The organism is Ruminococcus sp. AF17-12, from assembly GCF_003479245.1.
Lineage (GTDB): Bacteria > Bacillota > Clostridia > Lachnospirales > Lachnospiraceae > Blautia_A > Blautia_A fusiformis.
Genome location: NZ_QUGY01000001.1, coordinates 115,344 through 173,014, shown reverse-complemented (window position 1 = coordinate 173,014; position 57,671 = coordinate 115,344). Strand labels below are relative to the sequence as shown.

General features: G+C 46.2%; 51 protein-coding genes and 1 pseudogene. 40 read left to right on the top strand and 12 right to left on the bottom strand.

What is annotated here, in order from left to right; genetic code table 11:
- Window positions 1–58 precede the first annotated feature (58 nt).
- The 10 genes from DWW77_RS00840 to DWW77_RS00795 all read left to right on the top strand — a co-directional run bounded on the left by DWW77_RS00840 (window position 59) and on the right by DWW77_RS00795 (window position 14,402).
- Window positions 59–562 (top strand): TRAP transporter small permease, encoded by a 504-nt coding sequence (locus DWW77_RS00840; RefSeq protein ID WP_015525504.1) that lies wholly within the window; start codon window positions 59–61, stop codon window positions 560–562.
- Window positions 563–3,895, top strand: a complete 3,333-nt coding sequence (locus tag DWW77_RS00835; RefSeq protein ID WP_021652866.1) for a TRAP transporter large permease subunit — start codon at window positions 563–565, stop codon at window positions 3,893–3,895.
- A gap of 225 nt (window positions 3,896–4,120) precedes the next feature.
- Window positions 4,121–5,053, top strand: coding sequence for a GTP-binding protein (locus DWW77_RS00830; RefSeq protein ID WP_118607888.1), 933 nt, complete (start codon window positions 4,121–4,123; stop codon window positions 5,051–5,053).
- A complete protein-coding gene (locus DWW77_RS00825; RefSeq protein ID WP_118607887.1) occupies window positions 5,037–6,149 on the top strand; it encodes a DUF3878 family protein in 1,113 nt (370 codons plus the stop codon). Before DWW77_RS00830 ends, DWW77_RS00825 begins: the two co-directional genes overlap by 17 nt.
- Before the next feature lie 136 nt (window positions 6,150–6,285).
- A complete protein-coding gene (locus DWW77_RS00820; RefSeq protein ID WP_015525508.1) occupies window positions 6,286–6,519 on the top strand; it encodes a hypothetical protein in 234 nt (77 codons plus the stop codon).
- Between the two features lie 211 nt (window positions 6,520–6,730).
- A complete protein-coding gene (locus tag DWW77_RS00815) occupies window positions 6,731–7,864 on the top strand; it encodes a CobW family GTP-binding protein (protein ID WP_118607886.1) in 1,134 nt (377 codons plus the stop codon).
- A 122-nt stretch (window positions 7,865–7,986) separates the two neighbouring features.
- A complete protein-coding gene (locus tag DWW77_RS00810; protein ID WP_118607885.1) occupies window positions 7,987–8,937 on the top strand; it encodes a TIGR03943 family putative permease subunit in 951 nt (316 codons plus the stop codon).
- Between the two features lie 79 nt (window positions 8,938–9,016).
- Window positions 9,017–9,595 carry an aminoacyl-tRNA hydrolase gene (gene pth, locus DWW77_RS00805; RefSeq protein WP_118514159.1) on the top strand — a complete coding sequence of 193 codons (579 nt, stop codon included), beginning with the start codon at window positions 9,017–9,019 and terminating at the stop codon, window positions 9,593–9,595.
- Window positions 9,596–9,602: 7 nt separating this feature from the next.
- Window positions 9,603–12,929, top strand: a complete 3,327-nt coding sequence (gene mfd, locus DWW77_RS00800; RefSeq protein ID WP_118607884.1) for a transcription-repair coupling factor — start codon at window positions 9,603–9,605, stop codon at window positions 12,927–12,929.
- 213 nt (window positions 12,930–13,142) lie between these two features.
- Window positions 13,143–14,402 (top strand): FKBP-type peptidylprolyl isomerase, encoded by a 1,260-nt coding sequence (locus DWW77_RS00795; protein WP_118607883.1) that lies wholly within the window; start codon window positions 13,143–13,145, stop codon window positions 14,400–14,402.
- Window positions 14,403–14,508: 106 nt separating this feature from the next.
- On the opposite strand, the gene DWW77_RS00790 is transcribed toward DWW77_RS00795, so the two are convergent.
- Together DWW77_RS00790 and DWW77_RS00785 are read right to left on the bottom strand one after the other, a co-directional pair.
- Window positions 14,509–15,306, bottom strand: coding sequence for an HAD family hydrolase (locus DWW77_RS00790; RefSeq protein ID WP_182431174.1), 798 nt, complete (start codon window positions 15,304–15,306; stop codon window positions 14,509–14,511).
- 10 nt (window positions 15,307–15,316) lie between these two features.
- The gene (locus DWW77_RS00785) at window positions 15,317–16,531 is read right to left on the bottom strand and encodes a DUF4317 domain-containing protein (protein WP_118607881.1); all 1,215 of its coding nucleotides are present in this window, start codon (window positions 16,529–16,531) and stop codon (window positions 15,317–15,319) included.
- A 749-nt stretch (window positions 16,532–17,280) separates the two neighbouring features.
- Between DWW77_RS00785 and DWW77_RS00780 the strand changes: the two genes are divergently transcribed.
- A complete protein-coding gene (locus DWW77_RS00780; protein ID WP_118607880.1) occupies window positions 17,281–18,222 on the top strand; it encodes an RpnC/YadD family protein in 942 nt (313 codons plus the stop codon).
- Between the two features lie 69 nt (window positions 18,223–18,291).
- Here DWW77_RS00780 and DWW77_RS00775 read toward each other — a convergent pair whose 3' ends face one another.
- Window positions 18,292–18,936 carry a type I phosphoribosyltransferase gene (locus DWW77_RS00775; protein WP_118607879.1) on the bottom strand — a complete coding sequence of 215 codons (645 nt, stop codon included), beginning with the start codon at window positions 18,934–18,936 and terminating at the stop codon, window positions 18,292–18,294.
- A gap of 368 nt (window positions 18,937–19,304) precedes the next feature.
- Window positions 19,305–19,757 carry an Hsp20/alpha crystallin family protein gene (locus tag DWW77_RS00770; protein ID WP_015525518.1) on the bottom strand — a complete coding sequence of 151 codons (453 nt, stop codon included), beginning with the start codon at window positions 19,755–19,757 and terminating at the stop codon, window positions 19,305–19,307.
- Window positions 19,758–20,272: 515 nt separating this feature from the next.
- Here DWW77_RS00770 and DWW77_RS00765 point away from each other — a divergent pair.
- A complete protein-coding gene (locus DWW77_RS00765) occupies window positions 20,273–21,904 on the top strand; it encodes a glycoside hydrolase family 36 protein (RefSeq protein WP_243164922.1) in 1,632 nt (543 codons plus the stop codon).
- Window positions 21,905–21,919: 15 nt separating this feature from the next.
- Here DWW77_RS00765 and DWW77_RS00760 read toward each other — a convergent pair whose 3' ends face one another.
- Window positions 21,920–22,765 (bottom strand): AraC family transcriptional regulator, encoded by an 846-nt coding sequence (locus DWW77_RS00760; RefSeq protein WP_044962271.1) that lies wholly within the window; start codon window positions 22,763–22,765, stop codon window positions 21,920–21,922.
- Between the two features lie 362 nt (window positions 22,766–23,127).
- On the opposite strand from DWW77_RS00760, the gene DWW77_RS00755 reads away from it, so the two are divergent.
- Both DWW77_RS00755 and DWW77_RS00750 read left to right on the top strand, forming a co-directional pair.
- On the top strand, window positions 23,128–24,252 hold the full coding sequence (locus DWW77_RS00755; protein WP_118514234.1) for an aldo/keto reductase: 1,125 nt from the start codon (window positions 23,128–23,130) through the stop codon (window positions 24,250–24,252).
- A 49-nt stretch (window positions 24,253–24,301) separates the two neighbouring features.
- Window positions 24,302–25,393 (top strand): PTS sugar transporter subunit IIC, encoded by a 1,092-nt coding sequence (locus tag DWW77_RS00750; protein ID WP_015525523.1) that lies wholly within the window; start codon window positions 24,302–24,304, stop codon window positions 25,391–25,393.
- Window positions 25,394–25,484: 91 nt separating this feature from the next.
- On the opposite strand, the gene DWW77_RS00745 is transcribed toward DWW77_RS00750, so the two are convergent.
- Window positions 25,485–26,564: a DnaJ C-terminal domain-containing protein gene (locus DWW77_RS00745; RefSeq protein ID WP_118607877.1), complete on the bottom strand. Its 1,080-nt coding sequence runs from the start codon at window positions 26,562–26,564 to the stop codon at window positions 25,485–25,487.
- A 365-nt stretch (window positions 26,565–26,929) separates the two neighbouring features.
- On the opposite strand from DWW77_RS00745, the gene DWW77_RS00740 reads away from it, so the two are divergent.
- Window positions 26,930–27,883, top strand: coding sequence for an SH3 domain-containing protein (locus DWW77_RS00740; RefSeq protein WP_270427332.1), 954 nt, complete (start codon window positions 26,930–26,932; stop codon window positions 27,881–27,883).
- A gap of 77 nt (window positions 27,884–27,960) precedes the next feature.
- On the top strand, window positions 27,961–28,872 hold the full coding sequence (locus DWW77_RS00735; protein ID WP_118514135.1) for a LysR family transcriptional regulator: 912 nt from the start codon (window positions 27,961–27,963) through the stop codon (window positions 28,870–28,872).
- Between the two features lie 183 nt (window positions 28,873–29,055).
- Here the strand turns inward: DWW77_RS00735 and DWW77_RS00730 are convergent, their stop codons facing one another.
- A complete protein-coding gene (locus tag DWW77_RS00730; protein ID WP_118607876.1) occupies window positions 29,056–29,574 on the bottom strand; it encodes a nitroreductase family protein in 519 nt (172 codons plus the stop codon).
- Window positions 29,575–29,823: 249 nt separating this feature from the next.
- Between DWW77_RS00730 and DWW77_RS00725 the strand changes: the two genes are divergently transcribed.
- On the top strand, window positions 29,824–30,096 hold the full coding sequence (locus DWW77_RS00725; RefSeq protein WP_118607875.1) for an acylphosphatase: 273 nt from the start codon (window positions 29,824–29,826) through the stop codon (window positions 30,094–30,096).
- A gap of 13 nt (window positions 30,097–30,109) precedes the next feature.
- On the opposite strand, the gene DWW77_RS00720 is transcribed toward DWW77_RS00725, so the two are convergent.
- A complete protein-coding gene (locus DWW77_RS00720) occupies window positions 30,110–31,345 on the bottom strand; it encodes a CdaR family transcriptional regulator (RefSeq protein ID WP_118607874.1) in 1,236 nt (411 codons plus the stop codon).
- A gap of 311 nt (window positions 31,346–31,656) precedes the next feature.
- Here DWW77_RS00720 and DWW77_RS00715 point away from each other — a divergent pair, with 311 nt between their 5' ends.
- Window positions 31,657–32,787 (top strand): glycerate kinase family protein, encoded by a 1,131-nt coding sequence (locus DWW77_RS00715; protein ID WP_118607961.1) that lies wholly within the window; start codon window positions 31,657–31,659, stop codon window positions 32,785–32,787.
- A gap of 133 nt (window positions 32,788–32,920) precedes the next feature.
- Here the strand turns inward: DWW77_RS00715 and DWW77_RS00710 are convergent, their stop codons facing one another.
- The gene (locus DWW77_RS00710) at window positions 32,921–34,714 is read right to left on the bottom strand and encodes a flavin reductase (RefSeq protein WP_118607873.1); all 1,794 of its coding nucleotides are present in this window, start codon (window positions 34,712–34,714) and stop codon (window positions 32,921–32,923) included.
- Between the two features lie 290 nt (window positions 34,715–35,004).
- On the opposite strand from DWW77_RS00710, the gene DWW77_RS00705 reads away from it, so the two are divergent.
- The 14 genes and pseudogenes from DWW77_RS00705 to DWW77_RS00640 all read left to right on the top strand — a co-directional run bounded on the left by DWW77_RS00705 (window position 35,005) and on the right by DWW77_RS00640 (window position 46,815).
- A complete protein-coding gene (locus tag DWW77_RS00705; RefSeq protein WP_110102719.1) occupies window positions 35,005–35,643 on the top strand; it encodes a Crp/Fnr family transcriptional regulator in 639 nt (212 codons plus the stop codon).
- A gap of 10 nt (window positions 35,644–35,653) precedes the next feature.
- A pseudogene (locus tag DWW77_RS00700) lies at window positions 35,654–35,755 on the top strand (GNAT family N-acetyltransferase); the annotation flags it as partial.
- A 23-nt stretch (window positions 35,756–35,778) separates the two neighbouring features.
- Window positions 35,779–36,345, top strand: coding sequence for a tRNA 5-(aminomethyl)-2-thiouridylate-methyltransferase MnmM (mnmM, locus tag DWW77_RS00695; protein ID WP_110102720.1), 567 nt, complete (start codon window positions 35,779–35,781; stop codon window positions 36,343–36,345).
- A gap of 56 nt (window positions 36,346–36,401) precedes the next feature.
- A complete protein-coding gene (locus DWW77_RS00690; RefSeq protein ID WP_118607871.1) occupies window positions 36,402–36,674 on the top strand; it encodes a DUF1294 domain-containing protein in 273 nt (90 codons plus the stop codon).
- Between the two features lie 276 nt (window positions 36,675–36,950).
- Window positions 36,951–37,916 carry a beta-ketoacyl-ACP synthase III gene (locus DWW77_RS00685; RefSeq protein ID WP_118514120.1) on the top strand — a complete coding sequence of 322 codons (966 nt, stop codon included), beginning with the start codon at window positions 36,951–36,953 and terminating at the stop codon, window positions 37,914–37,916.
- Between the two features lie 92 nt (window positions 37,917–38,008).
- Entirely contained in the window at window positions 38,009–38,953 is a 945-nt protein-coding gene (gene fabK / locus DWW77_RS00680; RefSeq protein WP_110102723.1) for an enoyl-[acyl-carrier-protein] reductase FabK, read from the top strand.
- A gap of 3 nt (window positions 38,954–38,956) precedes the next feature.
- Window positions 38,957–39,877, top strand: a complete 921-nt coding sequence (gene fabD / locus DWW77_RS00675; RefSeq protein ID WP_118607870.1) for an ACP S-malonyltransferase — start codon at window positions 38,957–38,959, stop codon at window positions 39,875–39,877.
- A 115-nt stretch (window positions 39,878–39,992) separates the two neighbouring features.
- The gene (gene fabG / locus DWW77_RS00670; protein WP_118607869.1) at window positions 39,993–40,733 is read left to right on the top strand and encodes a 3-oxoacyl-[acyl-carrier-protein] reductase; all 741 of its coding nucleotides are present in this window, start codon (window positions 39,993–39,995) and stop codon (window positions 40,731–40,733) included.
- A gap of 32 nt (window positions 40,734–40,765) precedes the next feature.
- A complete protein-coding gene (fabF, locus tag DWW77_RS00665; RefSeq protein ID WP_118607868.1) occupies window positions 40,766–42,007 on the top strand; it encodes a beta-ketoacyl-ACP synthase II in 1,242 nt (413 codons plus the stop codon).
- 4 nt (window positions 42,008–42,011) lie between these two features.
- The gene (accB, locus tag DWW77_RS00660; RefSeq protein ID WP_118607867.1) at window positions 42,012–42,587 is read left to right on the top strand and encodes an acetyl-CoA carboxylase biotin carboxyl carrier protein; all 576 of its coding nucleotides are present in this window, start codon (window positions 42,012–42,014) and stop codon (window positions 42,585–42,587) included.
- Window positions 42,588–42,692: 105 nt separating this feature from the next.
- Window positions 42,693–43,121, top strand: coding sequence for a 3-hydroxyacyl-ACP dehydratase FabZ (gene fabZ / locus DWW77_RS00655; protein ID WP_118607866.1), 429 nt, complete (start codon window positions 42,693–42,695; stop codon window positions 43,119–43,121).
- Window positions 43,122–43,130: 9 nt separating this feature from the next.
- On the top strand, window positions 43,131–44,495 hold the full coding sequence (locus DWW77_RS00650; protein WP_118607865.1) for an acetyl-CoA carboxylase biotin carboxylase subunit: 1,365 nt from the start codon (window positions 43,131–43,133) through the stop codon (window positions 44,493–44,495).
- Complete coding sequence (locus DWW77_RS00645; protein ID WP_118607864.1) at window positions 44,485–46,239, top strand: acetyl-CoA carboxylase carboxyltransferase subunit alpha; 1,755 nt, start codon at window positions 44,485–44,487, stop codon at window positions 46,237–46,239. Before DWW77_RS00650 ends, DWW77_RS00645 begins: the two co-directional genes overlap by 11 nt.
- 135 nt (window positions 46,240–46,374) lie before the next feature.
- On the top strand, window positions 46,375–46,815 hold the full coding sequence (locus tag DWW77_RS00640) for a MarR family winged helix-turn-helix transcriptional regulator (RefSeq protein ID WP_022427168.1): 441 nt from the start codon (window positions 46,375–46,377) through the stop codon (window positions 46,813–46,815).
- A 141-nt stretch (window positions 46,816–46,956) separates the two neighbouring features.
- On the opposite strand, the gene DWW77_RS00635 is transcribed toward DWW77_RS00640, so the two are convergent.
- Window positions 46,957–47,235: a type II toxin-antitoxin system HicB family antitoxin gene (locus DWW77_RS00635; RefSeq protein WP_015525547.1), complete on the bottom strand. Its 279-nt coding sequence runs from the start codon at window positions 47,233–47,235 to the stop codon at window positions 46,957–46,959.
- Window positions 47,236–47,540: 305 nt separating this feature from the next.
- Here DWW77_RS00635 and DWW77_RS00630 point away from each other — a divergent pair, with 305 nt between their 5' ends.
- The 6 genes from DWW77_RS00630 (at window position 47,541) to DWW77_RS00610 (ending at window position 52,620) form a co-directional block, all read left to right on the top strand.
- Window positions 47,541–47,984: an HD domain-containing protein gene (locus tag DWW77_RS00630; RefSeq protein ID WP_118607863.1), complete on the top strand. Its 444-nt coding sequence runs from the start codon at window positions 47,541–47,543 to the stop codon at window positions 47,982–47,984.
- A gap of 293 nt (window positions 47,985–48,277) precedes the next feature.
- Window positions 48,278–48,544, top strand: a complete 267-nt coding sequence (locus DWW77_RS18430; protein WP_330612735.1) for a cupin domain-containing protein — start codon at window positions 48,278–48,280, stop codon at window positions 48,542–48,544.
- The gene (locus DWW77_RS18425) at window positions 48,441–48,731 is read left to right on the top strand and encodes a helix-turn-helix transcriptional regulator (RefSeq protein ID WP_353616899.1); all 291 of its coding nucleotides are present in this window, start codon (window positions 48,441–48,443) and stop codon (window positions 48,729–48,731) included. Before DWW77_RS18430 ends, DWW77_RS18425 begins: the two co-directional genes overlap by 104 nt.
- On the top strand, window positions 48,728–49,534 hold the full coding sequence (locus DWW77_RS00620; RefSeq protein ID WP_118607862.1) for a DNA-3-methyladenine glycosylase family protein: 807 nt from the start codon (window positions 48,728–48,730) through the stop codon (window positions 49,532–49,534). The genes DWW77_RS18425 and DWW77_RS00620 overlap by 4 nt, the downstream gene beginning before the upstream one ends.
- 19 nt (window positions 49,535–49,553) lie before the next feature.
- Window positions 49,554–50,843: an alpha/beta hydrolase gene (locus DWW77_RS00615; protein WP_330605735.1), complete on the top strand. Its 1,290-nt coding sequence runs from the start codon at window positions 49,554–49,556 to the stop codon at window positions 50,841–50,843.
- Window positions 50,809–52,620 carry a DUF6320 domain-containing protein gene (locus tag DWW77_RS00610; protein WP_118514102.1) on the top strand — a complete coding sequence of 604 codons (1,812 nt, stop codon included), beginning with the start codon at window positions 50,809–50,811 and terminating at the stop codon, window positions 52,618–52,620. The genes DWW77_RS00615 and DWW77_RS00610 overlap by 35 nt, the downstream gene beginning before the upstream one ends.
- A 209-nt stretch (window positions 52,621–52,829) precedes the next feature.
- Here the strand turns inward: DWW77_RS00610 and DWW77_RS00605 are convergent, their stop codons facing one another.
- On the bottom strand, window positions 52,830–53,363 hold the full coding sequence (locus DWW77_RS00605) for a DUF3877 family protein (RefSeq protein WP_118514100.1): 534 nt from the start codon (window positions 53,361–53,363) through the stop codon (window positions 52,830–52,832).
- Window positions 53,364–53,410: 47 nt separating this feature from the next.
- Window positions 53,411–54,046, bottom strand: a complete 636-nt coding sequence (locus DWW77_RS00600) for an endonuclease III domain-containing protein (RefSeq protein ID WP_022427162.1) — start codon at window positions 54,044–54,046, stop codon at window positions 53,411–53,413.
- A gap of 257 nt (window positions 54,047–54,303) precedes the next feature.
- Between DWW77_RS00600 and DWW77_RS00595 the strand changes: the two genes are divergently transcribed.
- Both DWW77_RS00595 and DWW77_RS00590 read left to right on the top strand, forming a co-directional pair.
- Window positions 54,304–56,745 (top strand): methyltransferase domain-containing protein, encoded by a 2,442-nt coding sequence (locus DWW77_RS00595; protein WP_118607861.1) that lies wholly within the window; start codon window positions 54,304–54,306, stop codon window positions 56,743–56,745.
- A gap of 4 nt (window positions 56,746–56,749) precedes the next feature.
- Window positions 56,750–57,667, top strand: coding sequence for a LysR family transcriptional regulator (locus DWW77_RS00590; protein ID WP_118607860.1), 918 nt, complete (start codon window positions 56,750–56,752; stop codon window positions 57,665–57,667).
- Window positions 57,668–57,671 lie beyond the last annotated feature (4 nt).

Genomic DNA, 57,671 nt, shown 5'->3' with positions numbered 1-57,671 from the left:
ATTTTAAACCACGCGGTAAGGATCTGAAACCGGAAAAATATACAAAAGGGGAAAGAGTATGAAAGTGTACAAAAAACTCATGAACGCACTTGCAGCAGTAGAAAAAATCGTACTGGTCATTTCCACACTGCTGATCCTTGTGCTGACTGTGGGAAATGTATTTTCCCGTAAGGTCATCCATCGCTCATGGTCTTTTACAGAAGAGCTTGTTGTAGCGGTGTTTGTTCTCATCACACTTCTGGCAGCAGCACTTGCCTGCCGTGAAAAAGGAGGACTGGTAAGTCTGACACTGGTTACGGACCGTCTTCCGAAAAAACTGGAAAAACCATCTGTGATCCTGATCACGGTCCTGAGCATTGTTTTTTCCGCAATTTTATTTAAATATGGAATGGACAAAGTTCTTACACAGCTGGCAAACGGCAAGAGAACTTTCGTATTGAACTGGCCGGAGTGGATCTTCTGGTCCTTCGTGCCGATCGGAGCAGGCTGTATGATCCTTCATTTTATTGAGTACTGCTTGGACTTCTGCCTGAAAAAAGATGATGAAAAGGAGGACAAATAAATGATCAGTGCAATCTTATTTATCTCCTTCTTTGTTTTCCTGATCCTGGGACTTCCCATTGCGATCTGCTTAGGTCTGTCATCTGTATGTGCCATCCTTTATTCCGGTACATCTCTGACGATCGTAGCTACAAATATGTACTCCGGAATCAGTAAATTCCTGCTTCTTGCTATCCCGTTCTTTGTTCTGTCCGGAAACATTATGGCAAAAGCCGGTATTTCCAAACGACTGATCAACTTCGTAGATACCTGCGTAGGACATAAAAAGGGCGGTATCGCCATTGTATGTGTTATTGTAGCCTGCTTCTTCGGAGCAATCTCCGGTTCCGGTCCTGCAACGGTTGCGGCACTTGGAGCAGTTCTGATCCCGGCTATGGTTGAGCAGGGCGGTTTCTCCGCACCGTTTTCCACGGCATTGATGGCAACCTCCAGTTCCATCGCCATTGTCATACCGCCGAGTATCGCATTTGTTGTATACGCTTCCATCACAGGTGTATCTATTGCAGATATGTTTATGGCTGGTATCGTTCCGGGACTTCTGATGGGTGTTGCTCTTGTGATCATCGTTATGATCGAGGCAAAGAAACATAACATTCAGCCATCCCGTGAAAAAGCTTCCGCAAAAGAGCGCTGGGATACATTTAAAGATGCATTCTGGGGATTCCTGATGCCGGTTATCATCCTCGGAGGAATTTACGGCGGTATCTTTACACCAACTGAGGCTGCAGCCGTATCTGTTGTTTACGGTCTGTTTGTTGGTATGGTGATCTACCGTGAGGTTAAGCTCAAAGATCTGTTTGACATTCTTGTGGATTCTGCAAAGACAACCGGTGGAATCATGCTGATCGTAGCGAGTGCTTCCCTGTTCTCTTTTGTATGTACCAAGTTTGGTATTGCAAATGCGGCATCTGAGCTTCTTGCCGGCATTGCACATAATCAGTTTACCTTCCTTCTGATCGTAAACATCATTTTCCTGATCGCAGGATGCTTCATTGATGCAAACTCTGCGATGTACATTTTTGTACCGATCATGCTTCCGGTATGTAAGGCTCTGGGCTATGATGTGGTAGCATTCGGCGTTATGGCAACAGTTAACCTTGCGATCGGACAGGTAACACCTCCGGTAGGTGTAAATCTTTTCGTTGCCATCAGTATCAAGATCAAAAAAGGTCTGGAGGTTACTCTTCAGCAGATCTCCAGAGCAGTTATGCCGATGATCGCTGCATCCGTTGCAGTTCTTCTGATCATCACTTATATTCCGGCTGTTTCCACAGCTCTTCCGAAGGCTCTTGCAAAAGAGGGCTCCTATACAGGAGACCAGTCTTCTGACACAGAAAGCCAGAGTTCCAAGGATTCCGGAGACGGAAGTGATTCCTTTAATACCATCGCGGATTACAGTGATCTTGACTGGCCGGAGATGACATGGAACTTCGCATGCTCTACAACTGAAACAAGTACCTGGGCTGACGGAGGACGTAAGTTTGGTGAGCTTATGGAAAAAGCAACCGGCGGAAAAGTCAAGGTTAATATTTACGCAGCAGATCAGCTGACAAACGGAAATCAGTCCGAGGGAATCCAGGCACTGATGAACGGAGATCCGGTACAGATCTCCATGCATTCCAATCTGATCTATTCTGCATTTGACCCGAGATTCAATGTAGTATCCCTGCCGTTTATCTATGATTCCTACGATGACGCGGATGCAAAATTTGACGGTGAGGCCGGAGAAAAGCTGAAAGAGATCCTTGGTGAGTACGGACTTCATTGTATGGGAATCGCAGAGAATGGTTTCCGTGAGCTGACAAACAGCAAGCATGAAGTAAAAACAGTAGACGACATGAAGAACCTGAAGGTTCGTGTGGCCGGTTCCAACCTTCTTATGGAATGCTATAAGAGATGGGGGGCAGATGCCACAAATATGAACTGGTCTGAGACATACACAGCACTTCAGCAGAATACGGTAGAGGGTGAGGAGAACCCGTTGCCTGCGATCGACGCAGCCAGTGTACAGGAGGTACAGCCGTACTGCTCCATGTGGGATGCAATCTATGATTGTCTGTTCTTCTGTATCAACCAGGATATCTATGACAGCCTGACACCGGAACAGCAGCAGGTTGTTGATGAGGCAGGCCAGAAGGCCGTTGAGTATGAGCGTTATATCAACCGTTCCGGCGACGAGGAGATCATGAGCCGCTGGGAGAAGAGCAACGGTGTGACCTTTACAAAGAAAGAGGATATGGATATCGATTCCTTCAAGAAAGCAGTAGACGGAATCGACGACTGGTTTGTAAAGGAGCTTAAGAGTGAAGGCTATGACGATGCACAGGATCTTGTAGATCTGTTTACAGAGGATTCGGTAGATACCGTGGAGGATTACAGTGATCTGAACTGGCCTGAGACAACCTGGAACTTTGCATGCTCCACAACGGAGACAAGTACCTGGGCTGATGGAGGACGTAAGTTCGGTGAACTCATGGAAAAGGCTACCGGAGGAAAGGTCAAGGTTAACATTTACGCAGCGGATCAGCTGACAAACGGAAATCAGTCCGAGGGAATCCAGGCATTGATGAACGGAGACCCGGTACAGATCTCCATGCATTCCAATCTGATCTATTCTGCATTTGATCCACGCTTCAATGTGGTATCCCTGCCGTTCATCTATGATTCCTATGATGATGCAGATGCGAAGTTTGACGGAGAGGCCGGAGACAAGCTGAAGGAGATCCTTAACGGCTACGGACTTCACTGTATGGGTATTGCAGAGAACGGATTTCGTGAGTTGACAAACAGCAAGCATGAGGTAAAATCTGTAGATGATATGAAGAATCTGAAGGTTCGTGTAGCCGGCTCTAATCTTCTTATGGAGTGTTATAAGAGATGGGGGGCAGATGCTACAAATATGAACTGGTCCGAGACCTACACAGCACTTCAGCAGAATACGGTAGAGGGCGAGGAGAATCCGTTGCCCGCCATCGATGCAGCCAGTGTACAGGAGGTACAGCCATATTGCTCCATGTGGGATGCAATCTATGACTGCCTGTTCTTCTGCATCAACCAGGATATTTATGATGCGCTGACACCGGAGCAGCAGGCTGTTGTTGACGAGTGTGGTCAGAAAGCTGTTGAGTATGAGCGTTACATCAACCGTTCCAGTGATGATGAGATCAAAGCACGCTGGGCAGACAAAAACAGTGTGACCTTCACAGAGAAAAAGGACATGGATATCGATTCCTTTAAGAAAGCAGTAGACGGTGTAGATGACTGGTTTGTTCAGGAACTGAAAAAACAGGGCTATAATGATGGTCAGGATCTGGTAGATCTGTTTACAAAGTAATCTTCATATATGTTTATAAAAAGATAAAATAGCCGGAAAGAGGTAGTTCTGAGAGGATTTTTCAGGACCGCCTCTTTTCTTTGCGGAAAAAAGATTATATACTGATAGCAGTCCGGCATTTGTTGGGCAGGAGATTATTGAAATATGACCGGAACATAAGTAAAGCATATATTTGCATTTATTTTACTGTATGCTCCGGAGAGTTGATAAGGTAAAGGAAGAAATATGATAAAGATCGATCTGATAACCGGATTTCTCGGATCCGGAAAGACAACATTTATAAAAAAATATGCCTCCTATCTTCTGAAAAAAGGCATGAACATCGGGATCCTGGAAAATGATTTCGGGGCAGTGAATGTGGATATGATGCTGCTTCAGGATCTAATGGGAGACAACTGTGAGCTGGAGATGGTTTCCGGGGGCTGTGATGCGGACTGTCACAGACGGCGATTTAAGACAAAGCTGATCGCCATGGGAATGTGCGGTTACGACCGTGTCATCGTAGAACCATCCGGAATCTTTGATGTGGATGAGTTCTTTGACGCCCTCCATGAGGAACCGTTGGATAAATGGTATGAGATCGGAAATGTGATCGCCATTGTGGATGCGAAGCTGGCAGAGGATCTTTCTGCGGAAGCGGATTATCTGCTGGCTTCTGAGGTGGCAGATGCAGGTTGCGTACTTCTGAGCAGGAGTCAGGAAGCTACAGAGGAAGAGATCCACAGCACAAAGGAACATCTCAACCGTGCACTTGGTCAGATCCAGTGTAAGCGCCGTCTGGACAGCGAAATCATGGATAAAAACTGGGATGATTTTACAGACGAAGATTTGGAAAAGATCTTGAACTGCAGGTATGTGGCAGAAGATTATGTGAAAGAATCCTATGCAGAAGGCGGTGGATTTGATTCCCTGTTTTTTATGAATGTTCATAAGAGCGAAGAGGAACTTCGGGAAACAGCAGAAAAGATCTTGAACGACCCGTCCTGCGGAGATGTTTTCCGCGTAAAAGGTTTTCTTAAGAAAGAAGACGGACAGTGGCTGGAGCTGAATGCCACCCGCCATGAGATCTGCATCCGGCCAGCAAAGCTGGGACAGGAGATCATGATCGTTATTGGGGAGAAACTGAATAAAGAGGTAATTGATGGATACTGGAAATAATACTGCAGAAAAAACAGCACCGGAGAGATATGTCTCAGAGAAGGCATTTGAAGAGCTGCCAGATACATTTCAGAAGCTTGCAGAGCTGCTTGGAGAAGATCAGTTTGAACTGGTGGCAGTGAATGATGAGAAAGGCCCGCAGGATCAGAAAGCAGCTTCAGAGAGTGCTTTTTCGGAAGCAATTGCGGAAAAGTCCGATGACAATATATACAAAGTGGATTCTTATGTAAAAAACGGAGAAATCCGCCTTGTGTATCTTATGAATGATGCGGTAGAAAGCTTTCTTGTTTTTGGAAATGCCCGTATGACAGGTGTATACAAACCGGATTACGAGGGCGAGATCCTGGCAGATTTAAGCCGGCAGGGCAGAGAATATATCCTTGTGGTTCACCAGGATGATTCGGTGGTGACTTTGTTTTTTGAAACCCTGTCTCTGGAAAAATATCTCTACGATTACAGCCGGATCGGTCATTTCTGGATAGAAGGGTATGAATATTTACGGCAGCTGGAATATCGCCTGGCAATCCTCCGCGACAAATATGATTATATAGGCGGGGACAGCTGCAACGCTCTGGAGGAGAAGCTTTCTGTACTGGTGGAATTTCCGCCATTGAATTACTGCTGTTATCCGTCTGTTCCGGAAAAGTATATTGTTCCCAGGGAAAATCCGTGGATTCCCTCGGAAAAGGCAATTGAGGTAATGGGAGAGATCGCAAGGCAGGCAGGAGACCGTACCTTTGTCAGGTGGCTTGAAATTTACCGGAAACTTCCGTTTAAATGGGTAGCACGGAAACTGGCAGGAATGCTTCACCGTACAAAACACATTCAGGTAACGATGTGCCTTTCCGAAAAGCTGAGGGAAGCGTCATCAGGATATGGGGATCGGTCTTTTGGAAAAGAAGCTGACGAAGAAATTAAAGTTCTTACGGAAAAAGCCAGTGCAAAACAGGCAGAGCTGAAAAAGCAGGGTATCGGATCCGAAGTATTCAGAGAAGAACCGTTTACCATTGCCAGAGATTCTCTGGGATTTAAGGTTTATCTCATGAAATGGAACAAAGGAAGAAAAGACTGTACCGTTGAAATTGAAGAAATATGACGAAATATATATAGATCCGCAGAGAATATCTGTGAAGTGTTTTTGCCCGGCAGGGATTGCTTTTTTAAAAACACTGGGGTATAATTTAATGGAAAGAGTTAAGAACAGCCCTTTGATAAGAAAGGAGATTTTTAAAATGAAAGTAACACATATTACAGATATCGATAAATTTTTTGAGGTAATTGACAGCTGCAAAGGCAGAGTAGAGCTTGTAACAGGAGAGGGAGACAGACTGAACCTGAAATCCAAGCTTTCCCAGTATGTATCTCTTGCAAACATCTTTTCCGCCGGGGAAATTCCGGAACTTGAGATCGTTGCAGCAGAGAAAGAGGATATCGACAAGCTTATGAACTTTATGATCAACGGCTGATAGGAAGAACGATTTTCAGGGATGTGAGCTTTTCACATCCCTCTATTAATCTGAATATAAAGCAGAATATGAATGTCTGTTTTGTAAAATGGATATAATGACAGCAGATACAGAAACAGATAGTTTTTCTCTGTCATCATGATCATAACAGGATACAACCAGGGGGTATAATACTTCCTGGTCAAACTACGTTAAAAGGAGTGTATACAAAATGGTTAAAATTGATATTATCTCCGGTTTCCTTGGTGCCGGAAAAACAACTCTGATCAAAAAGCTTCTGAAGGACGGATTTCAGGGTGAGCAGGTAGTTCTGATCGAGAACGAGTTCGGTGAGATCGGTATTGACGGCGGATTTCTGAAAGAGGCTGGGATCCAGATCCGTGAGATGAATTCCGGATGTATCTGCTGCTCTCTGGTAGGAGATTTCGGAACATCCCTGAAAGAGGTTGTTACCAAATACAATCCGGACAGGATCCTGATCGAGCCATCAGGAGTTGGTAAGCTTTCTGACGTTATCAAGGCTGTACAGGGTGTTCAGGACGAGGTTGACATTAAACTGAACAGCTATACAACTGTTGTTGATGCAAAAAAATGCAAAATGTATATGAAGAACTTCGGTGAGTTCTTTGATAACCAGATCCAGTATGCAGGTGCCATCATCATGAGCCGTACCGATATTGCAAGTGAGAAAAAGGTTCAGGAGTCTCTGGAGCTTCTCCGTAGCCTGAATAAGGATGCTGCTATCATCACGACTCCGATTGAGAATCTTGACGGTAAGAAACTGGTAGAGGTTATGGAGCATCCGGTATCCCTGGAGCAGGAGATGCTTGAGGAAGAGCATGAGCATCATCACCACGACGGAGAGTGTGGCTGCGGACATGATCATGAAGAACATGAGCATCATCACCACCATGACGGAGAGTGTGGCTGCGGACATGATCATGAAGAGCATGAGCATCACCATCACCACGACGGAGAGTGCGGCTGCGGACATGATCACGAGCATGAGCACCACCATCATGACGGAGAGTGTGGCTGTGGACATGACCACCACCATCATCATGCAGATGAGGTCTTCACAAGCTGGGGCCGTGAGACTATTAAAAAATATACACGTGAGGGACTTGAGAATATCCTTGAGGCACTTTCCGAGTCTGATAAATACGGTATCATCCTCCGCGCAAAGGGAATGCTTCCGGCAGAGGACGGAACATGGATCTATTTTGATATGGTTCCGGAAGAAACCGAGATCCGTGAGGGCGCACCAGAATATACAGGCCGTCTGTGCGTGATCGGTTCCAAACTTGACGAGCATGCTCTGGAAGAGCTTTTCGGGATCGCATAAAGCATATGATAAAATAAATGTCCGTTTTGACGCAAAACCAAAGCGGAATACAGATATAGATTGTTACAGAAAGGAAACAGATACTGTACATTAAATCGTACAGTATCTGACAGGATGGATTTATGGAAGAGACCAGAGTACCCGTTTATCTGATCACAGGTTTTCTGGAAAGCGGCAAGACCTCTTTCCTGAGCTTTACCCTGCAGCAGGATTACTTTCAGATCGATGGAAAAACACTTCTGATCCTTTGCGAAGAAGGTGAGGAAGAATATGATGAGGAAGCACTGAAACAGTGCAATACCGTTGTGGAGATCATTGACAGCGAGGAAGAGCTTACACCGGAACGACTTGCGGCAATGGAAATCCTGCATCAGCCGGAGCGGGTGATCATTGAGTACAATGGCATGTGGCTGGTAAGTAAATTTGAAGAGATGGAAAAACCGGAAGGCTGGGGCGTGGAGCAGCATATCACCTGTGTGGATGCAAGCACATTCCAGGTTTATATGGCGAATATGAAGTCCCTTTTTATGGACATGGTCCGCAATGCTGATATGGTTATCTTTAACCGCTGCCAGGAGAATGATCCGCTTCCTTCTTACAGAAGAAGCATCAAGGTGGTGAACCAGCGTGCGGAGATTATTTTTGAGGATGAAGAAGGCGAGCTTGGTGATCTTTTTGAGGATGAGATGCCATTTGATATTGATGCGCCGGTGATCGATATTCTTCCGGAGGATTATGGTATCTGGTTTGTGGATTCCATGGATCATCCGGACCGCTATGTCGGAAAAACCGTTCACTTTAAAGCACGTGCCCTGAAGCCGCGTGGAATGGGAAGCAAATTCTTTGTTCCCGGAAGAACAGCCATGACATGCTGTGCAGATGATACCACATTCCTTGGTTATATTTGCAAGAGCGCTTTTGCTCCGAAGATCGCAGAAGGCCAGTGGGTGGATGTTACCGCGAAGGTTGCGTTTGAGAAGAGAATGGAATATCAGGGAGAGGGAATCGTACTTTACGCAGAGCATGTGGAAGTTTGCGAGCCACTTGCTGATGAGATGGTATATTTCAACTGATACGATCAGAGCATTTGTATGCCTTAAGGCATAAGAAGGCCTGGCATTGAAACAGGTAAATTACAGCTGAGGAGTTTTTATGTATTTAATTGCAGGTTTGGGAAATCCGGGAAAGCAGTATGAGGCTACACGCCACAACATGGGCTTTGACACCGTTGACTGTCTTGTGGAGAAGAATAATATCCCGCAGGGTGGCGTAAAATTTAATGCCATGTATGGAAAAGGTATCATCGGCGGTGAAAAAGCTATTCTGATGAAACCGCTTTCCTATATGAATTTAAGCGGTGGTCCGATCCAGGAGATGTCCGGCTATTTCAAGATCGATCCGGAGACAGAGCTGATCGTGATCTACGATGATATCGATCTGGAGCCTGGACAGCTTCGTATTCGCAAAAAAGGCAGTGCGGGCGGACATAACGGGATAAAGGATATCATCCGCCGTCTTGGAACTGAAAAATTTATCCGTATCCGTGTTGGTGTCGGTGCGAAACCGAAAGACTGGGATCTGGCAGATTTTGTGCTGGGGCATTTTTCGGACAGTGACCGCAAGCTTGTGGATGAAGGGATCAATGATGCGGCAGAGGCTGTGGAGATGATCCTGTCCGAGGGCGTAGATGCGGCGATGAATAAGTATAACAGGAAAAAGCCTAAGAATTGAGGTTTGTATGGAAGCATTTTTGCAGCCTCTGCAGGGTCTTGCAGAGTTTGGGGAAATAAAAAAGCGTTGTGGCGCAAACTGCGGAATTCTTAACGTTTCCGGATGCATGGAGTCCCAGAAGGTCCATCTGATGTATGGACTTTCCGGGCTTTTTCCATATCATCTGATCCTTGCGGATGATGAGCGTAATGCAAAGGAAATCTATGAGGATTACCGCTTCTATGACAAAAATGTATATTTTTATCCGGCAAAGGATCTTCTGTTTTTTCAGGCAGATATTCACGGAAATCTTCTGATCCGGCAGCGGATGCGTGTGATCCGGGCACTTCTGGAACAGGAAGAAGTGACCGTTGTTACCAGTATTGACGGATGTATGGATTTCCTGATGCCGCTGGAAAAGATCAGAAGCAGGCTTCTTCATTTTAAAAGTGACAGTGTGATCGATTTGGATCAGCTGAAGGAAGAGCTGGTAGAGCTGGGATATGAACGCACCGGTCAGGTAGAGCTTCCGGGGCAGTTTTCTGTGCGTGGAGGAATCATTGATATCTATCCGCTGACAGAGGATAATCCCTGGCGTATCGAATTGTGGGATGATGAGGTGGATTCTATCCGAAGCTTTGATGCGGAAAGCCAGAGATCCCTGGAAAATGTAGATGAAATTACGATCTATCCGGCCGCGGAAAAGATGGACGGAGAGGATATGGTATCCTTTCTGGATTATTTTCCGGAAGAAAAAACACTGGTGTTTCTGGATGAACTGAACCACCTGGCAGAAAACGGCGAGGGTGTGGAGGAAGAGTACCGTCAGAGTCGTATGCACAGAGAGGAAAAAGGCGAGGCAAATCTTCCGGAGCAGTGGCTATGTGGTTTTCAGGAACTGCAGAAGAAGCTGAACAGACGGAATTGTGTGGCTGTATCCGCACTCTCTCCCAGACGTTCCGGATGGAAGATCAATGAGGAATTTGATCTTACGGTGAAGTCTGTAGATTCTTATAACAGCAGCTTTGAGCTTCTGGTAAAGGATCTCCTTCAGTATAAGAGGCAGGGATACCGAATCGCACTGCTCTCCGGTTCCAGGACCAGGGCGGAGCGTCTGGCAAAAGATCTTTCAGAGGAAGGTCTGAATGCTTTTTACAGCCAGGACATGGATCGTATCATCAGTCCCGGAGAGATCATGGTGGTCTATGGTCATGCAAGACGTGGCTTCCAGTATCCGCTGATCAAATTTGCAGTGATGACGGAAACCGATATTTTCGGCAAAGAGCAGAAGAAGCGCAAAAAAAAGAAAAAGTACAGCGGAAACCGGATCCAGGATTTTGCAGAGCTTTCCATTGGAGATCTTGTTGTTCATGAAAAGCATGGACTGGGTATTTATCGTGGAATCGAAAAGGTAGAGGTTGACCGTGTTGTGAAGGATTACATCAAGATCGAATACCGGGGCGGCAGTAATCTCTATATTCTGGCAACCCAGCTGGATGTTTTGCAGAAATATTCCGGATCCTCTGAAAATGCAAAAACGCCCAAGCTGAACAAGCTTGGCGGTCAGGAGTGGAATAAGACCAAGAGTCGTGTTAAGGGTGCGGTAAAAAATATCGCAAAAGAGCTGGTAGAGCTTTATGCAGTACGCCAGGAGAAAGAGGGATATGTCTGCGGACCAGATACCGTATGGCAGAAGGAATTTGAGGAGATGTTTCCCTATGAGGAGACAGAGGATCAGCTGGCAGCCATTGAAGATACCAAGAGAGACATGGAAAGCACCAGGATCATGGATCGTCTTGTGTGTGGTGACGTTGGTTACGGAAAGACGGAGGTTGCTTTAAGAGCTGCGTTTAAGGCAGTACAGGAAAGCCGGCAGGTGGTTTATCTTGTCCCTACCACCATTCTTGCACAGCAGCATTACAATACCTTTGTACAGCGTATGAAAGAATTTCCGGTAAAGGTGGAACTTCTCTGTCGTTTCCGGACATCTGCCCAGCAGAAAAAGGCCATCGAAGGGATCAAAAAGGGGCAGGTAGATATTGTGATCGGCACCCACAGAGTTCTTTCAAAAGATGTGGAATTTAAAAATCTTGGTCTTCTGATCATTGATGAGGAGCAGCGCTTCGGTGTTACTCACAAGGAGAAGATCAAGCAGATGAAAAAAGATGTGGATGTACTGACGCTGACAGCAACGCCAATTCCGAGAACCCTTCATATGAGTCTCATCGGTATCCGTGATATGAGCGTTCTGGAAGAGCCGCCGATGGATCGTGTGCCAATCCAGACATACGTTATGGAGTACGATGAGGAGACTGTCCGGGAAGCCATCCGCAGGGAGCTTCGCCGGGGTGGACAGGTGTATTACGTATATAATCGAGTCAATGACATTGCCGAAGTAGCCCTTCGGATATCCAGACTTGTGCCGGAGGCCAGAGTGGATTTTGCACATGGACAGATGAGTCAGAGGGAACTGGAGCAGGTAATGTATGATTTTATCAACGGAGATGTGGATGTGCTGGTTTCTACCACCATCATTGAAACAGGACTGGATATTTCCAACGTAAACACCATGATCATCCATGATTCGGACAGATATGGCCTTTCCCAGCTTTATCAGCTACGTGGGCGTGTAGGACGTTCCAACAGGACTGCTTATGCATTCCTGATGTATACCAAAAACAAGATGCTCCAGGAGACCGCGGAGAAACGGCTCAGCGCCATGCGGGAGTATTCAGACCTTGGAAGCGGTTTTAAGATAGCTATGAAGGATCTGGAGCTTCGTGGAGCAGGAAATCTGCTTGGTGCTCAGCAGCACGGGCATATGAATGCAGTTGGTTATGACCTTTACTGCAAGATGCTCAGTGAGGCTGTCAAGGAGGCAAAGGGAATCCGGACTATGGATGATTTTGAGACGACCATTGATCTTAACATTGATGCGTTTATTCCGGATTCCTATATCAGCAACGAGTTCCAGAAGCTGGATATTTATAAGCGTATTGCCGGTATTGAAAGCCAGCAGGAGTATGACGATATGCTGGAGGAGCTGATCGACCGTTTTGGAGAGCCGACAAAGGCTGTGCTGAACCTTCTCGCCATTGCAAGGCTGAAGGCTCTTGCTCATCAGGGATATGTGACGGAGATTAAGCAGCTTGGAAAAGATGTCCGGATCACGCTCTATGAAAAGGCCAAGCTGGATCCTGCAGGTATCCCGGCTATTATGGCGCAGTACAGGAGAGGTTTGCAGTTTAAGGCTGATCATGAGCCGAAATTTATCCTGACACCACAGGGAAGGCTGATCGAAGAGCTGATGAAGTTTGCGGGGGAGCTGGCAAAACTGGCAGAGCCACTGGAGTAAAGGGAAGAATCAGGCAGGCTCGGGGTTATCCATGGGAAAAAACATCCGGTTTGTGGATACCGGATATTTCCCCGGAAAGACTTGTGGATAATTTGTGAAATGTCGTGTAAGTTCGTGAAATTCCTTGCTCTTAAAGGTGAAAACGTTTATAATCAAGTATTATGGAATAAGAGCCGGACCGTGATTCTTATGGACGGATAGATGGAGGATGAAATGAGAAATTCAGTAAAGAAAGCGGCAGTTACTGCTCTTGTCTGCGTTACAGCAGCAGGAATGATGGCAGGCTGCGGAAATAAAAAACTCGATGGTACAAAGATTGCATTGACAGTCAATAAGCAGGAGATCCCGCTTGGCGTTGTAAGTCTGGTAGCACGTATGCAGCAGGCACAGGCTGAGGCAATGTACAAGATGTATCTTGGCGGCGGAAACGATATGTCTATCTGGAGTACCAAAATGGATGATGATTCCGAGGAGACTTACGGTGAAAATGCGGTAACAACATCTGTTGAGACTGTTGAGAAGATGTGTCTGGAGAAAGAACACGCTTCCGAGTATGATGTTGAAATTACAGATGATGAGCAGAAGGCTCTTGAGGAAGCTGCCAAGAACTTTATGGCTGCCAATTCCGATGAGACAATTGCAGAGCTTGCGGTTGATGAAGATATGGTGAAGACTTTCCTCGAGCTTGAGACATACGATGTGAAGATGAAGGATGCCATTGAAGCCAAAGCGGACGTGAAGCTGGATGAGAAAGAATATCAGCAGATGTCCTTCAGCTATGCAAGTGCAAAAGTCAGCGGAGATGATCTTTCCGATGATGATATCAAGAAGAATAAAGAGAATCTTCAGAAGTTCTATGACAAGGTAAAAGAGGATCCGGCTGCAGATTTCAATACTCTTGGAGATGAGATTTCCGAGGATATGACTGCAACAACCGGAACATGCCCTGCCTATGAGGAAGGTGATGGCAGTGCTGCCAACGGAACTACTTATCCGGATGAGGTCCGTACCGCTTTAAGAAAGCTGGATGAGGGTGCACTGAACGAAGAAATCATCAAGACAGATTCCGTATGGTATGTTGTGAGACTGGATTCCAAGAATGATGAAACTGCAACTGAGAGTAAGAAAGAGTCTCTGACAAACACCAAGAAGGATGATTTCTATAATGATACAACAGATGGATGGAAGAAGAAAGCAGATATCAAAGAAGAGAAAAAACTGATCAAGAAGATCAAGATCACAGATAATCACAGCTTTACGATCCAGACTCCAACTCCGACACCGGACCCGGATGTAACTGAGACACCGACAGCAGATTCTGCAGAGGCTGAGGCAACCGAGACACCGGCAGCTGAGGAGCAGACCGATGTGACCGAGACACCGGAGACAGAGGGAGATTCTGCAAAGGCTGATGAGGAGACTGCAGACAGTACAGAAGATGAGGCAGCTGCTACACCGGAAGCTGAGAAATAAGATACAATGTTTGCAATGGAATGATAAGAGAAAAGACAACGAGCCGTGTACGGGTTTATCGTACATGGCTCGTTTTTTGTAATGCTCATGCCTGCTTTACGGATCATCAGATCAGATTCAGATGCTCCATTGCGTGAAGAATCCCGTCCCTGTCCACTGCGCTTGTCTGATATGTGCAGTGCTTTTCGATGCCTCCGTAAGCATTTCCCATAGCAACGCTGACTCCGGCAGCTTTCAGCATGGGAAGGTCGTTGGGACTGTCTCCGAATGCGTAGCAGTTTTCCTTGGGGATGGAAAGGCGGTCCAGGAGAAATTCCATGCCTGTGGCTTTGCTGGTACCCTTTTGTGTGACTTCCCAGATTCCGTCTCCGTGATCAAAATAGGTGTAATGATCATTACAAAAGCTGCGGAATTTTTCGACATTGGAATCCGGAAGCATATGTACCAGGAATTTGTCATAGGAGTAAGTGCAGGCATCCTCCCGATTGAATTTCGTGATGTCGACCATTGGAATTTCTTTTCGCATTTTGACTCCGAATTCGGACTGGGCCGGAGATGCGCCATCATACAGGATCTCAGTGTTGGATTCAAAAAGTGCCTCGATTTTACATTTGCGGAGAAGATCTACGGTTTCCTTGCACAGAAGATTTGGGACTGTGCGGAAAAAAAGCAATTTGTTATCCATGTAAATGTGGGTTCCACAGCCATATATATAGCCATCGAAATGAAGCTCTGAGAGTGCAGAGGGCATCATTACTTTGGTGCGGCCGGTGTTGATGAAAAGAAGATGACCGTTTTCATGGGCTTTTGTGAGGGCTCGGCTGGTGCTCTCCGGAACCTTGAATGGGTGAGACGTAAGCAGTGTGCCGTCTATGTCGAAGAACAGGATTTTTTTATCGTTCATAAGGTCTCCTTTAAAATGGGATTTCTTCTTCGGTGTTATTGTTATTAATGTCAGTAATATCATTAACAGGAAGCGGTTCTGCGGATGTATCTTCAACAGAGTTCAGTGCGCTGACACGGATGCCATTGAGCTCTATTTCACTTTCCATGGGGATCACCAGGCATTTGCGGCCGTCGATGATCCGAGTTTCTACCAGCTCTGCCCGGTCCGGTGCCACGTGGATCACCACATCCGGGGTTTTGATCTCGAATTTTCTGGTGTTGGTGATGTTGGATGCTACCAGAGCAGATTTTTCTCCTGCAGCAAGCTCATATTGTTCATCGAAGTTCTGAAGCTTTTCGTCTTCTACGCCGCATTCTTCGAAGAGACGTTTGACTTCGGATTTGGTGAGGACAACAGGTTCCGGTTCGTCCTTCTGGGATTCAATGAGGTCGTTAAGCTTTTCGTGGATCTCAAGGACTGTGTCGTAGGCACAGTCATCACCAAGTGTTTCTTCCACCAGAGCATTGAAGGAGTCGCGCTGGGTTCCGGCAGATAGCGGTGTGGTGCAGCCGAAGACTTCTTCCATCATGGTGGAGCGGAGATTTTCGGCGTTTTTGGTGTAGTAGAGAAGTCCGTGGATATCGGTACTGCGGTCGTTGAACTGTGGGAAGAGGAAGCCCCAGTCAGGCATTTCTACCAGCCAGTCCCGGATACGGTCTTCGATGTTGTTTGTCTCTGTGTTGTAATGCAGGCCTGCCTTGGAGAGTTTGACCGGGCAGATGCTGCAGAGGATGTGGTCGTAGATCTCATCGGAGGCATCGAACATTTCGGCGCCGTCGGAGGATTTGCCGGGGATGTCGTAGACTGCATGGATGAGGATGATGTAGTAGTTTTCACCGTAGTCGTAGTTTTCTATGATTCTGTCGTAGAAGGCTTCGGTGAGGGTGTCGTCGGTGAGTTTGCTTTTGCGGAGTTTCATGAGGAAGTTTTGGGTTCCGCCTTCGTCTTCCTGATCCAAGGGAAATTCCATGTTGATGAGGTTTTTTCCAATGGTGCCGGTGAGGGTTTTTCGGAAGATGTCGAAGTATTTGAAGGTTTCTTCCTCTGATAAGGATAAGAAGGCTTCTTTGAGTTCGGTTTTTTTGTTTTTTTCACCGTCTACGTAGCAGCCGCAGATGCGGGTGATGGAGCAGCGGTCAGGGGTGAATTGTTTTTTTATTTCTGCGATTTCTTTTTTGTTCATGTGTGGTTTACCTCGGTTTTTTGATTAATTTGATTATAGCACAGGTGTTTGGTGGGGGCAAGATGACACGGACGGACGTGTGAGATTTGCAGCAGAAGTCCGGGTGCCGTCGTTTCGCCTGGTCATACTAAGCGTCTGAGGTGTCTCACGGAGCGGCCGGCCCATAACTCGCCATGTACGCTGATGCGTACCTGGCTCAGACAGATGGGCCTTACCCTGCGGCTTGTGGCCGCCGGATACCTCTCCGTGAACCACCTCAGACGCTAAGTATGGACCAAGGCTCACTCCAAAGCACCCGGACTTCTGCTGCAAACCTCACACTGTGCGGTCATGTTGGGAGGGATAGAGTGGTCTGACGGGAGTTGGATGAGCCATCAGCGCTGCGCTGGATGGCTGGGAGGAAAGGCTGAGTTTCCTTGTGGTTTGCCGGGGAGGTTGTGAGCGTCGGCGCGTTGCTGGACGCCTGTAGTTTGGAAGGTTGAGATTCCATGTGGTTTGGAGGGAGATTGTGAATGTCGGCGTGTTGCTGGACGCTGGAAGGTGGTGTCGAAATTTGGAGATGGGTTTTTGTGGTGTTGTGGTGGGATGTGTGGTATGATTTGTATATCTTATAAGATCTATCCATTTATTTGGTTTCTTTTTGCTTCAATGTCTGAAGCGTTTTTTCAAAAATATTTATAAAAACTGTATACAGGGTTTCTGAAGTGTTTGGTTGATGGTATAATTGTATATACCAGAAGGAGTATTGTTTGAGAGATAATACGATTTTTGATGATGTTTTTCGTACTATGATGGAGAAAATGACGTTTCTGGTCGTGCCTTTGATCAATGATGTTTTTCATACATCATACCCGGCTGATGTGGAGATTGTGCAGCTGCGTAATGAGTATCAGCGGGTGGATGGTGAGATTATTACGGATTCTCGGCTGTTGATCGGAAACAGGATTTATCATATAGAATGTCAGAGTACGGATGACACGACAATGGCTGTACGGATGATAGAGTATGATTTTGCAACTGCTGTTGAGTTTGCCAGAAAGCAGGGACGGAGGTATCGGATGGAGTTTCCACGTTCTTGTGTGTTGTATCTGAGAAATAGTAGGAATACGCCGGATTTTCTGGAAGTGGATGTGGTTTTTCCGGATGGAGGATGTCATTTGTACAGAGTGCCTGCCATTAAAGTAGAGAATTATACAAAAGATAATATATTTGAAAAGAGTCTTCTTATGCTGCTTCCTTTTTATATCATGCGATATGAAAAAAGAGGGCATGAGATGAGTGAGAATCCACAACTTTTTCAGGAATTACTGAATGAATATGAAGTGATCCGGAGTAAACTGGAGGTAGAGATCACTGAATCTGGAAGGTCCGAACTGTTCAGTGATCTGATTGGACTGATAACTCGGATATCTGATCATATTTTCAGAAATGAGGAGAAAGTCCGGAAAGGAATAGGTGAGATTATGGGTGGACATGTTCTGGAACTGGAATCTGAGAAAAGGGCAAGACTGATGGCGGAAGCTAAAGAACAGGGGCGAGAACAGGGAATGGCCCAGGGAATGGCCCAGGGGGAAGAACGACTTAGTGTTCTGATCAACAGGCTTATACTTGATAATCGTGGTAATGAGATTCAGAAGGTTGTTACAGATAAAGAAATGCGTGAAGCTATGTACAGAGAATATCAATTATAATAAGAAAAGATAAAGAGAATCCCCCACTGGTTTTGCTATCCATGGGGGATTCGTTGATTGATCTGAATCTTATAATACAGAATATCCGTAACTGCTGACAATAGCATCGATCTTCTGGCGGTTTTTGCACAGTGGGCAGTTGTCAGAGCGGTAGGAGTGATAGTCCGGGATGTCTCTGGCCTGAAAGATAGAGTGGACAGGGAGTGTGGCTACACTGTCTACACTGCTGTAGATGGCTGCCACGCCGCGGATCTTACCGCCATAGTACAGAACGCTTTCGATAGCTCGGTTCAATGTGGATCCGGTGGTGATGGAACCATTTAGGACGAGGATGTTTTTTCCATTGATCATTGGTTCATAGTTGTCGCGGAAGATCATCTGCCCGGTGCTGTTGAACTCAGGGGTGATGACGTAGATGGTCTGGTGTGCGTTCATGGAAAGGACGCCGGCTTTGGTCAGTTCTTCGGCGAGATAAGCACCGATCACTTCAAGTCCGTCCATGCAGACGATGGTGTCTACCGGAATGGATGCTTCGTAATTTGCTGCGAGAGCGGATGCAATACGCTGTGCTTCAGCGCATCTGGATTTCATAGTAGTGAGATCCAGGTAGTGTGTGATATGGGACTGGGATGTTACGAAGTGTCCCGGAATCATTTTAAGCTGTATGCGGTTGTCATTGCGTGCATAAATTTTTATGATGTTGTCCTGATCCATAATAAAAACCTCCTGTCGTGATCATGTTTTACGTGGTTGTTCAGGAGAATTATCCTGAAGGATTACGAAACAGATTTATTTAACCGAATGCGGATTGCAAATATCCGATTAGCTGTGCATATTATACCATTAATTTCAAAAAAATGAAATAATATAATACAAAATATATAAAAAATATTCAAAAGATCAAGCATATTTGTTAAAAAATATCCAATATCATGAAAACTTTGACAAAAGGATCATTACTATAGAGTGAAAGTATTTGTGAGTACGTAGTAAATTGGAAAGAGAGTGTCATATGTATTATTGAGTATAAAAAAGAGGAGGAGAATCCCTATGGATCCTCCCCCTGTGAGAGTGAGTCAATGTCAGCCTTCAATAGATACATATTTATCAGCTTCAATCTCTTCAGCTGCTTTTTTCGGAATAGAAAGTCTCAGAACACCGTTCTCAAATTTTGCATGGACATCTTCGTTTTTTACACCATTACCAACATAGAAGCTTCTGCTTGTGCTGCCGGCATAACGTTCACGGCGGATATAATTGCCTTTCTTGTCTTCCTCGTCTTTGTCAAGACCCTTGGCAGCGGAGATGGTAAGATAACCATCCTTCAGCTGTACCTGTACTTCATCTTTCTTAAATCCTGGAAGATCTACATCCAGCTCATAGCCTTTATCTGTTTCACGTACATCAGTTTTCATGATATTTTTTGCATGTTTGCCATAAAGAGGGTTCTTTCCGCTAAAGAAATTATCTCTGAATCCAAAATCATCCATCCAGTCATCAAATAAGTTTTCTCCAAATACACTCGGGAACATCATAAGTCATTTCTCCTTTCAAATTGAAAAGCCGTTCCGGTGGATCAAGAAATCCAACTGTTGCCGGTATATAGTTACCACTTCGGGTTATTCCGCAGTGGTGATCGTTTGGTTTTATTCTGAACATCTGGAAGTTCTTTTTTATCTCCTTCTTTGTTCTATATGTAATATAACACTTGTTGCTAGCAAAGTCAAGAGGTGAGTGCTAAAAAATTGTGAAGAATTTGTGTTAAGTAAAATGAAAAACTAATTTCCACCTTTAGCCCCTTATGTTCTTATATTAAAAAGCGAATCGGACAAGGACTGAAAATCTTATGCAGATTGAACATTCTGCAATGTTATAATAACTTTAAAGCATAGAAAAAATCAAAAAAATCAATATAATAAGGCATATAGACAAAATGTATTAAAAAAATTTTTCGTACATTCTTCTGAGTTGAACAGACGATAGAAAGACAGTATTCATGAGTATGCAGGTAAAGCAAAATGTAAATGAAAAAGTACAGGAGGAGAGAATAATGCAGAAAAAATATGCAGATTTTAAGCTTGGGGTACCGGATTATGTAACAGTGGAAACAGAAGAGGAGAGACTTGTGTGCCAGGGAGGGCAGACGACAGTAGCTGCCGGTGCAACTACTGTGGAATTTCAGAACGCAGGTGAACATGAGGATATATTTGTCACATCCGAGGATGCAGTGAGATGTGTGAAACTGAGATGGAACTACAAGATCCCGAAATCCGCCAGATTTCTGGGAGATGCCTGGGAACGTACCTATGGTGATGCGGAATGGCATGGAATGAGCGGAAACCGTTATCTGCCATGGTATTTTCTGGCGAAGCTTTCTGAGAAGGTTCTCTGCTTTGGCGTAAAGGTCCGTCCTTCTGCTATGTGCTGCTGGCAGGTGGATACCAAAGGAATTACTTTGTTTCTGGATGTTCGCTGCGGAAATACAGGAGTACAGCTGAAAGGAAGAAAGCTGTGTGCCGCACAGATCGTCTGCATGGAAGCAGAAGGAGCAGATACTTTTGAAACTGCACAGAAATTCTGTGAAAAAATGTGTACAGATCCGATCTTCCCGGAGTTTCCGGTATATGGAAGCAATAACTGGTACTATGCTTACGGTGACAGCTCCGAAGAGGAGATCTTAAGTGATACCGATTATATCCTGAAACTGACCGAAGGTGTAAAAAATCCTCCGTTCATGGTCATTGATGATTGCTGGCAGGAGCATCACCGCCTGGATGAATACAACGGTGGACCATGGACAAAAGGCAATGACAGATTTCCGGATATGAAAGGTCTTGCAGACAAGCTGGAGAAAAAAGGTGTCCGCCCGGGTATCTGGGTCCGTCTGCTTCTTAATGAAGATGAGAATATCCCGAATGAGTGGAGGATTTCCTATAATGACTGTCTCGATCCGTCCCACCCGGATGCACTGGAATATATCCGTAAAGATATCGAGAGGATCTGTGATTGGGGATACACGCTGATCAAGCATGATTTTTCTACCTTTGATCTCTTTGGAAAATGGGGATTTGAGGCGAATTTAAGAGACAATTCCATGGAGAAATGGCATTTTTATGATCAGACCAAAACCAGCGCAGAAATCGTAAAAATGCTTTATCAGGAGATTTATGATGCTTCCCGGAGCAACAACGCAGTGATCATCGGCTGCAATACTATCGGACATCTCGGCGCAGGCCTGATGCATCTGAACCGGACCGGTGACGATACCAGCGGACGTATCTGGGAGCGTACCAGACGAATGGGCGTAAATACGCTGGCATTCCGTCTTCCGCAGCACAATACGTTTTACCATATTGATGCAGACTGTGTCGGTATTTTCGGAATGATCCCATGGGAGAAAAATCGTCAGTGGGCAGACGTTCTTGCAAAGAGCGGTACACCACTGTTTGTATCCGCAAAACCTGGAGTTTTGAATCCGGAGGAATTTGAGGAGCTGCATCAGATCATGCTGCGTGCATCAGAACAGGAAGAGCATTTTGTTCCGCTTGACTGGGAAGAAATCGACTGCCCGGAGGTATGGGGAGAAAACGGCGAAACTATCACTTATGACTGGTTTGACAACGAAGGTCCGACCATGGATGCTACGGTGGAGTACTATAATGCCAAGGTAGTTGTTCCGTAAATCAGGAAAAGTGGTTCAGCAATCCAGAAGATCCTCGGCATGATGATATTTTTCCCGGTATTCCCGTGGCGTCATGCCGGTTTCTTTTTTGAAGGCACGGGAAAAGGCAAATGGATTTTGATATCCGCAGGAGAACGCCACGCTGGAGACAGGGATATCCGTGATGGTCAGAAGCTCCCGGGCGTTGATGATCTTGGCTGAAGTCAGGAATGCTTGGGGTGTGGTTCCAAGATGTTTTTTAAAAAGTCCGTAAAGGTGGCTGCGGCTGATATGGAGATAGTCAGCAACATCTGTCACAGTGATATTCTGTAGCGGACTTTTTTTGATGTAATCAACAGCCTGTGTGATGTAAAAATTCTCATTGGATTCCATGGTGGTGTAGGAAGCATGAAATTCTTCCTCCAGCAGGGCAATGATCCGGTAAAGACCGCTCTGGATATAGGCCTCACCGGAAGGCGTCAGTTGTGGATGAGCCATCATTTCAAGAATAGTTTCCTGATATGGAAGAACCGAATTCAGCTGCTGGACCGGAGTTTCCCCGGTAAGATGGCAGTGTTCGCAAAGCGTTGGAGCGTTTTCCCCGTTGAAACAGATCCAGATATAAGTCCAGGGATCAGAAGGTTCCGCTTTGTAGAGAGAGCTGGTCACAGGAGGAATGAAAAAGCACTGTCCGGCTTTCAAGGTATATTTCCGGTTGTTCATATAGAAATATCCCTGTCCGCTCAGCACAAAATGGATGGTGTAATATCGCCGGACACCAGGGCCGTAGGACTGTTCCGGTGTACATTTTTCCCAGCCGCAGGAAATAAGATGAAGTTCTTTTGATGAAGTCTGGCGGTTCATGACCTGCTTGTTTTTCATGAGAGTTTTCTGCCTTTCGATATATGGTTATTATAAGTAATATCAGTTTAAAATATTTGATCTGAGGTGTAAAGAACAAAGATGAACTGATAGGACAAAAGACAGTTGCCGTGCGATAAACGTGTGGCAGCTGTTTTTCTGTTTTCTGCAAAAATTCAGACGTAATGCAGGCATTGTCTTGACACTTGTAAAAGAAAAAGGTTTACCACCAGGAAAAATATCGTTATAATAGGAGAAACGCAGTTTCTCTGCGGCAAAAATATAACGGTCCGGGAGATATCTGTGTCAGAAATATTGCTTATCCGGTGATATATCAGATGATATGAGGAATTTTCCGGTATGTAATAAGAAGGGAGAAAGATATGGCATATTTAGGTGAAGAGATCAAAAAACTTGGTTTTGGCCTTATGAGACTTCCGCAGAAATCAGAAGGTGTGATCGATGTGGAGCAGACCAAAGTCATGGTGGACAAATTTATGGAAGCCGGATTTACATATTTTGATACAGCATGGGCTTATGCAGGAAGCGAAGATGCTATCCGCGAAGCACTGGTAGAGCGTTATCCGAGAGAAAAATATCAGCTAGCCACCAAGATGGCAGCCTGGATCAACTGCAAGACAAGAGATGAAGCTCTTGCACAGTTTAAAACATCTCTGGAGAGAACAAAGGCAGGATATTTCGACTTTTATCTTCTCCACAATCTTGGAGAGCACAGAACAAAATATTTTGATGAGTACGGTTTATGGGACTGGATTCGTGAACAGAAAGAAGCCGGTCTGATCAGACATGCAGGATTTTCGTTCCATTCCACACCGGAGGAACTGGATGCACTTCTCACTGCACATCCGGAAATGGAATTTGTACAGCTGCAGATCAATTACGCAGACTGGGAAAATCCGGCGATCCAGTCAAGAGCCTGCTACGAGGTAGCCAGAAAACATGGAAAACCCGTCATTATCATGGAACCTGTAAAAGGCGGCATGCTTGCAACTCCGCCGGAAGCAGTGGAAAAGCTTCTGAAGGAAGCAGAGCCGGAAGCATCTACAGCATCCTGGGCGATCCGTTTTGCGGCAAATCTGGAAGGCGTGATCACCGTACTTTCCGGAATGAGCAATGTTGCACAGATGGAGGATAACCTTTCCTTTATGAAGGATTTCAACGGCCTTACTGACAGTGAGAAGGAGACTCTTGATAAGGCAAGAGAGGCTATGAGCAAAATTCCTCTGATTCCATGCACAACCTGTAACTACTGTGCAAAGGTCTGTCCGATGGAAATCGGAATTTCCGGTTCTTTTACAGCAATGAATTATCTGACATTGTACGGAAATAAAGCCGCCGCAGCGCATCAGGAAGACTGGCTGGTAGTCAGTCATGGCAGAAAGCGTGCAGATGAATGTGTAAAATGCGGACAGTGTGAGGAAGTATGTCCTCAGCACATTTCCATCCGCGAGGAACTTGAGAAAGTAAGCGAGACCTTTTGCAAATAAAGGAACTGATCCGGCAGGAAGCGGATCAGGGTAAGGAGAGAGTTTAAAAATGGAAAAATTCAAAGCATTTCTGAAACGGAAAGATATTGAGATATCTCTGAAGAGATATGGTATCGATGCACTGGGAGCCATGGCACAGGGACTTTTCTGTTCCCTGCTGATCGGTACGATCATCAACACCATTGGCACGCAGTTTCACATTCCGTTTCTGACTATGGCAGTTGCCACAGTCAATGATACCCAGTACACAGTAGGTTCTCTGGCATCTGCCATGAGCGGCCCTGCCATGGCAGTAGCCATCGGTTACGCCTTGCATTGCCCGCCGCTGGTATTGTTTTCGCTGATCACCGTTGGATTTGCCTCCAACGCACTTGGCGGAGCAGGCGGTCCTCTGGCTGTACTGTTTGTTGCCATTGTTGCAGCTGAGATCGGTAAGGCAGTTTCCAAGGAGACGAAGATCGATATCCTTGTAACGCCTCTTGTAACCATCGGTGTGGGCGTAGGTCTTTCCGCATGGTGGGCACCGGCCCTTGGAAAAGCTGCTATGAAGGTAGGAAGCGTGATCATGTGGGCAACAGATCTGCAGCCATTCTTTATGGGCATCCTGGTTTCTGTATTTGTTGGAATCGCACTGACGCTGCCGATCTCTTCTGCTGCGATCTGCGCGGCTCTGGGACTTACCGGACTGGCAGGCGGCGCTGCAGTAGCGGGCTGCTGTGCGCAGATGGTAGGTTTTGCGGTTATGTCCTTTAGGGAAAACAAATGGGGTGGTCTTGTCTCTCAGGGAATTGGAACTTCCATGCTCCAGATGGGTAATATTGTCAGAAATCCAAGGATCTGGATCGCTCCGATTGTAACATCTGCTATCACAGGACCTATTGCAACCTGCTTGTTCAGGCTTCAGATGAACGGAACTGCTGTATCCTCAGGAATGGGTACCTGCGGTTTTGTAGGTCAGATCGGTGTGTATACAGGATGGATGAATGATATTGCAGAAGGAACCAAGACAGCTGTTACAGCTATGGACTGGGCAGGACTTTTTCTGATCTCTTTTATTCTCCCGGCAGTTCTCTGCCCGTTGATCAATATGTTTGTACGTAAGCTCGGATGGGTGAAAGATGGAGATATGACGCTGTCATAAGCTATATCAGATCTTACTTTAAAATCAAAAAAGAGTATCACAGGAACTCATTGATAGTGATGAGCTTTGTGATACTCTTTTATTTTAACTTTTATGCTACATGTGATCCGGTGGCATTACTCCGTTCCAGTCCACAGGCCTTTGCATATTCATGGAGTTTCTCTTTTGCGGAATAATTCAGATCCTGAGGAACCTGGATCTGAATGGTTACATACTGATCACCGCGGACGGAAGGGTTCTTCATGGAAACAATGCCTTTTCCTCTCAGGCGGATCTTGGAACCGGACTGCATACCTTCCCTGATCTTACAGATAACATTTCCGTAAAGGGTGGGAACGGTGGCTTCACCGCCGAAAACAGCGGTTGTGTAAGGAATAGAAATGGTGGTATAAACATCCGATCCCTTTCGTTCATAGCCAGGACGTGTTCCTACGGTAACCTTCAGAAGAAGGTCACCAGGCTCGCCGCCGCCGGTTCCGGGCATGCCTTTTCCTTTCAGACGGATACTCTTGCCGGTATCAATACCTGCCGGAATATGAATCTGAAGTGTCTGCGGTGCACCGGAGCTTCCGTCCGGACCGGACAGAGAAATTCTTTTATCAGCACCAAAAGCTGCTTCATCAAAGGTAACGTTGATGCTGGCCTTCACATCAGAACCTTTTTGCGGAAAATCCTGCTGATGGAATCCGCCGAAGCCGTTGCCGCTGTGAAAGCCACTTCCGCCAAATCCACTGTGAAAGCCGCTACCGTTACCGGTGAAATGCTCATATGTGCCATTACTGCCGAAACCGCGGCTTTCGCCGTGACTGCCGTGGAACATATTTCCGAAGATATCACCAAAAATATCGTCCATGTTTTCACCGTTAAAATGAAATTCCTGATAGCTGCCATTGCTGCCACCCTGGAATCCGCCGAATCCACCGGCGCCAGGATCAGCTCCTGCCTCAAACGCGGCATGACCAAACTGATCATACATTTTTTTCTTCTTTGGATCACTTAAGACATCGTAGGCTTCGTTTACTTCTTTAAATTTATCTGCGGCATCTGCATTACCTGCGTTTGTATCCGGATGATATTTTTTGGCCAGTTTACGGTAGGCTTTTTTTATTGTTTTTTCATCTGCGTTCCGGTCAATGCCCAGAACATCGTAATAATCTCTTTTTACTGCCATGGTATTCACCTTCCCTTATATTATAGTCTGCAGCGTCCCGGATGATCGATCTGTCCTCTCAGGGGACAGATCTCCCGGACTGTCATATATTGAACGTATGTGTATAAAATTCCCCGGGAAAAATCCCGGGGGCATTACTTTTATCCTGTTCTACATGTAATATAACACTACTAATTAAAAGTGTCAATACCTGCATTACAGAAAAGAACATTTTGGACTGTGATAAGAGATATGATTCTTACAGCTATCAGCTGAAAATATGATATAATACTACCATAAATTCCGGTGCTGTCTGCTCAGTAAATAAAAAACAGAGAGAGCAGCAGATCAGAGAAAGATCCAAAAAAGAAAAGGAGGCGTATAATATGAGAAAAAGAACTCTTCTGTCTAATATAAAGGCAGTAAAAAAGCTGGTACTTCTGACATTTATACTGGCAGCAGCTTTTCCGGCGACGATCCGGGAGGCAAGGGCAGCAGCAGGAACCACTTTTAAAGTCAAAGTCACAGATGGATACCTGGCTCTTCGAAGTGAGAAGGCTTTTGACAAAGGCAATGAGATCGGACAGCTGAATACAGGAGATCTTGTGGAAGTTACAAATCGGAAGGACGCTACCTACTGGTATGCATACGTGCCAAGACTGGATAAGTCCGGATATCTGGACAAAAACTATATCCAGATAGCAGAGAACGCCACAGCTTCCAACGATTCCTGGACAGTAAAGGTAAAAAAAGGCTATCTGGCTCTTCGAAGTACCGCAGCTTACAATGACAGTAACGAGATCGGACGCCTGAATACCGGAGATACCGTTCTTGTAAAGGACAGCAGTGATTCTACTTATTGGTACGTATATGCCCCGGGGCTTGATAAATCCGGATATGTGGATAACCGGTATATCTACAACAGTGGTCTGTGGACAGTTAAAGTAGAAACGGGTTATCTTGCCCTTCGCAACAAGGCAGCCTATAATGAAAGCAATGAGATCGGACAGCTGAATACCGGTGACACGGTTCAGGTGAAGGACACCAGCAACGATCAGTACTGGTATGTATATGTTCCGCAGCTGGATAAGACAGGTTATGTTGACAGGAACTATCTTACCGGAGGCTCAGGTACGACAACTCCATCCATGACTGTTAAAGTGGAAAGCGGATATCTGGCTCTGCGCAGTGCAAAGGCGTATGACAAGGACAATGAGATCGCCCAGCTGAATAACGGAGATACGGTGGAAGTTATTGAGAAGAAAGACAGTACTTACTGGTATGTATATGTTCCGAAGCTTGGAAAAGAAGGATATGTAGATAAGAACTACCTTAAATAAAAAGATAAAGGATGCTTGTTGCCGGGTCTGTCTGAAGAGGAACAGAGAGCCGGAACAAGAAACGGGGAGGCAGAAAGATGACTCTGGCACAGCTCAGATATACCATAGCAATTGCAAAAGCCGGATCTATGAACGAGGCAGCAAAAAGCCTTTATATTTCTCAGCCCAGTCTTTCCACGGCAATCCGGGAGCTGGAAGCAGAAACCGGTGTTGAGATATTCCGAAGAACGAACCGCGGAATCGCCGTAACACCTGCAGGCGAAGAATTTCTGGGGTATGCAAGGCAGGTGGTGGAACAGTACGAACTGATGGAAGCCAAATATATTTCCAAGGAACAGTCACGCAAAAAATTCAGTGTTTCCATGCAGCATTATACCTTCGCAGTCAATGCCTTCGTGGAGCTGGTAAAGCAGTTTGGTATGGATGAGTACGAATTTGCGGTCCACGAGACCAAGACGCATCAGGTCATCGAAGATGTTCGTAATTTCAAGAGTGAGATCGGAATCCTCTACGTAAATGAGTTTAACCATAATGTGCTTGCAAAAATGTTTCACGAGTATGGTCTGGAGTTTCACGAACTTCTTAATTGTCGGATCTACGTTTACATGTGGAAGGGGCATCCTCTGGCGAAGCGTGAGAAGATCACGCTGGAAGAACTGAAGGAATATCCGTGTCTGTCCTTTGAACAGGGAGAAAATAACTCCTTTTATTTTGCGGAGGAGGTTTTGAGCACCTATGAATACAAACGGCTGATCAAAGCCGATGACAGGGCTACTATGCTGAACCTGATGGTAGGACTGAATGGATATACCTTATGCTCCGGTATTATCTGTGAGGATCTTAATGGTTCCGATTACTGTGCTGTGAAGCTGGATTCCGATGAGATCATGACAATCGGTTATATTGCCAGAAAGGGTGTTAACATCAGTGCCCTTGGAAAAAAATATCTGGAGGAGATTTCCAGATATAAGGATAAAGCACTGAAATAAGAGAAAATAAAATCTGACAGATCACTGCCGGAGAAGAAGGGAAAAGCTTCTGGTATTTATGATACCGGAGGGCTGTTTCCCTGTGTATTCTCAGATACGTAGCAATGCGTATCATGCAGAAATCTGTCAGATTTTTATTTACATTAAAAGTTTTTAGCAGTGGAAATTTTATTTGCAAGACGATCACACGCGGATTACAAAACCATCCTTACGCGGTTTGGCTCTTGGATACTCACAGTCACGGTATCCAAGAACACAGTGGCCCACGCCGATATATTCTTCTGGAACACCCCACTGCTTCTTCAGCTCTTTTCCCTCCTCGGAGTCAAAAACTTCTCTTGCACGGTGAATCCAGCAGGAGTCCACGCCGAGAGCATGTGCGGCATTCATGAGATTTCCCATCACAAGACTTCCGTTTTCCACACAGGTGTCCATTTTGCTGTCGGAAAAGACAATGATCACAGTTGGGGCGCCGTAGAACGGATCTGAGGTGCTTCCCATAACAGCTGCGTTCATTTTGGAAAGCCTCGCAACCAGCTCCGGATCCTGTGTCACTACCATAAGAGTGCTCTGCTGTCCCATGCCGCTGGGGGAATATTTTCCTGCTTCCAGGATCGTATCCAGAGTTTCTTTCGGAACAAGTTCTTTTTTGTAGGCGCGGATGCTTCTGCGTTCTAACAGGTTTTTGATGCTTTCATTCATGATCATTACCTCCTGATGTTAAATTTTGTTGAAAATATTTTCTGCAAAAGAAAGTAAATTTCTTTTTATTCTGATAAAAACTATTATAACGTAGATGATTATAGTTTCCAATAGGCAGAAGGATATAACTTTACAATTTATAAAGAAATATTATATAATCTGGTTATGATATTCCTGCGGCGGATGCGGGAGACTTTCGGGTGGAGATACAGAGACAGAATAGTTAAGACAGAAAATATGAGGTGCCAGATGGAAAAGATTCGGAAACATTTTTATTTTTCAGGAAGAGTACAGGGAGTAGGCTTTCGTTACCGCTCTTATTATATTGCACAGTCCATGGGACTGACCGGCTGGGTACGGAATCTCTGGGATGATCGTGTGGAAATGGAATTACAGGGAACCAGAGAAGAAATCCGGGAGATGGTAGAGCGCCTTTCTCAGCAGAGCTTTGTGGAGATCGAGGGGATTGAAGCGAGGGAGATCCCACTGGAGGAGGAGTTTGGATTTCATGTGAAAGGATAGTGAAATGGCTGGTTCATTCCAGCTCCAGTGCCAGATACAACAGAACAGCGTCCCGGAATTTCCGGGGATTGAGACCACATTTTTTATAAATGTGGTTTAATTTATATTGAAGAGTATTTTTGTGGAGAAAAAGCTTCTCTGCGGTATCAGCCAGAGACATTTCCAGGGAAAAATAAGTTCGCAGAAGGTCCTTTTCATCCGGGGAAAGCTGATAAATAGTTTTTACGAAAAATTCTTCGCGGTCTTTCCGAGACACAGAAGAGAGAATGATTTCCAGAGTGAGATCATCAAAAACTGCATAATTTTCTGTACAGATATTGTCAGTAAGGGGCTGGTGAAGGCTCCTCAGGGTAGTTTCCGCAGTATTCAGGGAAAGTCCAAGCTGATACAGAGGTACAGCCTTTCCAACTGCAATGGCCAGAGTGTCTGCATGCTTTTGGGCAAAATTACGAAGCACTGCGGAAAGAGCAGAAAAATTGGAATTGTCTGCAACAGCAAGATAATCTCCGGGATAGCGGAAGGTGTGCAGGGTGATCCCGGCGGTTTTGAAAAAAATTTGGATCTGATGTTCCGAAAGAACAGATCCGATGCCAGAGTCTGAGTCTGGAGTTTCTGGCTGTGGAGAGGCTTCTGGAGAGAGAGTTGTATTTTTGGGATCTGTCAGAGAAACAGAACTTTCTGAGGATTCCGGAATCCTGCGGGCGATCTTTACGGAAGGATTTCTGCCGGAAGCAGCCGGATACGTATGGATCAATATCAGCCGTTTGGGCGTGTCCGGATCAATCTGAAATTCTCTCAGGCATCTCAGAAGATATTCCGGATTCTGGGTCTCCCCATGGAGAAGAGAGCTGATGACAAATTGCTTTTTGTCCGCCTGGTGCCGGCTGTACTGGCCAAGCTCCTGTTCACGGATCAGAAGGCTGGTGATACGTTGTGCCAGAAAGGCATACTTGCGTACCTTTTCCGGGGAACCGGTGATGCCAATCACAGCCAGAAGACAGTCTTCATGGTAAAGAGGCATGTTGATACCCTGGCGTGTTCCTGTAAAATTGTCAGATTCAGCCACCTCGATGGTAGTACCGGTTACAGCAGCTTTCCGTCCGATCTCATGATAGGTTCCGATCCTGGCAGAGTTTGTACTGGCGATAATGGTGCCGGACGGGTTGATAAAATTGATATCGTAGCTGCAGACATCCTTGATCGTGTTGACGATCTGCTGGGCAAGGGTGTGGCTGATGTGTGTGATCATGGAATCCTCCTGGAAAGACTGATAGTATTTATATTACGGAAGGCCTGATTTTATATTTATGCAGGTAAACGAAATGAGAATACAGGATCTACAGGGTGCTTTCTTTTGGTCAGTATATCATATATGTTTTATGAATTCAATTTGAGCATGTTATTTATAACAAAAAAATATAAAAATAAAGAAAAAATATAGTATATATAATATATACATCCATGCTTAATTTTATTATGATTAAAAACAGAAGCAAGCTTGAATGGAATGGAGAGTACGGATATCAGGTTTACATAAAAATCATACAGGAGGAAAATAAAATGAAGGTAGTAACAGCGATCGATTCTTTTAAGGGCAGTATGACATCCATGGAGGCAGGCTTTGCAGCCGCTGAAGGTATCCATCGTGTGGATGCGGACGCAGAAGTTCAGGTAAGACCACTGGCAGACGGTGGAGAGGGGACCGTGGAAGCCCTTGTTGCAGGAATGAACGGAAAAACAGAGTATGTAAAGGTTACAGGGCCTCTTGGCGAGCCGGTGATCTGTGAGTATGGCATCATCGAAAGCACAAAGACTGCAGTGATCGAGATGGCCGGTGCAGCAGGGATCACGCAGGTACCGGATGAAAAAAGAAATCCTCTTTATACCACAACCTACGGTGTCGGTGAGGTGATCAGGGACGCCATCGAAAAAGGCTGCCGCAGATTTATTGTGGGTATCGGCGGAAGCGCCACCAATGACGGTGGTGTGGGAATGCTTCAGGCACTTGGCTATGCATTTCTGGACAAAGACGGAAAGCAGGTCCTTCCGGGAGCAAGAGGCTTGAAAGACATCACAGAGATCACAGATGCCTATGTGATCCCGGAGCTTGCAGAATGTAAATTCCGTGTTGCCTGCGATGTCACAAATCCTCTTTGCGGAGAGTTTGGATGCAGTGCCATCTACGGACCGCAGAAGGGTGCTACACCGGAGATGATCCAGGACATGGATCAGTGGCTGGGTGCCTACGCAGAGCTTGCAAAGGAGCGTTTTCCGAAAGCAGATCCAAAGTATCCGGGAACAGGTGCCGCCGGCGGAATGGGATTTGCATTCCTGACCTTTACCGATGCAGTTCTGGAATCCGGGATCAATATCGTGCTGGATGAGACAAAACTTGAGGACTACATCAAAGACGCGGATTTTGTGATCACAGGTGAGGGACGCATGGATGGACAGACAGCCATGGGAAAAGCGCCGGTAGGTGTTGCAAAGCTTGCAAAGAAATATGGAAAAAAAGTGATCGCCTTTGCAGGTGCCGTACAGCGTGACGCAAGAGCCTGCAACGATGCAGGAATCGATGCCTTTTTCCCGATCCTCCGTGGAGTGGTAACTCTGGAGGAGGCCATGAAAAATGAGAATGCAAAGCAGAATCTGGCAGATACTGCAGAGCAGGTTATCAGACTGATGAAATAAAAGATATTGAAGAGAACGATACCGCAAAAAGACAGGCCATTCAAAGACCTGTCTTTTGCAGTTTATAAGGTTTATAATTTGTAAAAACAAGGGAGTTGTAACCGGATAAGATCAGCTGATCCGGATTTTTGCCTTATCCTTCGATCGGCTCAAAATCCACAGCGCCATGCTTGCACAGCGGGCAGATGATATCTTCAGGAAGTTCATCGCCTTCATAGATGTATCCGCAGACTTTACATACCCAGCCTTTTTTGCCCTCGGTCTGTGGCTTTGGCTTTACATGTTTCTGGTAGTAGGTGTAAGTCATGGTATCCTGATCGCTCATGACGCGGGCCTCTGTGACGCTGCAGATGAACATTCCGTGAGTGCCGAGATCCACATAGTTTTCTACCTTCAGGGACATGAAAGCATTGATATATTTGTCCAGGAATACCAGGCCGTTGTCGGAGTGGTTTACTTTCTGGCCGGCAAATTTATCGGTGCTTCTGCCGGACTGGAAGCCGAACTGCTCAAAAACAGAGAACGGAGCATCTGTGGACAGGCAGTTTACGTTCATGATACCGGTCTGCTGAATCACGTGGTGAGAGTAGTTTGCCTTGTTGATGTTGACAGCCACGCGATATGGGTTGTCGGTAAGCTGTGTAACGGTATTGACGATCAGACCGTTGTCCTTTTTGCCATCGTTGGAGGTTACCACATAGAGGCCGTAACCGATGCGGAACAGAGCGGTCATATCATTTTTGTTGGCAAGATCATCGCTTTTTGCAATGTATTCCTGGCAGAGCTCATCAGCCATAGCTTCCATCTGTCTGCGGTTTTCTTCGTTTACTGCAGACATGATCTTAACTGTGGTATTCAGCCAGTTGATCTTTTTGCATTTGGAAAGCATTTCTTTCATGACCTTCGCTGCCAGCGGTGCCCAGCTTCCGTTTTCAATCAGTCCTACAGTGCGGTTCTGGAAGTTGTGCTCTGCCAGACGGGTAATAAAGTCGTTCATAAACGGATAGATACCTGCATTATATGTGGTGGTTGCGAGAACCAGCTTGGAGTAACGGAAAGCATCGCTCAGTGCCTGGGACATATCATCTCTTGCAAGGTCATAGATCAGAACACGCGGACATCCTTTGGCACGGAATTTATCGGCAAGCTGTGCGACTGCTGTTCTTGTGTGGCCGTAAACGGAAGTGTAGGCGATCACGATTCCGTCATCCTCCGGTGTATAGGAAGACCAGGTATCATAGAGACTGATATAATGTCCAAGATCTTCAGTAAGAACCGGTCCGTGGAGCGGGCAGATGGTCTGGATATCCAGAGTTGCGGCTACTTTCAGAAGATTCTGCACCTGCACACCATATTTTCCAACGATGCCGATATAGTATCTTCTTGCCTCATCGTCCCATGGTTCATCTGCATCCAGGGCACCGAATTTTCCGAAGCCGTCTGCGGAAAAAAGAACCTTTTCTGTGCTGTCATAAGTGACCATAACCTCCGGCCAGTGAACCATCGGTGCAAATACAAAAGTCAGATTGTGTTTTCCAAGGGAAAGGGTTCCGCCGTTATCTACGATGATCTGATGACCTTCCAGATCCAGGTCAAAGAAATTCTGCATCATGGCGAAGGCTTTTTTGTTGGAAACAACGATGGTGTCCGGATAAGCCTTCAGGAAGTTTGCGATGTTGGCTGCATGATCCGGTTCCATATGCTGTACGATCAGATAATCCGGTTTCCGGTCACCCAGAACTTTCTGGATATTATCAAGCCATTCGTGAGTAAAATTTGCATCTACCGTATCCATAACCGCAATTTTTTCGTCCAGGATCACATAGGAGTTGTAGGACATGCCGTTCGGCACTTTGTACTGGCCCTCAAAAAGGTCAACCTGATGATCATTAACGCCTACATATTTGATGGTATCTGTGATTTTCATGAGCGATTCCTCTTTTCTTTCTATGGTGGATTTATTTATATGCTTCAGGTTTTGTTTGTTTCTTAACTTTGATAAAAATATAACAGAAATCGACAACAAAAACTGTTGCAAATACAACAAAACAGAAAAAAATTCCAGACTTTACATTTTTTTCGTGCTGGTATAAAATCAGAAACATGCAGCAAAATAAAATACGGATATCTGCTTTGAGAGTCCTCTTACATAGTCCTGGATGCAGAGAGAAAAGTACAGATATGCGGAAGATTATTTTGCCGGTGGGAGGAAAATTTATGGAGCATATCACTTTATTTACGGATATTTTGCCCGAAGAACAGGAAAGGATGCGTGTCTGCTTCAAAGTCCGGGAGAAAGTTTTTCAGAATGGAGAAACCATAATGGAATATTCCAGCTCCATGAAAAAGATCGGTCTGATCCAGGAGGGAAGAGCAGTTCTCTACTGCTGTGACGAGGATGGAAATGAGTATGTCATCGATGAATTGAATAAGGACAGTGTATTTGGCGAACCGTTTCTGCTTTCGTCAGATTCCCAGCATTATTATGTATGTGCCACTACCGTGACGAAAGTGCTGTTTATTGATTATGAGCATGTGATCAAGCGCTGTGAAAATGCCTGTCATCATCACAGCCAGATGGTCAGTAATCTGCTGCAGATGACGGCCCTTCGTTCCGGACAGCAGACAGATCGGATATACATGCTTTCACGATCCTCCACCCGGAAGAAGCTGATAGCCTATCTGCATTCTCTGGCTGCGGAAAAAAATGCCGGGAAATTCAAGCTGCCCATGTCCTATACCGCACTGGCCCAGTACTTAAGTGTGGACCGGAGTGCCATGATGCGGGAGATCAAAAATCTCTCGGATGAGGGTGTGATCCGAAGAGACGGACGGAATGTGGAGCTGCTTAAATAAAGAAGATCATCATGAGAGACTTGGATTTATCCAGCTTGGCGTGATCCCGAAGGGGTTCCGTATGAAGGACGGACATTATGAGGATATCTGTCCGTATTATCATGAACTGTAAGAGAATTTTGAAAGGATTTTTAAATGAAAAATCTTCAGATCACTGCATACACGCAGCATTTTATACGGCAGCAGGTCATGCCGGGAGACATTTGTATCGATGCAACAATGGGAAATGGCAATGACACGGCTCTGTTAAGCCAGCTTGCAGGAAAAAGGGGACGGGTTCTGGCTTTTGACATTCAGAAGCAGGCACTGGAACATACGGAGGAGCGCCTGAAAAGAGATAACTGTCCGGAAAATTATCAGCTTCTTCTGGAATCCCATGAGAATATGGATGTTTATGCAGAAGCAGAAACAGTGTCCTGCATCACCTTTAATCTGGGATATCTTCCCGGTGGAGACCATTCGGTGGCAACCAGAGCAGACAGCAGCAAAAGAGCGGTGGAAAGCGGACTTAAGCTTCTGAAAAAAGGCGGACTTATGACACTTTGCATTTACAGTGGCGGGGATACGGGATATCAGGAACGGGATGAGATGCTTGTGTTTATCCGTCAGCTGGATCCTCATAAATATCTGGTGATCCTGTCGGAATATGCAAACCGGCCCAATGATCCGCCCATACCGGTGCTGATCATCAAACTGCAATGAAGACATAAATCGGTTACTGTCCGAAATACAGGACACAGATCCCTGAGGGAGCTATCATGAATGATTACATATATTATTATCTGCTTGCAGTCAATATCCTGGCCTTTGTACTTTTCGGGGTTGACAAGCAGAAAGCATGTCGTAATAAATGGCGGATCCCGGAGAAGACCCTGATCTTAAGCGCTGTCATCGGTGGCAGCGTCGGGGCAATCCTTGGCATGAGATTTTTTCACCACAAAACCCGAAAAGCCAGATTTGCAATTGGTGTACCGGTGATACTGCTGGTGCAGATTGGTGTGGTGTGCCTGGTACAGTGGGCGATGAAGTAAAATTATGAAGGCAATAACTATAAATGCAATAACCATAAATACAATACTTGTCTGAAAAAAACAAGACAGCTGTCACAGGACAGAGGAGAGACCAATACTCCACGCCTGGGCAGCTGTTATTTTTTTCATAAAAGGATGCTCAAAAATTCCTTCTTGACAAATACTTTTATGATGATATAATTTGATAATCAAAATATTTTAAGATAAAAGATAATTCAGAGAACAGCAGTACAGATTTATACAGACTGATTTAAGACAGATATCATGGAGAAAAATATGACAGGTAAAATATGCGGAACCGGTTCCTGGGCACCGGACAGAGTGTGGGATAACAACGATCTGGCAAAGATGGTGGAAACCAGTGATCAGTGGATCCGGGAAAGAACCGGTGTGGTACAGAGACATATTGCAAAAGAGGACGAAGATACTGTGACGATGGCAGCGGGGGCAGCATTAAGAGCTCTGGAAGACGCAGAAATGAAGGCAGAAGAGATCGATCTGATCCTTGTGGCAACCATTTCTCCAACAGAGATCATGCCCTGTGTGGCATGTGGGGTGCAGGAGCGGCTCGGAGCGGAAAATGCTACCTGCTTTGATCTGAACGGCGCCTGCACAGGATCTCTTCTGGCACTGAACACTGCGCAGGCATATTTGGCCCAGGGGATATACAGGAATGTCCTTGTGATCGGTGCGGAAAAGCTGTCCGGTTTAACGGACTGGACAGATCGCGGCACCTGCATTCTTTTCGGAGATGGTGCAGGAGCAGTCGTACTGAGAGCAGAAGAGGGTGGAAGCTATGCGCAGGTGACCCATTCCATCGGAAAAAAAGGCGGTGCACTTACCTTACAGAGCAGAAATCAGATCCGCTATGAAAATGATCCGAAGGCAAAGGAAACCTACATACAGATGAACGGAAAGGAAGTGTTCAGCTTTGCCGTGAGCAAGGTACCGGAGGCTGTGAAGGAGCTTCTTTCCCGAGAGCAGGTTTCCTGTGAAGATATCAGTTATTATCTTCTCCATCAGGCAAATGAGCGGATCATCCGTTCCGCAGCAAGGAGGCTGGGCGAAGACATTTCCAAGTTCCCTATGAATATGGACAGATACGGCAATACTTCTTCCGCAAGTCTTCTTATCCTCCTGGATGAGATGAAAAAAAGCGGAAAACTACAGCGGGGTGACAGACTGGTCCTTGCAGGCTTCGGCGGCGGACTGACGTATGGAGCAAGCCTGATTGAGTATTAAAGCCCCTGTTAATGGAATGTTGAAAATAAGAGTGGAACCAAATAAACCGCGGATGCTTTTATCCGCTTGATTTAATTTTCCGGAGGTAAAAGATGAAAACAAGAGTTACAGAATTACTTGGTATTGAATATCCTATCATCCAGGGCGGTATGGCCTGGGTGGCAGATCATCACATTGCAGCAGCAGTATCCGAGGCAGGTGGCCTGGGACTAATCGCAGCTGCAAATGCACCGGCAGAGTGGGTACGTGAGCAGATCCGTGAGGCGAAAAAACTGACAGATAAGCCTTTTGGTGTAAATATCATGCTGATGAGTCCAAGTGCCGATGAGGTTGCGAAGATCGTTGTAGAAGAAGGCATCAAGGTAGTAACAACCGGTGCCGGAAGCCCGGAAAAATACATGGAAGCATGGAAAGCTGCCGGAGTAAAGGTGATCCCGGTTGTTGCATCTGTAGCTCTTGCAAGAAGAATGGAGCGCTGTGGCGCAGATGCAGTGGTAGCAGAGGGAACCGAGTCCGGAGGACATATCGGTGAGACAACTACTATGGCGCTGGTACCGCAGGTTGTGGATGCAGTAAAGATCCCGGTAATTGCAGCAGGTGGAATTGCAGACGGTCGTGGGATCGCGGCAGCCTTTATGCTGGGTGCAGAAGCCGTACAGATGGGAACCCGATTTGTGGCAACAGAGGAATGTCACGTACATGAGAATTACAAACAGTTCCTTCTGAAAGCCAGAGATATCGACACAAGAGTAACCGGCCGTACCACAGGTCATCCGGTCCGTACTTTAAGAAACCCTATGACAAAGGAATATCTGGAGAAAGAAGCAGCAGGCGCATCCTTTGAGGAACTGGAAATGCTGACACTTGGTGGTCTCAGGAAGGCTGTTGTTGATGGCGATGTAAAAACCGGAAGCGTTATGTCCGGACAGATCGCAGGTATGGTAAAGGATGTACCGACCTGTAAGGAGCTGATGGCAAGACTGATCAGAGAGACAAAAGAGACTGTAAAGAAAAACAGCTTTCTTGTGGAGGAATAATAAATGGGAAAAACAGCATTCATCTTTCCGGGCCAGGGTGCACAGAAGGCCGGAATGGGAAAAGATTTTTATGAGAAATACGATACAGCAAAGGATGTTTTCGACTCTGCCGGCAAGTGGCTGGATTTGGATATGAAAGCACTTTGCTTTGAAGAAAATGACAGGCTTGACCTGACTGAATATACACAGGCTGCACTGGTCACCACCTGTCTTGCCATGGAGAAGGTAGTAGAGGAGATGGGACTTCACCCGGATGTAACTGCAGGATTAAGCCTTGGTGAGTACTGCGCTATTGAAGCTGCCGGCGGCATGGAACTGAAGGATGCTGTTACTACCGTGAGAAAAAGAGGAATCCTTATGGAGCAGGCAGTTCCGGCAGGTAAGGGAAGCATGGCAGCAGTTATGGGAATGGAGACAGAGAAGATCGAGGAAGTGCTTGCAGACATTGCGGATGTAAGTATTGCAAACTACAACTGTCCCGGTCAGATCGTGATCACAGGCCTTGCGGAAGCAGTTGAGGAAGCCTCTGAAAAGCTGAAGGCAGCCGGAGGAAGAAGAGTGATCCCGTTAAATGTCAGCGGACCGTTCCACTCCGCAATGCTTGCCACTGCAGGAAAAGAACTGGGAAAGGTTCTGGAGGGTGTCACACTTCATGAACTTAAAATCCCGTATGTGACAAACGTGACCGCAGAGTATGTGGAAGATCCGGCGGAAACAAAAGCACTTCTGGAAAAACAGATTTTTTCTTCCGTGCGCTGGCAGCAGAGTGTGGAAAATATGATCCGTCAGGGAGTAGATACATTTATTGAGATCGGACCGGGAAGAACCCTTGCCGGATTTATGAGAAAGATCGACAGAAATGTAAAAGTATATAACATCCAGACCGTAGAAGATGCAGAGAAGGTCTGCCGGGAACTGGTATAAATATTGGAAAAACAGATAAAGAATCAAAAGTAAAGTTGGCATAGGGCAGCAGACAGAAATGCCAGGTAATAAATGCGGATCACGGACGACCGCATAACATCAGAAAGGAATTCATATGTCAGAGAAAAAAATCGCAGTCGTAACAGGCGGTGCACGTGGAATCGGGAAAGCCATCGCCCTGGAACTTGCAAAGGCAGGAAATCTTGTAGTGATCAATTATAACGGCTCAGAAGAAAAAGCCCGGGAAACAAAAGCAGAGATCGAGACAGCCGGTGGCCAGGCAGATATCCTGCAGTGCAATGTGGCAGATTTTGATGCATGTGAAGCTTTTTTTAAAGCCGTTGCAGAGAAATACGGACGTGTTGATATTCTGGTAAATAATGCCGGAGTTACGAAGGACGGACTTCTCATGAAAATGAGTGAGGAAGATTTTTCCAGAGTTGTTGACATCAATCTGAAAGGAACTTTCAACTGCATCCGTCATGTGTCCAGAATGATGCTGAAGCAGAGAAGCGGACGGATCATCAGCCTTTCATCGGTGGTAGGACTTCGTGGAAATGCAGGACAGGCCAATTATGCGGCATCCAAAGCCGGGATCATCGGTCTTACAAAATCCGCTGCAAAGGAGCTGGCATCCAGAGGAATCACGGTCAACGCCATTGCACCGGGATTTATCAAAACAGACATGACGGACGTGCTTTCTGACAAAGTAAAAGAAAATATTGCGGCATCTATCCCCATGGGAAGCATGGGAACAGCAGAAGACGTGGCAAAGGCAGCCGCATTTCTGGCATCTGACGATGCACGTTACATCACAGGACAGGTACTTCGCGTAGACGGCGGAATGGCAATGTAAAGGAGGCTCCCCGGAGTCAGGAGGATAGATTGATGAAAAGACGAGTAGTAGTAACAGGACTTGGAGCAGTAACACCGATCGGAAATGATGTGGAAAGCTTCTGGAACGGAGTAAAAGAAGGAAAGGTGGGGATCGGACCGATCACCCGTTTTGATACGACCGGATACAAGGCAACACTGGCAGCAGAGCTTAAAGATTTTGTGGCAAAGGATCGCATGGACCCGAGGACTGCAAGAAGAATGGAGCCTTTTTCCCAGTATGCTGTAGCAGCTGCACTGGAAGCCATGGAAAATTCCGGGCTTAAGATGGAAGAGGAAGATCCTTACATGGTAGGCGTTATCATCGGCTCCGGTGTGGGAAGCCTTCAGGCTACCGAGACCAATGAGAAGAAGCTTATGGAAAAAGGTCCTTCAAGAGTGGATCCGCTTCTTGTTCCGAAGATGATCACAAACATGGCAGCCGGAAATGTTTCTATCGCTACCGGTGCAAAGGGAAAATGTACCAACGTGGTAACAGCATGTGCGACAGGAACACATTGCATCGGAGATGCTTTTCGTGCCATTCAGTATGGTGATGCAGATGTAATGCTTGCCGGTGGTACAGAGGGAGCTGTCTGCCCTATCGGTATCGCGGGTTTTGCAAGTCTTACTGCACTGAGTACAAGTGAAGATCCGCTGCGTGCATCCATTCCGTTTGATAAAGACAGAGGCGGTTTTGTAATGGGCGAGGGTGCAGGTGTGGTTGTTCTGGAAGAATTGGAGCATGCCAAAAAGAGAAATGCCAATATCCTGGCAGAGGTTGTGGGATACGGTGCAACTGCAGACGCATTCCATATCACATCTCCGGCCGAGGACGGAAGCGGCGCCGCACGTGCTATGGAAAATGCCATGAAGGAAGCAGGTGTTGCACCGGCGCAGGTAGATTATATCAATGCACACGGAACCGGAACACATCACAATGACCTGTTTGAAACAAGAGCTATCAAGCTTGCGTTTAAGGACGCTGCCAAGGATGTAAAGATCAATTCCACAAAATCCATGGTGGGCCATCTTCTTGGCGCAGCAGGAGCTGTTGAGTTTATCGTATGCGTAAAATCCATTCTGGACGGATTTATCCATCAGACAGTGGGAACAACAGAAACAGATGAGGAACTTGATCTGAACTATATGATCGGCGCTCCGTCAAAACAGGAAGTTCGTTATGCAATGAGCAATTCCCTTGGTTTTGGAGGACACAACGGAACATTGCTTGTAAAGAAGTATGAGGAGGACTGAACCTATGGAATTTAACCAGATCCTTGAACTGATCGATCACGTATCTGCATCAGAGCTTACTGCCTTTACATATGAGACAGCAGATCTGACCTTAAGTATGGAACACGGAAAGCCGCAGATCATCCAGGGTGTTATGGGGGAAACTGTGGAAAACATTCCGGCAGCAGGAATGACCGGTGGAAAAGTCCGCAGGGCAGTGAATACAGCACCGGCGGCAGGCAAAGATCCTGTGGTGCCGGCCTCAACAGATGAAATGGCAGTGACAGGAAAAACTGTGGCAGAAGCACAGGGAGTGAAAGGTACTGAGCAGTCAGAAGCCGCACCACAGAGCGGGGAAGATCAGACAGGCAGCCTGGTAACATCTCCGCTGGTAGGAACCTTCTATGCTGCACCGTCCCAGGATCTTCCGCCTTACGTTCAGGTGGGAGACAAGGTAAAAAAAGGCCAGGTTCTTGCAATTGTGGAAGCTATGAAGCTGATGAATGAGATCGAAAGCGATTTTGACGGCGAGATCGCAGAAATCTATGTGGAGAACGGACAGCCGGTAGAATACGGTCAGAAGCTTTTCCGTATCCGATAAGTACCTTCAGATCAGAATCAGAGAATAAGAGAGAGTATTCCGGGGAAAAAGAATGCAGATCATGTGATCGGTGGTTTTCTCCGGGATTTTACAGGAGGACAGAGAATGAAGCATCTTGATGTAAAACAGATCGAAGAGATCATTCCACACAGACATCCGTTTCTGCTTGTGGACTATATTGAAGATTATGAGCCGGGTGAATTTGCTGTCGGATATAAATGTGTGACCTTCCGCGAGGATTTTTTCCGGGGACATTTTCCCCAGGAGCCGGTAATGCCGGGTGTTCTGATGGTAGAAGCGCTGGCACAGGTGGGTGCGGTAGCCATTCTTTCCCTGGATGATATGAAGGGAAAAACCGCTTATTTCGGAGGCATCAACAAGTGTAAATTCCGCAGAAAGGTAGCTCCGGGAGACAAGCTCCGTCTTGAAACAAAGATCATCCGCAGAAAGGGTCCTGTAGGCATTGGTTCCGCAGTGGCATCTGTGGATGGAGAGGTTGCCGTAGAGGCAGAGCTTACATTTATGATCGGGTAAGGTGATTGTATGATTCGAAAGTTACTGATCGCCAACAGAGGCGAGATCGCGGTGCGTATTATCCGTGCCTGCAGAGAAATGGGAATTGCCACAGTGGCGGTTTATTCTGAGGCAGATGAGGAAAGCCTTCACACACAGCTGGCGGACGAAGCAATCTGTATCGGACCGGGGCCATCTGCACAGAGTTATCTGAATATGGAACAGATCATCAGCGCAACCATGGTTTCCGGTGCGGATGCCATTCATCCTGGATTTGGCTTTCTTTCTGAAAATGCCAGATTTGCGGAGCTCTGTGAAAAATGCGGGATCACATTTGTGGGTCCGCCATCAAAGGTCATCCGCATGCTTGGCAACAAAAAAATTGCAAGAAGCACTATGATCGCAGCTGGTGTTCCGGTAGTTCCGGGCAGCGAAGGGGATGTGGAGGATATTGAAACCGGTCTTAAGGAAGCCGAGAGGATCGGTTATCCGGTGATCATCAAGGCAGCTCTTGGCGGCGGCGGAAAAGGCATGCGTGTGGCAAATACACCGGAGGAATTTCCGGAAGCCTATGCAACTGCCAGAAAAGAGTCTGAGATCGCTTTTGGCGACGGTACTATGTATATTGAACATTTTGTGGTAAATCCGAGACATATTGAGTTTCAGATCCTTGCAGACAGCTTCGGAAATGTGATCCATCTGGGAGAGCGTGACTGTTCCATCCAGAGGAATCATCAGAAGATGATCGAGGAATCTCCAAGTGCTGCAGTTTCTCCGGAATTAAGAGAAAAAATGGGCCATGCGGCGGTGACGGCGGCGAAAGCAGCCGGTTATGTAAATGCGGGAACGATCGAATTCCTTCTGGAACCGGATGGAAGATTCTGGTTTATGGAAATGAATACAAGGATCCAGGTGGAGCATCCGGTGACAGAGTGGGTGACAGGGATCGATCTTGTAAAGGAGCAGCTGAAGATCGCTTCCGGAATGCCTCTTGAGATCGCTCAGGAGGATGTCCGGATCCAGGGACACGCCATTGAGTGCAGGATCAATGCTGAAAATCCTCAGAAAAATTTCCGTCCTTCGCCGGGAACTATCCAGGGAGCGCATTTTCCGGGAGGAAACGGGATCCGTGTGGATACCTGTGTGTATAACGGCTGTAAGATTCCGCCTTATTATGATTCCATGCTTGCGAAGCTGATCGTTCATGCAGGGAACCGGAAAGAAGCCATTGCAAAAATGCAGAGCGCTCTTGGTGAGGTGATCATTGACGGAATCGATACAAATATTGACTATCAGTACGAAATCCTGAAAGATGAGGATTATCAGTCCGGAAACTTTGACACTGGCTTTCTTGCCAGCCATATCATTGCGGGAGTGAAGATCAATGAGAATTAAGCACATGTTCAAAAAAACAGTCAGGGATATCCGGGGTGAGGAACAGGAAAACACTCCGGAGGTGCCGAATAACCTGATGCGTAAATGCAACGCCTGCAAAGCGGCGGTTTTTGTAGACGAGGTAAAGCAGAATCAATACATCTGTCCCCACTGCGGAAATTATTTCCATGTACCCGCTTACCGTCGAATCAAAATGATCGCAGACAGAAAGAGCTTTGTGGAGTGGGATGCTCACATGGAAGAACAGAATCCCCTTCAGTACAGAGGCTATGAAGAAAAGCTTCAGGGGCTTCGTGAAAAGACAGGGCTTGATGAGGCTGTAGTTACCGGAAAGTGTACTATAAAAGGGATACCTGTGGCACTTGGTGTCTGTGACTGCCGTTTCATGATGTCCAGTATGGGAGAAGTCGTGGGAGAAAAGATCACCCGGGCTTTTGAACGTGCCACAGAGGAGAAACTGCCGGTAATCCTCTATATCTGTTCCGGCGGTGCCAGAATGCAGGAGGGCCTGGTATCTCTGATGCAGATGGCAAAAACCAGTATGGCAATCCGGAAGCACAGCGATGCCGGACTTCTCTATGTGCCGGTCCTCACAGACCCGACAACAGGCGGCGTGACTGCAAGCTTTGCCATGCTGGGAGATATTATCCTGGCAGAGCCGAAAGCGCTGATCGGTTTTGCTGGTCCCAGAGTGATCGAACAGACCATCGGGCAAAAGCTTCCCAAAGGCTTCCAGAGAGCTGAATTTCTTCTGGAACACGGCTTTGTGGACAAGATCGTAAAGCGTGAGGAGCAGAGGATCGTATTGGCAGATATTCTGAGATTACATCAGAATAAAGTCCTGAATAATGTACAGTCCGATAATACAGACATTAAAAACAGGATCAATCATGACAATAAGGAATCAATGGAAACTGTTGAGGAAGATAATGCGATCTGGCCGGACTTCGCCCCATCCGGAGATTTCACTCCCTGGGAACATGTCCAGCTTGCCAGAGCCAAAACACGCCCTACAGGAAAGGATTACATCGAAGCACTTTTTGACGATTTCATGGAATTTCACGGAGACCGTCACTGTGGTGATGATCCGGCAGTGATCGGTGGTGTGGCATTTTTCCACGGACAGCCGGTAACTGTTCTTGCACAGGAAAAAGGAGAGGGTACAAAGGAAAACATTGTCCGGAATTTCGGAATGGTTTCTCCGGAGGGGTACTGGAAATCCCTGCGTCTGATGCAGCAGGCAGAGAAATTTCACCGTCCGGTGATCTGTCTTGTAGATACACCAGGTGCATTCTGCGGGTTAGAAGCAGAGGAACGTGGACAGGGTGAAGCCATTGCTAAAAATCTCTATACACTGGCAGGTCTCACAGTGCCGGTGCTTTCCGTTGTGATCGGTGAAGGTGGAAGCGGAGGTGCCCTTGCCCTGGCTGTGGCAGATGAGGTATGGATGCTGGAGCATTCCGTTTATTCCATCCTGTCCCCGGAGGGCTTTGCCTCCATTCTCTGGAAAGACAGCAAAAAGGCGAAGGAAGCAGCAGCGGTGATGAAGCTCACAGCTGCAGACCTTTACCAGATGGGGATGATCGAGCATGTGATCCCGGAAGCAGAGCCTGTAAGCCGTGAGAACATAAATGATATTGCAGGTTATCTGGAAAACGGAATTGCGGATTTTCTTGAGAAATATGGCGAAGAAGAGTCGGAGAAGCTTCTGGAACATCGCTATGAACGTTTCCGGAAAATGTAGAAGCAATAAGTGCAGTGATTTTGTATTCCGCAAAGTAAAAATCCAGTGGAAAAAATGCCATATTTATGTTACGATGGCTTCATAAACAGAGAACCGGAGAAGCCTTTTTACTCCGGAGAAACAGGAGCGGGTAGAGTGGACAATCGGGAAGTTATAAATGACGTGCTGGTGAATCTGTTCAATGAGATCCTCCGACTGGAGGAGGAAGCCATCATCACAGATAAATATAAAGATATTTCCAACAATGATATGCACATTATCGAGGCTGTAGGTCTTGGAGGAGGGAACATGTCCTCCATTGCAGCTAAGCTTAAGATCACTGTAGGCTCCCTCACAACATCTATGAACAGTCTTGTAAAAAAAGGCTATGTGAAGAGAGAACGAAGTGAGAAGGACCGGCGTGTGGTATTTATCCAGCTTACAAATAAGGGACGTATGGCATATCATCATCATGCGGAGTTTCACAGGCAGATGACAGAAGCGGTGATCGCAGAGCTGAATGAGAATGAGACAGAAGTGCTGGTAAAAGCACTGGACGGACTGCGTAAATTTTTCAGACAGTATCATGAACAATAAAGAAACGTATAATAAAAGCATCCGGATCGGTAATAAAGGACAATTACCGATCCGGATGCTTTTTGCATAACAGGCATTTTCAACACGGACATTTATTGAAAATAATATTAAATGTCGCCTTTGTTTTTGTGATATGGGAGTTTATTCGTCCCAGCCATCCTGGAAGCGGATATTTACAGAGATATTGCGGACAACGTCTCCCTCCTGAAGCTCCAGATCGCTCTCATCGGAAACCGGAGGAAGCTTTCCCTCAAATTCCATAAGCTCTGTGTAGATCCAGTCGTATGCAGCTGCATTGGCATTTTCGATGGCATCATCCAGCGTGTCACCGTTGGCTTCACAGCAGGCAAGATCCGGGAAAAAAGCATTGTATTTTTTGTCCTCTGTGGGACGGAAAACTGCGGGATATATAAATTTCATAGGTAAGATTCCTTTCTTTTTTAAAATGAAGTGACCCGTGTAATACCACGAATATGAATAGTTTTACCTGACCAGGATAAGTATATACCAATTTCAGAATGAGGGCAAGCGAGTTCATGACCGAACGAAAGATCCAAATAAGAACGGCAGAGTTTTGAGAATATTATAATCAGAAAATTGTCGTATATAAGTAAAAATGATAGATATATAAAACTTTTTATCCTTGTATGTAGGAAATATAGATGCTATACTGTGTAATACAGAGTATGAACGGGGGTTCGAAAGACCTGACGGGAGGCACAGCTATGATTTATACAGCTTTGACGAAAAAAGCTATGAAGGTGGCATACGAGGCACATCATGGACAGACAGATCGAAGCGGGACACCTTATATCTTTCATCCATTTCATGTAGCGGAGCAAATGGATGATGAACTCAGTGTATGTACGGCACTTCTGCACGATGTGATAGAAGATACAGAAATCACATTTGAGGATCTTACCGGAGAATTTCCGGAAGAGGTTGTGGAGGCATTACGTTGTCTTACAAGAGATAAGAATAAGAATTATTTTGATTATATCCGGAATCTTCGGAAAAATCCGATCGCAAAAAAAGTGAAGCAGGCTGATCTGCTCCACAATTCTGATGTAACACGTCTTTCTGACTGCGAAAATATGTCTGCTGAACAGATATCACGGCTGCATGGAAGATATAAACGGGCTTTGGAGATACTTCATGATGCCAGGTGATATTATTTTCGCACAAGTCATTTATTGATCCTTATTCAGTTTTTTCATGCGCATGGTCCACACAAAATATCCGTGACCTCAGATATTATTGTGGATCTTCTTAGCGGAAGTATGGATTTCTTGCATTGATCTCCATGTAGCATTTGATCGCATATTTGATAAATTCTATGATTTTTTTCATTTTGTTTTCCTCCTCTTTTCTTTAACTTACAAATGCATTATAATAAACTCTCGGAAATATTACGTGCCAAAAACACAGAAAAAGTAGTCAAATATTGCGGAGAGAAAAATCTATGTTTCCAGTGTACGAAGAAAAAAAGAAGAATCTCCATATTCATCTGCGGACCTCAGCCCATGCTTCACCCCATCTTCATAACTCCATAGAGTTTATCTATATCACAGAGGGAACTCTGGAGCTTGGTATGGGACAGGAGCTTTATCATATGGAGGAGGGAGATGTCTCTGGATCGGATGGCCAGAGATCTGGGCATCAGCAGGTTCACATTGTCCAGAGTTTTTTCCGGAACCTTTCACCGGAATTTCAATCAGTTTCTCAATGAGCAGCGACTGAATTATGTGACGATCCATCTGGAATGTAGTGATGAAAGTATTACGGATATCTGTATGAATGCGGGATTTGAAAGTCAGAGGACTTTTAACCGGGTATTCCGGGAACGGTACCGGATGACACCAAGAGAATACAGGACATTATATAAGGAAAAATCTTTACGAGAGGAACAGACATGATCACAGTAGAACTGGAACATTTCAGCCTTGATAAAATATGCGATTCCGGACAGTGTTTCCGGATGAAAAAGCTTGGAGACGGACATTTTTCCATGGTGGCGGGAGACCAGTATCTGGAAATGCATCAGGAAGACGGAGTGGTGGAATTTTGCTGCTCTCAGGAGGAGTTTATCTGTTACTGGGTGCTTTATTTTGATCTGGATACGGATTATGAAGCTTACATGAATGCGGCTAATCCACGGGATAAATATCTGGGCGCCGCAATAAAAGCAGGAGACGGGATACGGATATTAAGACAGGATCTCTGGGAAATGATAGTTACGTTTCTGATATCTCAGCAGAACAATATCAAGCGTATCCGCAAATGTATCGAAACTATCTGCCGGAAATACGGAGAGCGAAAAATTTCATCTACAGGTGTGGAATACTACGCTTTTCCGACTGTAGAGGCGCTGAGTCAGGCAACGGAAGGGGAGTTAAGAGGATGCGGCCTGGGATACCGGGCAAAATATATCGCAGTAACGGCCAGGACCATTGCATCCGGCCAGATCTCTCTGGAAAAAATCTATGATATGCGTTACCATCCGGCAAAGAAGGAGCTGATGAAGCTCTGTGGTGTGGGAGAAAAGGTAGCTGAGTGTATCTGCCTGTTTGCACTGCATCATATGGATGCTTTTCCCATAGATACCCACATCCGTCAGGTCATGGACGTGCATTACAAAAGAGGATTTCCCAACCGCAGATACAGAGGAATGCGTGGGATCATGCAGCAGTATATTTTTTACTATGACTTGTACTCATAGACTGCGGATGCTATCATAGGTGAAAATAAAGGAAAAATCCACGGAGGAAAAAGTAATCAGAAAATATTTACTGCGATTGAGACAACCACGTATAAAAAAGAAAGAAAACAGATATTATATCCGGGGCTATAAGGGAACGGAAGTGATCATCCGTACAGATCATGAGATTCTGAAGAGGATTGCCTACAGGCGTACCTGCGTGAAACAAGTCTGCATTCCTGGAAGATATGGAACAGAAACAAAATATATCTATACAAGAAAAGAAAACAGAAGAAGCCGCCCGGTCATAGTTCCGGGCATTCCGACCGGGAGAGAAACTGCTATGCCACGTGCCGTGCGGACAGTGCTCCATGCTCTTTCCTATGGCGGGATCGAAGTGGAGGCTTCCAGAAAGCTGGCAGATCTTAAGAAGATGGATCCTATGAGGATCTTTTACAGGACACTGGATGCGGAAGTTTATAACGGAGACTATAAAGTGCCGATCCGTCTGTTTTTTCCAACAGAAGAGGACATGGAAAACGGTGCCGCCTCCGGAAAAAAACCACCAGTGATCCTGTTTTTCCATGGCGGTGGCTGGGTTACGGAAAGTGTAGAGAATTATCAGCGGGTTTGTGCCAGAATGGCACAGTCTACCGGTCAGATCGTGGCGTCTGTTGAATACAGGCTGGCACCGGAATACCGTTTCCCGGTGGGACTGATGGATTGTTATGCAGCTGCGAAGATTTTCTACACCAATCGTTTTCTTCTGAATACGGATCCGGATCGTATCACCATTATGGGAGATAGTGCAGGCGGAAATCTGGCAGCGGCTGTATGTATGATGGCCAGAGACCGCGGAGAATTTTTTCCGAAAAAACAGATCCTTATTTATCCGGCACTGAACAACTGTTATACGGAAGACTCTCCTTTTGAATCCGTAAAAACAAACGGAACCGGCTATCTTCTCACAGCAGAGAAGATGGAAGATTATCTGAAACTCTATGAGAGTTGTCCGGAAGACAGGAGGAATCCATATTTTGCGCCGATCCTGGAGAAGGATCTTCGAAATATGCCGGATACACTGATACTTACCGCTGAGTTCGATCCTCTTCGAGATGAAGGAGAGGCATTTGGTGAAAAGCTGAAGGAAGCGGGAAATCGTGTGGAAGTGCACAGGATCGCAGGTGCGTTTCATGGGTATTTTGCACTGGGAATCAAATTTCTGCATGTGCAGGAGAGCTTTGCATATGTAAATCGTTTTCTGGAAACAGAGGAACAGGAAGAAGGAAAGCATCATGAAGAACGAATATGCACAGTGGAGAAAACTTGACAACGCGGCGCTGGCGTTCCCGGCGGTGACAGGAAAGAATGACACCAGGGTATTTCGTTTTTACTGTGAACTGAAAGAAGAGATAAAAGAAGAAACACTGCAGGAAGCCCTGGAGAGGACACTGGAAAAATATCCTCTTTTCCGTGCAGTTTTAAGAAAGGGACTGTTCTGGTTTTATCTGGAGAGACGTGATATTCCGGCAGTGGTAAAGAAAGAAGCAGGTGCACCCTGCAGCGGACTTTATATTCCGGACAAAAAAACGCTTCTTTTTCGGGTGAGCTATTATAAGAACAGGATCAACTTCGAGGTATTTCATGCGCTGACGGATGGAACGGGAGCCATGCATTTTCTGATGGAGCTGGTGAAAAATTATCTTCAGGAGACACACCCATCCGCAGAGCTTCCAGAGCTTTTTCCGGATGAGAACATTACGGGCAGGGATATGGAGGAGGACAGCTTTTCTCAGTATTATTCCTCCGATGCGCCAAGAAAGAGAGAGTCCAAGAAGCCTGCCTTCCAGCTAAAAGGTGAGAAGCTCAGGCAGGAGGATATGAGTATCACGGAAGTCTGTATTCCGGTAAAAGAGATCCACGCCCGTGCAAAAGCGGCCGGTGTGTCGATCACGGTTTTTCTTACGGCAACACTTATCTGGGCGATCCATGAAGAAGTGCCTCAGAATCAGGTGAAAAAGCCCATTGGTCTGATGATCCCGGTAAATTTGAGAAATTATTTTCCATCCCGGTCTATGGCAAATTTCTTCGGATGGATTGAGATAAGCTGTTATTTTCAGTCTGATACAGCCTTTGAGGATATTTTGAAATCCGTAAAGGAGCAGTTTGCAAAGGAACTGAGTAAGGACGTGATCGAAGCAAAGCTTAATGATCTCGTAAGCCTGGAGAAGAATCCGATCCTGCGTCTGGTACCACTGGAGATCAAAACCCCGTTTCTTCTTGCCGGGACGACCCTGGGAGGAAGGTCAATCACGGCGATCTATTCCAATGTGGGGATCATCCGGATGCCGGAGGAATATCGGAAATATATTCAGAGATTCGGACTTTTTGCAAGCACGGATAGTCTGCAGCTGTGTTCCTGTTCTTTTGGTGATGAGATGGTTTTGAGTTTTACGTCCAAGATCCCCAATGGAAATATTGAGCGGAATTTTGTGGAGAGACTGAAAAATGAGCAGGTGTCCTGTACAATTCGGGAGAATGATCTTCCAGGACAGAAAGAGGAGCAGAAGCAGCAGATGAAGATTTTTGAAAGCTTTACATTTCTGTGTATTGTGCTGGCTGTGGTATGTAATCTGATCGATTATCTGCTGGATGGTCATATAGGCTGGGCCTGGTTTGTGACTGCAGGGGCGTTCTGCACCTGGCTGATGGTTTCAGTGGCTTATGTGAAGCGGAGGAATCTCCTAAAGAATGAGATGTGGCAGCTGGTGATCGCAGCTGTTGCAGGAGTGCTTTGGGATGTGTTTACCGGCTGGCGTGGCTGGTCTGTGGATTATCTGCTTCCTCTGGCTGCGCTTGCTGTGATCTGCTCCATGTGGGTGATCACTGCGGTACAGAAGCTGGAGGTGGCGGAGTATATGATCTATCTTCTGGAAGCAGGAGCTTTCGGAGGAGTGATTCCTGTGATCCTGTTGGTTGCCGGTGTGGTGACGGTGCTGTATCCGTCGCTGATCTGCATATGCGTCAGTTTCCTGATGCTGGTATGGCTGTTTCTGTTTAAGAGGAAAGATATGGTGCGGGAGATGCAGAAGAAGTTCCGGGCATAGAAAATAAAAACAACCGTCGATCTGCAGAGGATTTTTTGAACGCAGATCGCGAAGCGACTGCGTTCATGAGCAAGTAGCGAAGCGGATTGCGAATGTCCGCTTTACGATCTGTCTGCAGACCGGCGGTTTTTTAATCAAATCCAGGAAATCTCCTGCAGGGTTGCGAAAAGCAATAAGCAGTGTGTGGAAACTTGTCCGGTGTTCTAAGATCAGAATCCGAAATCTTCATAGTCCTCCGGTGTAAACTTATGATAGATCATATGCTCACCCTCCAGGGACAGACAATACCGGTAGTCATCTGGGATCCCGTCTTCGAAATATACAAGATAATCAAATCCGGTTCCGGTTGTTTTTTCTACGTGTACATGGTCGGAATAAGCGTGAAAAACGTCCATCACTTCATCCAGAGTACAGCCATGACGGGCAACTGTGCCTATAAAGCGTACCAGAAATTCACTTGGCTTTCGGTTTTCGTGAACGTAGTCCGAGGCCTGAGGCGGCAGGGTGATGCAGAAACGTCCGTTTTTGGAAGAAGCTGTTACCTTTCCAAGACGGTCACAGGCATAATCTGAGAATTCTTCCATTGCATGCTGCATTTCTTCTTCCGTAAGCTCTGTGCCAAGAAGGCGGTTCAGAGACTGCAGCGGATAATAAAAACGGGTGACTCCGCTCATGTATCCGATCTTTACCTGTTGTTCCTGGATCATGTCCAGGAGATTATTTTCCAGTTTTTTGAAATTCATTATGTTTTTCCTTTCCGGGGTCTGAAGGTTTATTGAACTGCATACATTCAAATCCCATTTTTTTCGCAGATATCATTGAGACAGCAGCGGTCACAGTAAGGTTTTGTCCGCGCTGTACAGACTTCTCTTCCATGATTGACAAGACGGTGGCAGAGATCATTGCCTTCTTCCGGAGGGATGATCTTCCAGAGAGCCATTTCCACCTTTTTCGGATCCTTCATGTCATGGACAAGGCCGATGCGGTTGGAAAGGCGGATACAGTGAGTATCTGTTACAATGGCAGGCTTGCCGAATACGTCACCCATGATCAGGTTTGCGCTTTTTCGGCCCACACCGGGAAGCTTCAGAAGTGCGTTAAAGTCTTCCGGTACCTTGTCGTGATACTGTTCGTGGAGAATGCGCATACAGGCGCTGATATCCCGGGCTTTGCTTTTTCCAAGGCCGCAGGGACGTACAATGGCTTCGATCGCTTCCGGCTCTGCAGCTGCCAGGGCTGCCACATCCGGGTATTTTGCATAGAGATCCTGAACTACTACATTGACTCGGGCATCGGTACACTGAGCTGCCAGACGGACACTTACAAGAAGCTTCCAGGCATCATCATAATCCAGTGTACAGTCTGCATCAGGATATTCCTTTTTTAAACGGCTGATAACTTCATAGGCCAGTTCCTGTGTTGTCATTTGTATATGAACCATCCTTTCAATTTCGGTTATATTACTGAACTACTACAGCCAGGATGATACCACAGCATTCGGAGAATTACAAGGTGGACAGGAGTACGGAAGCAGTGTTTGGCATTCGGAAATTTTATCGGCAGAGCAATGTGGGGAATCCCCCCCAGGGGCTTGTTAATACCCTGACAATTTGGTACATTAAACGTGACCTGTGGGGGGACCTGATTTCCCTCACGTGAATAGAAAAGTGCGGAGGAATCAACGTGGAAAAACTTCTCGATGAAATCGAATCTTACTGGAGCACCCGTACAGAAGGGTACTCCGAAGTGAATCATAAAGAGCTTGCGGGAACGCAGAAAAACGCATGGCTTAAGGTACTGACCAGTCAGTTTCCGGACAAGCCCAAGGAAGAGATCCGTATCCTGGATATCGGAACAGGTCCCGGATTTTTTCCTGTGATCCTGGCAGAAGCCGGATATCATGTAGATGCAGTAGATTATACGGAAGGAATGCTGGAAAAGGCAAAGGAAAATGCGGGAGAGCTTTGCCGGAACATCCGTTTTTGGAGGATGGATGCACAGAAGCTGGATTTTGAGGATAATACCTTTGACGTGGTCATTTCACGAAATCTTACCTGGAATCTGGAGCATCCTGATGTTGCTTACAGAGAGTGGGTCCGTGTACTGAAGGCAGGAGGAAGGCTTCTGAATTTTGATGCCAATTGGTACGGCTATCTTTATGAGGAAGAGCAGCGTAAGGCCTACGAAAACGACCGGAAAAATGTGGAAAACAACAGCCTGGATGATCACTATCTCTGTACAGATATTGAGCGCATGGAACGGATTGCCCTCCAGGTACCGCTGTCAAAGATCAGCCGTCCCCGTTGGGACGTAAAAACTCTCAGAGAAGCAGGACTTCTTGGAATCCGCACAGACACAGAAATATGGAAAACGGTCTGGAGTGAGGAAGAGAGACTGAATTATCAGTCCACACCAATGTTTATGGTAACCGGTGTGAAACCGGATCATTTCCTGAATCTTCCGGTTGCGGCAGGAGAAAAAACAGAAGGTTTTCTTGAACTCGGAGATGGAGAATTTGTCCTTCCGGCAACCATCATCCGTGGAAAAGATCCGGGAAAAACCGTTCTCGTCACAGCAGGTCTTCATGCAGGAGAGTATGTGGGAATCCAGACTCTGATCGAGCTGTCGAAGCGGCTGAAGCCGGAAAAGGTAAAGGGCCAGCTGGTTCTGGTAAAGGTGCTGAACCGGGAAGACTTTGAGAAGCGTGCAGGCAGTATCAGCTGGGAAGATGGAAAAAATCTGAACCGTGTTTTCCCGGGCAAAAAGGACGGAACAAAAATGGAACGTCTGGCGGCAGCTATCACAGAATCCCTGATCCGGAAGGCGGATTATTATATCGATCTTCACGGCGGTGACGATTATGAGGAGCTGACTCCGTATGTATATTTTGCAGGTGTGGCAAAGCCGGAGATCGTGGAAGCCTCCCGAAAAATGGCAGAGCAGGTTGATGTCCCATATATGGTACAGTCAAATGTGAGTACAGGCGGCGCCTATAATTATGCGGCAAGTACCTGCGATATTCCGGCTGTGCTTCTGGAAAGGGGATGTATGGGAACCTGGCAGCGGGAGGAAGTGGATTCCATGCGCCGGGATGTGCGGAATATTCTCTGCAGCATTGGGGCCTACAGAGGAATCCGCTCCCACAGCACCTATTATCCTCTGAAGATGGATGACGTACGTTACCAGTGTGCCAGTGTCAACGGTCTCTGGTACCCGGTCAAGAAACCAGGCGATATCGTTCATCAGGATGAGTATCTCGGAGAGATCCGTGATTATGAGGGAAATGTCCAGGAAATCTGTCGCGCAGACATGGATGGTGTGATCCTTTATCAGGTATCAAGCCTTCAGGTTGTGGAAGGCGGCCCTGTGATCACCTACGGAAATATCGTAAGAGAAAAAGATGAGCGGAAAACAAGGATCGCTCAGTACTGGACCAGGCGCAGCGACAGCTTTCTGGAACAGAGAAGAGCAGAGTTTCACAGTGCACTTGCAGGCCGCTGGATGGCTGAGCTTAAGAAGTATCTGCCGGAGAAAAAGAATCTCAGGATCCTGGATGTAGGCTGCGGAACCGGATTTTTTACCATTCTTCTTGCAAAGGAAGGCCATCAGGTAACCGGGATCGATCTGACGCCGGATATGATCACTCATGCAAAGGAGCTGGCTGAGGAAGAAAAAGCAGACTGCCGGTTTATGGTGATGGATGCAGAAGCTCCGGATTTTCCGGATGAGGAATTTGACGTGATCGTATCCCGGAATCTTACCTGGACACTTCCGGACGCGGAGCATGCTTATCAGGAATGGTTCCGAGTACTGAAACCGGGCGGAGTGATGATAAATCTGGATGCAAATTACGGGGCAGCAGACTTTGCGGACACTGCGGATCTTCCGGAGAATCATGCCCATCATCAGATCCAGGACGAACTGATGCAGGAATGTGAGGATATCAAGCGGCAGTTGCCTATCAGCTCTTTTCTGCGTCCGGCATGGGATCTGGAAACGCTGAGCCGTACAGGTGTGGAAGAATTTTCCTTTGATCTTGGTATCAGCAAACGTATTTATACAGAAAAAGACGAGTTTTATAATCCGACCCCGATGTTTTTGATCTTTGCGAAGAAAACGAGGTAGGAGCATGCTGAATATCAAACAGATCCAGTATTTTGCGGCCTGTGTCAAAACAGGCTCCTTCAGCCAGGCTGCAGAGCTGCTTTTTACCACGCAGTCAAATGTAAGCAAGGTGATCCGTTCCATGGAAGACGATATGCGTACTCAGCTGTTTGTCCGTCATGCAAAGGGCATAGAGCTGACACCGGAAGGAGAGCGTGCATATATCCATGTGCAGAGGATCCTGGAAAATATAGATGAACTGGAAATGCAGGCACAGCCACTTGCAAAAAGCAGCCTGTGTGTATGCTTTCATCCCAGCTCCTGGTTTGCGGATACCTTCGTAACGTATTATGAAGCACATAAGTGCGATGATCTTCATTATCAGGTTTACGCAGCAGATACCCATGAGATCATAAAACGTGTAAAAGCCAGACAGGACGATATGGGATTCGCCTATGTGATGCAGAATCAGCTGGCAGCGTTCCAGTATTTTCTTTCCCGGAATTACCTGGAATTTGAGCTGCTGACGGAAACCGAGGTAAATATTTATACCGGGAAAGGGAAAGCAGATACAGCAGATGAGGGAGATTTTAATATGTCCCAGCTCAGGCTGATCCAGAGATTTCCCGATGAATTTTCCCCGGATAATTACCGGAACCTTGTAGAGGAAAACGGTCATTCCGCAGTGGAGGCAGAGACTGTAGTCGTAACAAACAGTGATTATATCGTGGAACGTCTTCTTGGCTCCGGAGAGCTGTGTAATATCAGTGGTGCGGATCTTTCCGGCCGTGATCCGGGATATTCCTCCGTGAAATATACATTTCCGGGAGAAGGCCAGAAACTTGTTTACGGGTGCATCTGCCGGAGAGGTGAAGAGCTCAGTGAACAGGGAAAGGATTTTCTGGGATTCGTGAAGGAAAGACTTCAGATTTCCGGGAAGTGATAAA

What these genes read in the sequence shown, in the direction of transcription:
- DWW77_RS00840 (WP_015525504.1), top strand. Translation starts at nt 59, where the DNA reads ATGAAAGTGTACAAAAAACTCATGAACGCACTTGCAGCAGTAGAAAAA.
- DWW77_RS00835 (WP_021652866.1), top strand. Translation starts at nt 563, where the DNA reads ATGATCAGTGCAATCTTATTTATCTCCTTCTTTGTTTTCCTGATCCTG.
- DWW77_RS00830 (WP_118607888.1), top strand. Translation starts at nt 4,121, where the DNA reads ATGATAAAGATCGATCTGATAACCGGATTTCTCGGATCCGGAAAGACA.
- DWW77_RS00825 (WP_118607887.1), top strand. Translation starts at nt 5,037, where the DNA reads ATGGATACTGGAAATAATACTGCAGAAAAAACAGCACCGGAGAGATAT.
- DWW77_RS00820 (WP_015525508.1), top strand. Translation starts at nt 6,286, where the DNA reads ATGAAAGTAACACATATTACAGATATCGATAAATTTTTTGAGGTAATT.
- DWW77_RS00815 (WP_118607886.1), top strand. Translation starts at nt 6,731, where the DNA reads ATGGTTAAAATTGATATTATCTCCGGTTTCCTTGGTGCCGGAAAAACA.
- DWW77_RS00810 (WP_118607885.1), top strand. Translation starts at nt 7,987, where the DNA reads ATGGAAGAGACCAGAGTACCCGTTTATCTGATCACAGGTTTTCTGGAA.
- pth (WP_118514159.1), top strand. Translation starts at nt 9,017, where the DNA reads ATGTATTTAATTGCAGGTTTGGGAAATCCGGGAAAGCAGTATGAGGCT.
- mfd (WP_118607884.1), top strand. Translation starts at nt 9,603, where the DNA reads ATGGAAGCATTTTTGCAGCCTCTGCAGGGTCTTGCAGAGTTTGGGGAA.
- DWW77_RS00795 (WP_118607883.1), top strand. Translation starts at nt 13,143, where the DNA reads ATGAGAAATTCAGTAAAGAAAGCGGCAGTTACTGCTCTTGTCTGCGTT.
- DWW77_RS00790 (WP_182431174.1), bottom strand. Translation starts at nt 15,306, where the DNA reads ATGAACGATAAAAAAATCCTGTTCTTCGACATAGACGGCACACTGCTT.
- DWW77_RS00785 (WP_118607881.1), bottom strand. Translation starts at nt 16,531, where the DNA reads ATGAACAAAAAAGAAATCGCAGAAATAAAAAAACAATTCACCCCTGAC.
- DWW77_RS00775 (WP_118607879.1), bottom strand. Translation starts at nt 18,936, where the DNA reads ATGGATCAGGACAACATCATAAAAATTTATGCACGCAATGACAACCGC.
- DWW77_RS00770 (WP_015525518.1), bottom strand. Translation starts at nt 19,757, where the DNA reads ATGATGTTCCCGAGTGTATTTGGAGAAAACTTATTTGATGACTGGATG.
- DWW77_RS00765 (WP_243164922.1), top strand. Translation starts at nt 20,273, where the DNA reads ATGCAGAAAAAATATGCAGATTTTAAGCTTGGGGTACCGGATTATGTA.
- DWW77_RS00760 (WP_044962271.1), bottom strand. Translation starts at nt 22,765, where the DNA reads ATGAAAAACAAGCAGGTCATGAACCGCCAGACTTCATCAAAAGAACTT.
- DWW77_RS00755 (WP_118514234.1), top strand. Translation starts at nt 23,128, where the DNA reads ATGGCATATTTAGGTGAAGAGATCAAAAAACTTGGTTTTGGCCTTATG.
- DWW77_RS00750 (WP_015525523.1), top strand. Translation starts at nt 24,302, where the DNA reads ATGGAAAAATTCAAAGCATTTCTGAAACGGAAAGATATTGAGATATCT.
- DWW77_RS00745 (WP_118607877.1), bottom strand. Translation starts at nt 26,564, where the DNA reads ATGGCAGTAAAAAGAGATTATTACGATGTTCTGGGCATTGACCGGAAC.
- DWW77_RS00740 (WP_270427332.1), top strand. Translation starts at nt 26,930, where the DNA reads ATGAGAAAAAGAACTCTTCTGTCTAATATAAAGGCAGTAAAAAAGCTG.
- DWW77_RS00735 (WP_118514135.1), top strand. Translation starts at nt 27,961, where the DNA reads ATGACTCTGGCACAGCTCAGATATACCATAGCAATTGCAAAAGCCGGA.
- DWW77_RS00730 (WP_118607876.1), bottom strand. Translation starts at nt 29,574, where the DNA reads ATGAATGAAAGCATCAAAAACCTGTTAGAACGCAGAAGCATCCGCGCC.
- DWW77_RS00725 (WP_118607875.1), top strand. Translation starts at nt 29,824, where the DNA reads ATGGAAAAGATTCGGAAACATTTTTATTTTTCAGGAAGAGTACAGGGA.
- DWW77_RS00720 (WP_118607874.1), bottom strand. Translation starts at nt 31,345, where the DNA reads ATGATCACACACATCAGCCACACCCTTGCCCAGCAGATCGTCAACACG.
- DWW77_RS00715 (WP_118607961.1), top strand. Translation starts at nt 31,657, where the DNA reads ATGAAGGTAGTAACAGCGATCGATTCTTTTAAGGGCAGTATGACATCC.
- DWW77_RS00710 (WP_118607873.1), bottom strand. Translation starts at nt 34,714, where the DNA reads ATGAAAATCACAGATACCATCAAATATGTAGGCGTTAATGATCATCAG.
- DWW77_RS00705 (WP_110102719.1), top strand. Translation starts at nt 35,005, where the DNA reads ATGGAGCATATCACTTTATTTACGGATATTTTGCCCGAAGAACAGGAA.
- mnmM (WP_110102720.1), top strand. Translation starts at nt 35,779, where the DNA reads ATGAAAAATCTTCAGATCACTGCATACACGCAGCATTTTATACGGCAG.
- DWW77_RS00690 (WP_118607871.1), top strand. Translation starts at nt 36,402, where the DNA reads ATGAATGATTACATATATTATTATCTGCTTGCAGTCAATATCCTGGCC.
- DWW77_RS00685 (WP_118514120.1), top strand. Translation starts at nt 36,951, where the DNA reads ATGACAGGTAAAATATGCGGAACCGGTTCCTGGGCACCGGACAGAGTG.
- fabK (WP_110102723.1), top strand. Translation starts at nt 38,009, where the DNA reads ATGAAAACAAGAGTTACAGAATTACTTGGTATTGAATATCCTATCATC.
- fabD (WP_118607870.1), top strand. Translation starts at nt 38,957, where the DNA reads ATGGGAAAAACAGCATTCATCTTTCCGGGCCAGGGTGCACAGAAGGCC.
- fabG (WP_118607869.1), top strand. Translation starts at nt 39,993, where the DNA reads ATGTCAGAGAAAAAAATCGCAGTCGTAACAGGCGGTGCACGTGGAATC.
- fabF (WP_118607868.1), top strand. Translation starts at nt 40,766, where the DNA reads ATGAAAAGACGAGTAGTAGTAACAGGACTTGGAGCAGTAACACCGATC.
- accB (WP_118607867.1), top strand. Translation starts at nt 42,012, where the DNA reads ATGGAATTTAACCAGATCCTTGAACTGATCGATCACGTATCTGCATCA.
- fabZ (WP_118607866.1), top strand. Translation starts at nt 42,693, where the DNA reads ATGAAGCATCTTGATGTAAAACAGATCGAAGAGATCATTCCACACAGA.
- DWW77_RS00650 (WP_118607865.1), top strand. Translation starts at nt 43,131, where the DNA reads ATGATTCGAAAGTTACTGATCGCCAACAGAGGCGAGATCGCGGTGCGT.
- DWW77_RS00645 (WP_118607864.1), top strand. Translation starts at nt 44,485, where the DNA reads ATGAGAATTAAGCACATGTTCAAAAAAACAGTCAGGGATATCCGGGGT.
- DWW77_RS00635 (WP_015525547.1), bottom strand. Translation starts at nt 47,235, where the DNA reads ATGAAATTTATATATCCCGCAGTTTTCCGTCCCACAGAGGACAAAAAA.
- DWW77_RS00630 (WP_118607863.1), top strand. Translation starts at nt 47,541, where the DNA reads ATGATTTATACAGCTTTGACGAAAAAAGCTATGAAGGTGGCATACGAG.
- DWW77_RS18430 (WP_330612735.1), top strand. Translation starts at nt 48,278, where the DNA reads ATGTTTCCAGTGTACGAAGAAAAAAAGAAGAATCTCCATATTCATCTG.
- DWW77_RS18425 (WP_353616899.1), top strand. Translation starts at nt 48,441, where the DNA reads ATGTCTCTGGATCGGATGGCCAGAGATCTGGGCATCAGCAGGTTCACA.
- DWW77_RS00620 (WP_118607862.1), top strand. Translation starts at nt 48,728, where the DNA reads ATGATCACAGTAGAACTGGAACATTTCAGCCTTGATAAAATATGCGAT.
- DWW77_RS00610 (WP_118514102.1), top strand. Translation starts at nt 50,809, where the DNA reads ATGAAGAACGAATATGCACAGTGGAGAAAACTTGACAACGCGGCGCTG.
- DWW77_RS00605 (WP_118514100.1), bottom strand. Translation starts at nt 53,363, where the DNA reads ATGAATTTCAAAAAACTGGAAAATAATCTCCTGGACATGATCCAGGAA.
- DWW77_RS00600 (WP_022427162.1), bottom strand. Translation starts at nt 54,046, where the DNA reads ATGACAACACAGGAACTGGCCTATGAAGTTATCAGCCGTTTAAAAAAG.
- DWW77_RS00590 (WP_118607860.1), top strand. Translation starts at nt 56,750, where the DNA reads ATGCTGAATATCAAACAGATCCAGTATTTTGCGGCCTGTGTCAAAACA.